This window comes from Pseudaeromonas sp. HNCC25DJ182, assembly GCF_055413365.1.
On sequence record NZ_JBVAYG010000015.1, the window covers coordinates 57,436 to 109,886 of the forward strand.

Annotated in this window: 46 protein-coding genes and 1 rRNA gene (1 of these 47 running past the window's edge); 11 read left to right on the forward strand and 36 right to left on the reverse strand. The window is 55.7% G+C overall.

What is annotated here, in order from left to right; all coding sequences use genetic code 11:
- Nucleotides 1-2,002, forward strand: partial view of an urea carboxylase gene (gene uca, locus ACZYUB_RS12640; RefSeq protein WP_463948388.1) — the 3' portion only. The gene continues 1,646 nt to the left of window position 1, outside the view; the window shows 2,002 of its 3,648 coding nt (coding positions 1,647-3,648); its start codon lies beyond the left edge, outside the window; its stop codon occupies nt 2,000-2,002.
- A gap of 89 nt (nt 2,003-2,091) precedes the next feature.
- Here the strand turns inward: uca and lptG are convergent, their stop codons facing one another.
- Both lptG and lptF read right to left on the reverse strand, forming a co-directional pair.
- Nucleotides 2,092-3,162 carry an LPS export ABC transporter permease LptG gene (lptG, locus tag ACZYUB_RS12645; RefSeq protein ID WP_463948389.1) on the reverse strand — a complete coding sequence of 357 codons (1,071 nt, stop codon included), beginning with the start codon at nt 3,160-3,162 and terminating at the stop codon, nt 2,092-2,094.
- A complete protein-coding gene (gene lptF, locus ACZYUB_RS12650; protein WP_463948391.1) occupies nt 3,162-4,271 on the reverse strand; it encodes an LPS export ABC transporter permease LptF in 1,110 nt (369 codons plus the stop codon). Before lptF ends, lptG begins: the two co-directional genes overlap by 1 nt.
- Nucleotides 4,272-4,447: 176 nt before the next feature.
- Between lptF and pepA the strand changes: the two genes are divergently transcribed.
- From pepA to ACZYUB_RS12665, 3 genes are read left to right on the forward strand one after another with little or no spacing between them, the layout of a single operon-like run.
- On the forward strand, nt 4,448-5,950 hold the full coding sequence (gene pepA, locus ACZYUB_RS12655) for a leucyl aminopeptidase (RefSeq protein WP_463948393.1): 1,503 nt from the start codon (nt 4,448-4,450) through the stop codon (nt 5,948-5,950).
- Between the two features lie 49 nt (nt 5,951-5,999).
- A complete protein-coding gene (locus ACZYUB_RS12660; RefSeq protein ID WP_463948394.1) occupies nt 6,000-6,476 on the forward strand; it encodes a DNA polymerase III subunit chi in 477 nt (158 codons plus the stop codon).
- A 2-nt stretch (nt 6,477-6,478) separates the two neighbouring features.
- Nucleotides 6,479-9,337, forward strand: coding sequence for a valine--tRNA ligase (locus ACZYUB_RS12665; RefSeq protein WP_463948396.1), 2,859 nt, complete (start codon nt 6,479-6,481; stop codon nt 9,335-9,337).
- Nucleotides 9,338-9,437: 100 nt separating this feature from the next.
- Here ACZYUB_RS12665 and ACZYUB_RS12670 read toward each other — a convergent pair whose 3' ends face one another.
- The 7 genes from ACZYUB_RS12670 to murJ form a co-directional block, all read right to left on the reverse strand.
- A complete protein-coding gene (locus ACZYUB_RS12670) occupies nt 9,438-9,950 on the reverse strand; it encodes a hypothetical protein (protein WP_463948398.1) in 513 nt (170 codons plus the stop codon).
- Between the two features lie 239 nt (nt 9,951-10,189).
- Nucleotides 10,190-10,960 carry a BPSS1780 family membrane protein gene (locus ACZYUB_RS12675; protein WP_463948400.1) on the reverse strand — a complete coding sequence of 257 codons (771 nt, stop codon included), beginning with the start codon at nt 10,958-10,960 and terminating at the stop codon, nt 10,190-10,192.
- A 178-nt stretch (nt 10,961-11,138) separates the two neighbouring features.
- Entirely contained in the window at nt 11,139-12,074 is a 936-nt protein-coding gene (ispH, locus tag ACZYUB_RS12680) for a 4-hydroxy-3-methylbut-2-enyl diphosphate reductase (protein WP_463948402.1), read from the reverse strand.
- A gap of 1 nt (nt 12,075) precedes the next feature.
- Nucleotides 12,076-12,588 carry a signal peptidase II gene (gene lspA, locus ACZYUB_RS12685; RefSeq protein WP_463948451.1) on the reverse strand — a complete coding sequence of 171 codons (513 nt, stop codon included), beginning with the start codon at nt 12,586-12,588 and terminating at the stop codon, nt 12,076-12,078.
- Nucleotides 12,588-15,416, reverse strand: a complete 2,829-nt coding sequence (ileS, locus tag ACZYUB_RS12690) for an isoleucine--tRNA ligase (protein ID WP_463948404.1) — start codon at nt 15,414-15,416, stop codon at nt 12,588-12,590. The genes lspA and ileS overlap by 1 nt, the downstream gene beginning before the upstream one ends.
- Nucleotides 15,417-15,431: 15 nt before the next feature.
- On the reverse strand, nt 15,432-16,376 hold the full coding sequence (gene ribF, locus ACZYUB_RS12695; RefSeq protein ID WP_463948405.1) for a bifunctional riboflavin kinase/FAD synthetase: 945 nt from the start codon (nt 16,374-16,376) through the stop codon (nt 15,432-15,434).
- Between the two features lie 64 nt (nt 16,377-16,440).
- Entirely contained in the window at nt 16,441-18,012 is a 1,572-nt protein-coding gene (gene murJ, locus ACZYUB_RS12700; RefSeq protein ID WP_463948406.1) for a murein biosynthesis integral membrane protein MurJ, read from the reverse strand.
- A gap of 198 nt (nt 18,013-18,210) precedes the next feature.
- Between murJ and rpsT the strand changes: the two genes are divergently transcribed.
- Nucleotides 18,211-18,471, forward strand: a complete 261-nt coding sequence (gene rpsT / locus ACZYUB_RS12705) for a 30S ribosomal protein S20 (RefSeq protein ID WP_460881357.1) — start codon at nt 18,211-18,213, stop codon at nt 18,469-18,471.
- Between the two features lie 85 nt (nt 18,472-18,556).
- On the opposite strand, the gene ACZYUB_RS12710 is transcribed toward rpsT, so the two are convergent.
- The 6 genes from ACZYUB_RS12710 to rppH form a co-directional block, all read right to left on the reverse strand.
- Nucleotides 18,557-18,850 carry an ArsR/SmtB family transcription factor gene (locus ACZYUB_RS12710; RefSeq protein ID WP_460881358.1) on the reverse strand — a complete coding sequence of 98 codons (294 nt, stop codon included), beginning with the start codon at nt 18,848-18,850 and terminating at the stop codon, nt 18,557-18,559.
- 43 nt (nt 18,851-18,893) lie between these two features.
- Nucleotides 18,894-19,826: a transcriptional activator NhaR gene (gene nhaR / locus ACZYUB_RS12715; protein ID WP_460881359.1), complete on the reverse strand. Its 933-nt coding sequence runs from the start codon at nt 19,824-19,826 to the stop codon at nt 18,894-18,896.
- Between the two features lie 125 nt (nt 19,827-19,951).
- Nucleotides 19,952-21,145: a Na+/H+ antiporter NhaA gene (nhaA, locus tag ACZYUB_RS12720; protein WP_463948407.1), complete on the reverse strand. Its 1,194-nt coding sequence runs from the start codon at nt 21,143-21,145 to the stop codon at nt 19,952-19,954.
- 266 nt (nt 21,146-21,411) lie between these two features.
- The gene (gene thyA, locus ACZYUB_RS12725; RefSeq protein ID WP_463948409.1) at nt 21,412-22,206 is read right to left on the reverse strand and encodes a thymidylate synthase; all 795 of its coding nucleotides are present in this window, start codon (nt 22,204-22,206) and stop codon (nt 21,412-21,414) included.
- 149 nt (nt 22,207-22,355) lie between these two features.
- Nucleotides 22,356-24,617 carry a phosphoenolpyruvate--protein phosphotransferase gene (gene ptsP, locus ACZYUB_RS12730; protein ID WP_463948411.1) on the reverse strand — a complete coding sequence of 754 codons (2,262 nt, stop codon included), beginning with the start codon at nt 24,615-24,617 and terminating at the stop codon, nt 22,356-22,358.
- A gap of 11 nt (nt 24,618-24,628) precedes the next feature.
- Nucleotides 24,629-25,147: an RNA pyrophosphohydrolase gene (rppH, locus tag ACZYUB_RS12735; protein WP_463948412.1), complete on the reverse strand. Its 519-nt coding sequence runs from the start codon at nt 25,145-25,147 to the stop codon at nt 24,629-24,631.
- Nucleotides 25,148-25,838: 691 nt separating this feature from the next.
- Here rppH and mutH point away from each other — a divergent pair.
- A complete protein-coding gene (gene mutH, locus ACZYUB_RS12740; protein WP_463948414.1) occupies nt 25,839-26,525 on the forward strand; it encodes a DNA mismatch repair endonuclease MutH in 687 nt (228 codons plus the stop codon).
- Nucleotides 26,526-26,660: 135 nt separating this feature from the next.
- Nucleotides 26,661-26,984, forward strand: coding sequence for an isoamylase early set domain-containing protein (locus ACZYUB_RS12745; protein ID WP_460881365.1), 324 nt, complete (start codon nt 26,661-26,663; stop codon nt 26,982-26,984).
- A gap of 65 nt (nt 26,985-27,049) precedes the next feature.
- Here the strand turns inward: ACZYUB_RS12745 and rplS are convergent, their stop codons facing one another.
- From rplS to ffh, 5 genes are all read right to left on the reverse strand, one after another.
- Nucleotides 27,050-27,397 carry a 50S ribosomal protein L19 gene (rplS, locus tag ACZYUB_RS12750; protein ID WP_460881366.1) on the reverse strand — a complete coding sequence of 116 codons (348 nt, stop codon included), beginning with the start codon at nt 27,395-27,397 and terminating at the stop codon, nt 27,050-27,052.
- Nucleotides 27,398-27,429: 32 nt separating this feature from the next.
- Nucleotides 27,430-28,179: a tRNA (guanosine(37)-N1)-methyltransferase TrmD gene (gene trmD / locus ACZYUB_RS12755; protein ID WP_460881367.1), complete on the reverse strand. Its 750-nt coding sequence runs from the start codon at nt 28,177-28,179 to the stop codon at nt 27,430-27,432.
- A 34-nt stretch (nt 28,180-28,213) separates the two neighbouring features.
- Nucleotides 28,214-28,735 carry a ribosome maturation factor RimM gene (gene rimM, locus ACZYUB_RS12760; RefSeq protein WP_463948417.1) on the reverse strand — a complete coding sequence of 174 codons (522 nt, stop codon included), beginning with the start codon at nt 28,733-28,735 and terminating at the stop codon, nt 28,214-28,216.
- A 27-nt stretch (nt 28,736-28,762) separates the two neighbouring features.
- Nucleotides 28,763-29,011 carry a 30S ribosomal protein S16 gene (gene rpsP, locus ACZYUB_RS12765; protein ID WP_460881369.1) on the reverse strand — a complete coding sequence of 83 codons (249 nt, stop codon included), beginning with the start codon at nt 29,009-29,011 and terminating at the stop codon, nt 28,763-28,765.
- Nucleotides 29,012-29,193: 182 nt separating this feature from the next.
- Nucleotides 29,194-30,567 carry a signal recognition particle protein gene (gene ffh / locus ACZYUB_RS12770; RefSeq protein ID WP_463948419.1) on the reverse strand — a complete coding sequence of 458 codons (1,374 nt, stop codon included), beginning with the start codon at nt 30,565-30,567 and terminating at the stop codon, nt 29,194-29,196.
- Nucleotides 30,568-30,711: 144 nt separating this feature from the next.
- On the opposite strand from ffh, the gene ACZYUB_RS12775 reads away from it, so the two are divergent.
- Together ACZYUB_RS12775 and ACZYUB_RS12780 are read left to right on the forward strand one after the other, a co-directional pair.
- Entirely contained in the window at nt 30,712-31,500 is a 789-nt protein-coding gene (locus ACZYUB_RS12775; RefSeq protein WP_463948421.1) for a cytochrome C assembly family protein, read from the forward strand.
- A 46-nt stretch (nt 31,501-31,546) separates the two neighbouring features.
- A complete protein-coding gene (locus tag ACZYUB_RS12780) occupies nt 31,547-32,812 on the forward strand; it encodes an HlyC/CorC family transporter (RefSeq protein ID WP_463948423.1) in 1,266 nt (421 codons plus the stop codon).
- On the opposite strand, the gene ACZYUB_RS12785 is transcribed toward ACZYUB_RS12780, so the two are convergent.
- The 6 genes from ACZYUB_RS12785 to ACZYUB_RS12810 form a co-directional block, all read right to left on the reverse strand.
- Nucleotides 32,805-33,635, reverse strand: a complete 831-nt coding sequence (locus tag ACZYUB_RS12785; protein WP_463948425.1) for a tetratricopeptide repeat protein — start codon at nt 33,633-33,635, stop codon at nt 32,805-32,807. The two genes, ACZYUB_RS12780 and ACZYUB_RS12785, sit on opposite strands and share 8 nt — an antisense overlap.
- A gap of 88 nt (nt 33,636-33,723) precedes the next feature.
- Nucleotides 33,724-34,662 carry a malate dehydrogenase gene (gene mdh, locus ACZYUB_RS12790; RefSeq protein WP_463948427.1) on the reverse strand — a complete coding sequence of 313 codons (939 nt, stop codon included), beginning with the start codon at nt 34,660-34,662 and terminating at the stop codon, nt 33,724-33,726.
- A gap of 204 nt (nt 34,663-34,866) precedes the next feature.
- Nucleotides 34,867-35,532: an arginine ABC transporter permease ArtM gene (artM, locus tag ACZYUB_RS12795; RefSeq protein ID WP_463948428.1), complete on the reverse strand. Its 666-nt coding sequence runs from the start codon at nt 35,530-35,532 to the stop codon at nt 34,867-34,869.
- Between the two features lies 1 nt (nt 35,533).
- Nucleotides 35,534-36,253 (reverse strand): arginine ABC transporter permease ArtQ, encoded by a 720-nt coding sequence (gene artQ / locus ACZYUB_RS12800; RefSeq protein ID WP_463948429.1) that lies wholly within the window; start codon nt 36,251-36,253, stop codon nt 35,534-35,536.
- The gene (locus ACZYUB_RS12805) at nt 36,253-36,990 is read right to left on the reverse strand and encodes a transporter substrate-binding domain-containing protein (protein WP_463948431.1); all 738 of its coding nucleotides are present in this window, start codon (nt 36,988-36,990) and stop codon (nt 36,253-36,255) included. The genes artQ and ACZYUB_RS12805 overlap by 1 nt, the downstream gene beginning before the upstream one ends.
- A gap of 21 nt (nt 36,991-37,011) precedes the next feature.
- The gene (locus ACZYUB_RS12810; RefSeq protein WP_463948453.1) at nt 37,012-37,752 is read right to left on the reverse strand and encodes an ATP-binding cassette domain-containing protein; all 741 of its coding nucleotides are present in this window, start codon (nt 37,750-37,752) and stop codon (nt 37,012-37,014) included.
- Nucleotides 37,753-37,915: 163 nt separating this feature from the next.
- Between ACZYUB_RS12810 and argR the strand changes: the two genes are divergently transcribed.
- Entirely contained in the window at nt 37,916-38,386 is a 471-nt protein-coding gene (gene argR / locus ACZYUB_RS12815) for a transcriptional regulator ArgR (protein ID WP_460881378.1), read from the forward strand.
- 61 nt (nt 38,387-38,447) lie between these two features.
- Here argR and ACZYUB_RS12820 read toward each other — a convergent pair whose 3' ends face one another.
- The 8 genes from ACZYUB_RS12820 to ACZYUB_RS12855 form a co-directional block, all read right to left on the reverse strand.
- Entirely contained in the window at nt 38,448-39,371 is a 924-nt protein-coding gene (locus tag ACZYUB_RS12820) for a Dyp-type peroxidase (protein ID WP_463948433.1), read from the reverse strand.
- A 65-nt stretch (nt 39,372-39,436) separates the two neighbouring features.
- Entirely contained in the window at nt 39,437-40,495 is a 1,059-nt protein-coding gene (locus ACZYUB_RS12825) for an ABC transporter ATP-binding protein (protein ID WP_463948435.1), read from the reverse strand.
- Nucleotides 40,492-42,111, reverse strand: coding sequence for an ABC transporter permease (locus tag ACZYUB_RS12830; protein WP_463948437.1), 1,620 nt, complete (start codon nt 42,109-42,111; stop codon nt 40,492-40,494). Before ACZYUB_RS12830 ends, ACZYUB_RS12825 begins: the two co-directional genes overlap by 4 nt.
- Before the next feature lie 30 nt (nt 42,112-42,141).
- Nucleotides 42,142-43,146 carry a Fe(3+) ABC transporter substrate-binding protein gene (locus tag ACZYUB_RS12835; RefSeq protein ID WP_463948438.1) on the reverse strand — a complete coding sequence of 335 codons (1,005 nt, stop codon included), beginning with the start codon at nt 43,144-43,146 and terminating at the stop codon, nt 42,142-42,144.
- Nucleotides 43,147-43,311: 165 nt separating this feature from the next.
- Complete coding sequence (locus ACZYUB_RS12840) at nt 43,312-43,650, reverse strand: P-II family nitrogen regulator (protein ID WP_460881383.1); 339 nt, start codon at nt 43,648-43,650, stop codon at nt 43,312-43,314.
- Between the two features lie 215 nt (nt 43,651-43,865).
- Nucleotides 43,866-44,237: a YacL family protein gene (locus ACZYUB_RS12845; RefSeq protein WP_463948440.1), complete on the reverse strand. Its 372-nt coding sequence runs from the start codon at nt 44,235-44,237 to the stop codon at nt 43,866-43,868.
- 100 nt (nt 44,238-44,337) lie between these two features.
- Complete coding sequence (acnB, locus tag ACZYUB_RS12850; protein WP_463948442.1) at nt 44,338-46,935, reverse strand: bifunctional aconitate hydratase 2/2-methylisocitrate dehydratase; 2,598 nt, start codon at nt 46,933-46,935, stop codon at nt 44,338-44,340.
- A 184-nt stretch (nt 46,936-47,119) separates the two neighbouring features.
- Complete coding sequence (locus ACZYUB_RS12855; RefSeq protein ID WP_463948444.1) at nt 47,120-49,411, reverse strand: patatin-like phospholipase family protein; 2,292 nt, start codon at nt 49,409-49,411, stop codon at nt 47,120-47,122.
- Nucleotides 49,412-49,462: 51 nt separating this feature from the next.
- Between ACZYUB_RS12855 and ACZYUB_RS12860 the strand changes: the two genes are divergently transcribed.
- Nucleotides 49,463-51,373 carry a methyl-accepting chemotaxis protein gene (locus tag ACZYUB_RS12860; protein ID WP_463948445.1) on the forward strand — a complete coding sequence of 637 codons (1,911 nt, stop codon included), beginning with the start codon at nt 49,463-49,465 and terminating at the stop codon, nt 51,371-51,373.
- Nucleotides 51,374-51,426: 53 nt separating this feature from the next.
- Here the strand turns inward: ACZYUB_RS12860 and ACZYUB_RS12865 are convergent, their stop codons facing one another.
- Entirely contained in the window at nt 51,427-52,152 is a 726-nt protein-coding gene (locus ACZYUB_RS12865) for a heparan-alpha-glucosaminide N-acetyltransferase (RefSeq protein WP_463948447.1), read from the reverse strand.
- A gap of 162 nt (nt 52,153-52,314) precedes the next feature.
- A 5S ribosomal RNA gene (rrf, locus tag ACZYUB_RS12870) occupies nt 52,315-52,429 on the reverse strand.
- Between the last annotated feature and the right edge of the window lie 22 nt (nt 52,430-52,451).

Sequence of the window (52,451 nt, forward strand, 5' to 3'; positions counted from 1 at the left end):
ACGGCTGACGATCCCGGCTGGCAGCCTGCTGCATCTGGGCAAGGTGCAGGGGCATGGTGCCCGCAGTTATCTGCTGGTGGCCGGTGGCTTCGACTGCCCGGCCTATCTGGGCAGCCGCAGCACCTTTACCCTCGGCCAGTTTGGCGGCCATGCCGGACGCGCCCTGCAAAGTGGCGATGTGCTGCATCTGCACGCTGAGCCCGATGCCGCGATCGACGGTGCATCAGCCCCGGATCTGCCAGCTCAGCTGCCCACCGCGCTACAGCCCACGCTGGGTCAGGAGTGGCAGCTGCGAGTCATGTACGGCCCCCATGGCGCCCCGGATTTTTTCACCGACGCCGATATCACGACCCTGTTCAGTAGCGCCTACGAGGTGCATTACAACTCCAGTCGCACCGGCGTACGCCTGATAGGTCCCAAGCCGCAGTGGGCCCGCACCGATGGCGGTGAAGCCGGTCTGCACCCCTCCAACTTGCACGATAACGCCTATGCCATCGGCACCCTGGATTTTACCGGCGATATGCCGGTCCTGCTGGGCCCGGATGGCCCGAGCCTAGGCGGTTTTGTCTGTCCTGTGACCCTGATCAAGGCCGATCTGTGGAAAATGGGTCAGCTCAAGGCCGGTGATCGGGTGCGCTTTATTCCCGTCACCCTGGACGATGCCGAAGCGCTGGAGCGCGCCCAACTCGCCGCGCTGGTCACTCTTGAGCCCGCGGAAGAGCCGCAACTCAACCCCGCCCCCCTCGATACCCCGATCATCAAGACCCTACCCCGGGAAGAGTACGGTGAACAGGTGGTCTATCGCCCCAGTGGCGATGATTACCTGCTGGTGGAGTATGGCCCCCAGGTGCTGGATATCCGCCTGCGCTTTCGCGCTCACGCCCTGATGCTCTGGCTGGAGCGCGCCGCCCTGCCGGGCGTGCTGGAGCTCACCCCCGGCATCCGCTCGTTGCAGATCCACTACGACAACCTGCATCTGCCACGCCACAGCTTGCTGGCGCACTTGGAGCGGGCCGAGCGCGAGCTGACCCGGAGCGACGATCTGCGGGTCCCCGCCCGCATCGTCCATCTGCCGCTCTCCTGGGATGATGAGGCCACCCGTCTGGCGATCCGCAAATATGACGAGCTGGTGCGCAAGGATGCCCCCTGGTGCCCGTCGAATATCGAGTTTATCCGCCGCATCAATGGCTTGGAGTCGGTGGATCAGGTCAAGGAGATCCTATTTAGCGCCAGCTATCTGGTGATGGGCTTAGGCGATGTCTATCTGGGGGCGCCGGTGGCGACGCCGCTGGATCCGCGCCATCGCCTGGTCACCACCAAGTACAATCCGGCCCGCACCTGGACCCCGGAGAATGCGGTGGGGATCGGTGGTGCCTATCTGTGTGTCTACGGCATGGAGGGGCCGGGCGGCTACCAGTTTGTCGGCCGCACCCTGCAGATGTGGAATCGCTATCGGCAGACCACCGAATTCAGCCAGCCCTGGCTGTTGCGCTTCTTCGACCAGATCCGCTTCTACGAGGTCAGCGCCGAGGAGCTGGTGCGCATCCGCGCCGAGTTTCCCCGCGGCCGCTACCCGCTCACCATCGAGGAGACCGAGTTCTCGCTGGCCGAGTATCAGGCCCAACTGGATGCCAATGCCGAGGCCATCACCGCCGCCAAACAGCGCCAGCAACAGGCCTTCGAAGCCGAGCGCCAACGCTGGATCGACAGTGGTCAGGCGCACTTTATCAGTGATGGCGAGGCGATTGCGGAAACCGGCGAGGAGCTGGTGCTGAGCGCCCGGCAACGGGCGGTCGAGAGTCCGGTCTCCGGCAGCATCTGGCAGCTGGCCGTTGCGCCCGGCGATCGGGTGCAGGCCGGTGACACCCTGCTGATCATCGAATCGATGAAGATGGAGATCGCCGTCCAGGCCCTCGAAGCCGGCACCATAGTCAGTATCCAGCGTGAACCCGGCCAGCAAGTCAAAGCCGGCCAATGCCTGCTGGTCCTGGAAGTGGAGTAGCAGGTCTAAACAACAAGGGGAACAAGCCCTCCCCCTGCAAAGGGGGGGGTGAGAGAGAGCGGTCGGAGGATCAGCCTGATTGTAACTAGCTAGCTGCGGCGTTTGAGCAGGTAGAAGGCGACGCCCATAAACAGCAGGCTGGGAGCCGAGGCGCCGAGTGCCGGGGGCACGTCGTAGACCAGGCTCATGGGGCCAAACACCTGATTAGCGACATAAAAAGCGAAGCCCAAGATCACCCCGGTGATGATTCGCGCGCCCATCGGCACCGAGCGCAACGGGCCAAACACGGTACTGGCGGCCAGCAGCATCATGGCGATCACCGCCAGCGGGGCCAGCGCCTTGCGCCAGAGCTCCAGCTGGTAGCGCTCCACCTTCTGCCCGCTCTGTTCCATATAGCGAATGTAGTCATAGAGACCCGAAGCCGAGAGTTCATCGGGAGCTATGGCCACCACTTCCAGCTTGTCCGGGGTCAGACCCATCTGCCAGGATTCGGCCGCCACCATTTCACTGCCGACCTTCTGTTTGTCGGTGAAGAAGGTGCGATGCACCTGCTCCATCTGCCATTGTCCATCCTGATAGTGTCCGCGCTCGGCCTGGGCGGTTTCCAGCAAGTCGGGGCCGGTGCCGAAACGATAGCGGGTAATGCCCTGCAGGGTGCCATCGCGCAGCACAGCGGCGATGTTGATAAAGTCCTGTTGCTCGCGGATCCAGACCCCGGCCGAGGAGACCGTCATCTGGCCACCGGAGACCGCCATGCTCTTGAGGTCATCGGCGCGGCGCTCGGTGATGGGGGCCAGATACTCGCCCACCAGCATGATGAGGATCATCACCGGCAGCACGGTTTTCAGCACCGCCATGACGATATTGAAACGGGAGCGCCCTACCGATTGCAGCACCACCAGCTCGGAGCTGGAGGCCAGTTGGCCGAGCCCTATCACCCCACCGAGCAGGGCACCGATGGGGAAAAACAGCACCAGCTCCTTGGGAATGGAATAGAGCACATACCAACCGGCGGTAATGGCATCGTAACCGCCGGAGCCGACGCTCTTCATCTGCTCCACATATTTGATCAGCGCCGAAAGCCCGACCAGCACCAGGGTACACAGCAGGATGGACATCAGCACGCTGCGGCCCACATAACGATCGAGAATGCCAAACATCAGGCCTTGCCTCCCTTGATACCCAACCGCAGACGGTTGAACCAGCGGGTATCCACCAGATTCAGCGGCAGGGCAAACAGCAATACAAACAACAGCGGCACGCTATACAGCCCGGGGAACGACGGCAGAGAGCCGCGCTCCAGCGCCGCCTTGCCTGCCGACAACAGCAGGAAGTAGCTCAGATAGAGCACAATCGCTGGCAGCAACTTGGCGTAGCGCCCCTGACGTGGATTGACCACCGCCATGGGCACCACGATCAGCGTCAGAATGGGGATCGACAATGGCAGAGCGACCCGCCACTGCCACTCGGCGATGGCTTTCGGGTTGTCGCTGGCCAGCAGCTCCTGCATCGGCATGGCCGAGAGCTTGCGATTGCTGGCTGCCACATCTTCCCGATCCTGGATCCAGCTGCGATATTCGGCAAATTCGGAGATCTTGAACTCCCCCTTGGCGGTGGGCCCTTCGTAGCGTTTACCATCGTTCAGCGTCAGCCACTGCAAGCCATTGCCATCGCGCTGGATATTGCCGGTATCCGAGACCACCACGGTGGGCGCCTGCTTGGCATCGCCCTGCTGCAAAATGTAGATGCGGCTGAGCTCTTTGACCCCCTCGCCTTCGAGGCGATCGATATAGGCGACCACCTTGCCGTTATCCAGATTCATGAAACGACCACTATCCAGGGCAAACAGCCCGGGATCCGCCTTGACCTTATCCAGCAGCAAATATTGTTGCTCCTCGGCCCAGGGGCTGATCCACATGGTATTCAGCGCTGCCACCCCCATGGTGATCACCGCCAGCAGCTGGGTCACCGCCATGGTACTGGTCGGCGTCATGCCCACCGCGCGCATCACCGTCATCTCGCTTTCGGCATATAAACGGCCGTGAGCAAACAAGATGGCGATAAACAAGCTCAGGGGCAGCATCAGCAGCGCCATGCTCGGAATATTCAACGCCAGGACTTCCGTCACCAATTGAGTCGGAAGCGCGCCACGGGCGGCGCGACTCAGGATGCGGATAAAGCTTTGGCTGAGGAAAATCATCAACAAAATCCCGAGTACGGCGACCTGGGTTTTGACGGTTTCTCTAAAGATGTAACGGGACAGGATCACGCTAGCCTCTGGGAAAACTTGTAATTTCGAGCGAATCGCTAAAAAATAGGCCTGAAAATTCCATTTTGGCATATTTTACCTGGTAAACCCGGTCGTTTATTGGCCACCGGGGCCACGACTCGATGCCATATTATCGAATAAACCTCGCACTTTGTCTTTAGGACCAAGGAGTCTCCATGGAGTTCAGCGTAAAAAGCGGCAGCCCCGAGAAGCAGCGCAGTGCCTGCATCGTCGTCGGCGTGTTTGAACCCCGTCGTCTCTCCAGTGTCGCCGAGCAGCTGGATCGCATCAGCGATGGCTATCTGAGCGCCCTGTTGCGCCGCGGCGATCTGGAGGGTAAGCCCGGCCAGATGCTGTTGCTGCATCAAGTACCGGGCGTGCTCTCCGAGCGCGTCTTGCTGGTCGGCTGTGGCAAGGAGCGTGAACTGGATGAACGCCAGTTCAAACAGATCATGCAGAAGACCATCAGCACCCTGAACGAAACCGGCTCCATGGAAGCGGTCTGCTTCCTCACCGAGCTGCACGTCAAGGGTCGCGACACCTACTGGAAGGTGCGTCAGGCCATCGAGACCACCCAGGCCGGTCTCTACAGCTTCGATCAATTCAAGACCAACAAGGCTGAGCTGCGCCGTCCTTTGCGCAAACTGGTCTTCAATGTACCGACCCGCCGCGAGTTGCCAATCGGTGAACGGGCGATCGTGCACGGTCTGGCCGTGGCCAAGGGCGTCAAGGTGTGCCGGGATGTCGGCAACATGCCGCCGAACGTCTGCACGCCTGCCTATCTGGCGTCCCAGGCCCGCCGTCTGGCCGATGCCTGCCCGAATATCACCACCAAGGTAATTGGCGAGCAGCAGATGGCCGAGCTGGGGATGAACTCCTACCTAGCCGTGGCCCGGGGCTCCGAGAATGAAGCCATGATGTCGATCATGGAGTACAAGGGCCATCCGGATGCCAAGCCGATTGTGCTCATCGGCAAGGGCCTGACCTTCGACTCCGGCGGTATTTCCATCAAACCGGCCGATGGCATGGACGAGATGAAGTACGACATGGGTGGTGCCGCCTCCGTGCTGGGGACCATGCATGCGCTGGCCGATCTGCAACTGCCGATCAACGTCATCGGTGTGCTAGCCGGTGCCGAGAACATGCCCGATGGGAAGGCCTATCGCCCCGGCGATATTCTCACCTCCATGTCCGGCCAGACCATCGAAGTGCTCAATACCGATGCCGAAGGCCGTCTGGTGCTGTGCGATGCCCTGACCTATGTGGATCGCTTCGAGCCGGAATGCGTCATCGATATCGCCACCCTGACCGGGGCATGCATCGTGGCGCTGGGCCATCAGACCACTGGCTTGCTGGCGAACCACAATCCGCTGGCCCACGAGCTGCTGGGTGCCGCCGAGCTCTCCGGCGACAAGACCTGGCGTCTGCCGCTGTGGGATGAGTATCAGGAGCAGCTGGAAAGCCCGTTTGCCGATATGGCCAACATCGGCGGTCGTCCTGCCGGTGCCATCACGGCCGCGGCATTCCTGTCGCGCTTCACCAAGAAATACAACTGGGCCCATCTGGACATCGCAGGCACCGCCTGGAAGTCCGGCAAGGACAAGGGCGCCACCGGACGTCCAGTGCCGTTGCTGACCCAGTTCCTGTTGAGCCGTGCCGGTGTTGACCAGGACGAGTAATCCGTCCAGCCAAGGAGACAAGGGGATGGAGCCATCCCCTTGATATGTGATGAAAGCAGCCACCTTCTACCTGTTACCCGACACCGACCAGCCGACCGAGGATGAGCTCTTCACCCTGGTCTGCCAGTTGGCCACCGACCGTTACCGGCGCGGCCAGAGCCTGTTTGTGTGTGTCGAAACCCAGCAGCAGGCCTGGCAGCTGGATGAAATGCTCTGGCAACAGGATCCGGACAGCTTTGTCCCCCACAGTCTCTCCGAAGAACCCACCGCCCATCAGGCACCGGTAGAAATTGGCACCGGCCTGCCGCGCCGCAACCGCCAACTGCTGATTAATCTGGGCAGTCAGGCACCGGCATTTGCAGGACGCTTCGCCGAAGTGATAGATTTTGTCCCCACGGACGACACCCTCAAGCAGCTGGCTCGCGAACGCTACAAGCAGTATCGCGCCGCTGGCTTCACGCTACAGACCCAGCCTGCGCCCAACGCAGCCCAAGTCCAGGCGATTGACAGACCCGAGACCGACTAACCATGGAAAAGACCTTCAACCCCAGCGCCATCGAACAGGCGCTTTATCAGCACTGGGAATCCCAGGGCTACTTCAAGCCCCACGGCGATACCAGCCAGGATGGCTACTGCATCATGATCCCGCCGCCGAATGTCACCGGCAGCCTGCACATGGGTCACGCCTTCCAGCAGACCATCATGGATGCCCTGATCCGCTATCAGCGCATGCTGGGCAAAAACACCCTGTGGCAAGCCGGTACTGACCACGCCGGGATCGCCACCCAGATGGTGGTCGAGCGCAAGATCGCCGCCGAAGAGGGCAAGACCCGTCACGACTATGGCCGTGATGCCTTCATCGACAAGATTTGGCAGTGGAAGGAAGAGTCCGGCGGCACCATCACCCGTCAGATGCGTCGCCTCGGCACCTCGGTGGATTGGGATCGCGAGCGCTTCACCATGGATCCGGGCCTCTCCCGCGCTGTGCAGGAAGTGTTTGTCCGTCTGTATGACGAAGATCTGATGTACCGTGGTAAGCGCCTGGTGAACTGGGATCCCAAGCTGCACACCGCCATCTCCGATCTGGAAGTGGAAAACCGCGAAGTCAAAAGCTCCATGTGGATGCTGCGCTACCCGCTGGCCGATGGCGAGCAGACCCGCGATGGCGAGCACTTCCTGGTGGTCGCCACCACCCGTCCGGAAACCATGCTCGGTGATACCGCCGTCGCCGTGAATCCGGAAGATCCGCGCTACAAGAATCTGATCGGCAAGTTTATCGAGCTGCCGTTGGTGAACCGTCGCATTCCGATCGTCGGCGACGAACACGCCGACATGGAGAAGGGCACCGGTTGTGTGAAGATCACCCCGGCCCACGACTTCAACGATAACGAAGTGGGCAAGCGTCACGCCCTGCCGATGATCAACATCTTCACTCTGGATGCCCATGTCCGTGCGCTGGCCGAAGTCTATGACTCCAGTGGCCACCCGAGCACTGCCTACCCGGCCGAACTGCCCGCCGAATTTGCCGGGCTGGAGCGCTATGCCGCCCGTAAGGCCATTCTGGCCAAGCTGGACGAGCTGGGGCTGCTGGCAGAGACCAAGGATCACGTGCTGCAACAGCCTTACGGCGATCGCGGTGGCGTGCCCATCGAGCCCATGCTCACCGACCAGTGGTATGTGCGTGCCGGTGTGCTGGCCAAGCCCGCCATCGAGGCGGTGGAAGATGGTCGCATCCAGTTCGTGCCCAAGCAGTACGAGAACATGTACTTCTCCTGGATGCGTGACATTCAGGACTGGTGCGTTTCCCGTCAGCTGTGGTGGGGTCACCGCATCCCGGCCTGGTATGACGAGTCCGGCAAGGTCTATGTCGCCCGCGACGAGGCCGAAGTGCGCAGCAAGTATGGCCTGGGCGCCGATGTGAAACTGCGTCAGGACGACGACGTGCTGGATACCTGGTTCAGCTCGGCGCTGTGGACCTTCTCCACCCTGGGTTGGCCGGAGCAGACCCCGGATCTGCGCACCTTCCACCCCACCGATGTGCTGGTCACCGGCTTTGACATCATCTTCTTCTGGGTGGCGCGCATGATCATGATGACCATGCACTTCATGAAGCACGAAGATGGCTCGCCGCAGGTGCCCTTCAAGACCGTCTACGTCACCGGCCTGATCCGGGACGAAGAGGGGCAGAAGATGTCCAAGTCCAAGGGCAACGTGCTGGATCCGCTGGATATGATCGACGGCATCAGCCTGCCCGAACTGCTGGAGAAGCGCACCGGCAACATGATGCAGCCCCAGCTGGCCGAGAAGATTGGCAAGCGCACCGAGAAACAGTTCCCGGAAGGGATCGAAGCCCACGGCACCGACGCCCTGCGTTTCACCCTGGCGGCGCTGGCCTCGACCGGCCGCGACATCAACTGGGACATGAAGCGCCTCGACGGCTATCGCAACTTCTGCAACAAGCTGTGGAACGCCAGCCGCTATGTGCTGATGAACACCGAAGATCAAAATTGCAGCCCGGCAGCCGCGGCGGATTACAGCCTGGCGGATCGCTGGATCCAGTCCCAACTGCAGCTGACCATCCGCGACGTGCGCCATGCCATGGACACCTATCGCTTCGATCAGGTCGCCGGTGTGCTGTATGAGTTTATCTGGAACCAGTTCTGCGACTGGTATCTGGAGCTGACCAAGCCGGTACTCTGGCACGGTACTCCAGCCCAGCAGCAAGCAACCCGCCACACCCTGGTGACGGTACTGGAAACCCTGCTGCGTCTGGCTCATCCGCTGATGCCCTTTATCAGCGAGGAGATCTGGAAGAACGTGGCCCCGCTGGCTGGCGTCGGTTTCAACGAAGGCGATACCCTGATGCTGCAAGCCTATCCGGCGTTCGATGCGGCCAAGGTCGACGAAGCCGTGCTGGCGGATCAGGAGTGGGTGAAGCAATTTATCATCAGCATCCGGAATATCCGTGCCGAGATGAAGGTCGCTCCGAGCGTACCGCTCACAGTCCTGCTCAAGGCGGATGCGGTGGATGCCGGCCGCGCCGCCGCCAACGAGGCCACCTTGAAGTCCCTGGCCAAGCTGGAATCCATTACCGTGCTGGCAGCCGGCGATGCGGCTCCGGTCTCGGTCACCAAGCTGATCGGTGCCACCGAGCTCTTGATCCCCATGGCGGGCCTGATTGACAAGGAGGCCGAACTGGCGCGTCTGGAGAAGGAAGTCGCCAAGTTGACCCAGGAGTGCGGCCGCATCGAAGGCAAGCTCGGCAACGAAGGCTTTGTCGCCAAGGCGCCGGAAGCGGTCCTGGCCAAGGAGCGCGAGAAGCTGGCCGACTATCAGCTGCAGCTGACCAAGCTCAAGGAGCAGCAGGAAACCATCCAGGCGCTGTAATCAGCCCGATTTTCTGCCCCGCAAAGACCAAGACCCCGGCCCAAAGCCGGGGTCTTGTTGTATGCCGGAACCGAAACAGCTCATCCCGCTCCAGAAATGCTCAACGCCGACACCAGCACCGCACCAACCACAGCAGAGCTCCCAAGCCTCCCGACCACAGGCAGAAGGCCTCCAGCCTGGAGATGCTCACCCAGCCATAAAACGGGTTGCCCGCATAGAGCGGCCACAACGGCTGGATATCGCCATGCATCAGCCCATCCAACAGCAGATGGCTGTAGGTGCCGAGCAGACCGCCCCACAACAACATTCCCCAGGAGCATGCAACCGGCACCGAGAGCCAGCGTAGCCCATAATGGCTCACCTCCCGATTCCAGCGCCGCAACACCAGGCCGCGCAACAGACGCGCCAGCAGAACGGCGCCCAGACCTATGGGCAACGCCCAGGCCAGCGTGTGAGTGCGGCCGTGAAGAATTGGCGCATGGCGGATCAATCCCAGCAGCGGCTCGATATCCATCAAGATCTGGGCACAACCAAAGGCGAACAGGCTGAATCGTCGGTCGGCACCAGCCTTGAGCAGTAGCGCCGGGCCCATATGTAACGGTGTAAACGGCATAAGTGTTCCAGAAACAATGCAGATGGTAGTGGGGTCGCATTAGGGCTCTTGTTCCCGAAAAGACAGGAGCAATAAAAGTAATGCTAAATAGATAAGGCAGGGAGTGTTCCCATTGAACCAACCGTTGGCGGCAGGGATGCCGCCAGCGAGCCTACACGGATGTATTCACGGCGTGTTGGTGAAAGGGAACCTGCCTGCATTTTTCTTACATGACTGGCATGAAAGCAACAGAAGCACCATTAAATCTCGTCGTGCAGGAAGATATCGCGGTAGGCGACGTAGAGGGAATAGCCAGTGACAGGTACCACCACCAGCAGACCCACCAGCAGCATCAGGGTGCCCAGCAATAACAGCAGGGTTGCCAGAATGCCCCACCAGGTCAGGGGCCAAAAATTGCGCCAGCAGCCACGCAGACTCAACTTCAGGGCCTCCCAGGGGGCGACCTGATGGAAAAACACCAGCGCCGGTGCAAACAAGGCCGCCATCATCAACGGGATCAGCAAGGCCAAGCCCACCAGAACCCATAGTAGTATCTGCAATGCCATCGTCGGATCGCTCTCGATGACGGCCTCCAATTCCATCAGATGCTCGAATCCAATAGTCACCAAGGCGGCGATCACCACCAGAAAGACCATCCCGAGGATCAGCGCCAGATAAATCACCGCCGTGAGCACCAGTTGCCCCATCTGCTGACGGAAGCCTTCGAAGTAGTCATTGAACGAGATATAGCCCATGGTGTGGGCCCGGTGAGCGACAGACATCAGACCGGCGGCAAACACCATGCTGAACAGCTGGTATAACAGGCCCCCGCCTGGAACGAGACCAGAGCCAATCGACAACACCATGCTAAATAAACAGATGCCGACACTGACCCCCATGCCCCGATTGAACAGGCCAAACGCACCATAAATCCAGCCCCAGCCACGGCCGATCCGAACTCGGCGAGGCTCTTGCCACGGCGTGGCCTCAATGGCTTCATCCATTTCTGTTACTGCAATAAACTCACCCATGCTGCTCTCGTGCTCCTGCTTGTTGCTGTGAATTCCCTACCGGTTGGAGCCTCAGCTCCTTTCGACACCTTTATACCTGTTTTCATTCTCTGGATGTGTGAAATGCTGCAAAGGCCCGGGGTGAGCCATGAAAAAACAAAACCCCCGCAGGGCGGGGGTTCCGGAAACGCGTGGAGCATTAATCCAGTCGCAGCTCGAGAGGCACTTCAAAGATCACATCCTCTTCCTTGCCGCTGAACTCCTCGATCTGGCCACCGCCGATCTCTTGCAGGCGGGAGACCACCTGCTGGACCAGCACTTCCGGCGCAGAAGCCCCGGCGGTCACGCCGACGGTAGCAACCCCGGCGAACCAGTCGGCCTGCAGCTGCGCCGCCTCGTCGACCAGATAAGCCGGCGTCCCCAGCCGCTCGGCCAGCTCGCGCAGGCGATTGGAGTTGGAGGAATTGCGCGACCCGACCACGATGAACAAGTCGACCTGAGCCGCCAACTCGCGCACCGCATCCTGACGATTCTGGGTGGCGTAGCAGATGTCATCCTTGCGCGGCCCCTGGATCGCCGGGAACTGGCTCTGCAGAGCGGCGATCACCTCTTTGGTCTCATCGACACTCAAGGTGGTCTGGGTGACAAAATGCAACTGGCTGGCGTCCTTGACCTGTAACGCGGCCACATCGGTTGCATCCTCGACCAGATACATGCCCGCTTGCTGGCTCTCGTATTGGCCTATGGTGCCCTCCACCTCGGGATGCCCGGCGTGACCAATCATGATCACCTCCTGCTCCTTGCGGCTGGCGCGATGCACCTCCATATGCACCTTGGTCACCAGAGGACAGGTGGCATCGAATACCCGCAGTCCACGCTGTCTGGCCTCTTCGCGCACCGCCTTGGAGACACCATGGGCGGAGAAGATCACGATGTGATCGTCCGGAACCTCGGAGAGCTCCTCGACGAAGATAGCCCCGGCTTGACGCAGTGACTCCACCACGTAGCGGTTATGCACCACCTCGTGACGCACATAGATGGGAGCACCAAACTTCTGCAGCGCATTCTCGACAATACTGATCGCCCGATCGACACCAGCACAGAAGCCTCGGGGGTTCGCAAGCAGGATCTTCATCTTAACTCGCCTTCTGTTCGTCCGACTGTGCCGGCTTCTTGCGTAGACCATCCAGCACTATCATGAGGGCACCGACCGTGATGGCACAGTCCGCCAAGTTGAAGGCCGGAAAGAAGTAGCCATAACCGTAAAACAGCAGGAAGTCGACCACATGACCGTAGGCCAGCCGATCGATGAGATTGCCGATGGCCCCACCGATCACCAGTACAAACGCCAGGTTCAACCAGAGCTGATTCGCCGCCTGACGTCGCAACCCCACGGCCATGGCCGCGGAAACCCCCAGCGCAAACAGCGCGAAGAACCAACGCTGCCAACCCGGCTGATCCGCCAGAAAACTGAACGCCGCGCCCGTGTTATAGACATGGACGATATTGAAAAACGGCAGCACATTGATCCCCGGTCCGCCGTACGGCAGACCATCGAGGATCGCCAGCTTGGCCAGCTGATCCAGCACCACCACGATCAGCGCCAGCCATGACCAGCGCAATCCACTTTGTTTCCAGCTCGCGATCATCATGCAAAGGCCCGAGTTTCGCCGTCACCCTCGACGTTGGTCACACAGCGACCACAGATCCCCTCATGACCCGCGATGGTGCCGACATCAGCCACATGGTGCCAGCAACGCTCGCATTTGGCGGCTGCGGTGGCAGAAACCTGCAACCACAGGCCGCTGAGCTCGGTGGCCTGTGCATCCGCCGGAGCGGTCGTCACGGCCTCCACCTTAGCTTGTGAGGTGATGAGCACGAACCGCAGCTCATCGCCCAGACGCACCAGCTTCTCGGCCAGTGCCGGCTCGGCCAACAGGGTCACTTCCGCCTGCAAGGAGCTGCCGATACGCTTGTCAGCGCGCGCCGCTTCCAGGGCCTTGTTCACTTCGCTGCGTACCGCCAGCAGATCCGCCCAGTAGGCATCATCCATGGCTTCGCCGTCGTGGAGGCCAAACAGGCCATCGAACCACTCTTCGGTGAACACGAACTGGCTACGCTCACCCGGCAACAGTTTCCAGATTTCGTCGGCGGTGAAGCTCATGATCGGCGCCATCCAGCGCACCATGGCTTCCGCGATGAGATACAGGGCGCTCTGGCAGGAGCGACGGGCCAGACTGTCGGCCTTGGCGGTGTATTGGCGATCCTTGATGATATCCAGATAGAAGGAGCCCATCTCCACCGAGCAGAACTGCATCAGCTTCTGGGTTACCAGATGGAAGTCATAATCGGCATAGGCCTGGATGATCTCTTCCTGAGTCTTGAGAGCACAGCCGACAGCCCAGCGATCCAGTACCACCATCTCGTCAGCGGCGACCATATGCAACTTGGGATCGAAGCCGTTGAGGTTGGCCAGCAGGAAACGGGCGGTGTTGCGGATCCGGCGATAGGCATCGGCCGAGCGCTTGAGGATCTCGTCGGAAACCGTCATCTCACCGGTGTAATCGGTGGAGGCAACCCACAATCGCAGAATATCGGCACCCAGCTTGTTCATCACCTCTTGCGGGCTCACCACGTTGCCCAGCGATTTGGACATCTTGCGGCCCTGGCCATCCACGGTGAAGCCGTGGGTCAGTACCTGGTTATAGGGAGCCTGATGCTTCATGGCCACACCGATCATCAGCGAGGACATGAACCAGCCACGGTGTTGATCCGAGCCTTCCAGATACATGTCAGCACCATGGCCGTTGAACTCGGGGCGCACATCCACCACCGAGGAGTGGGTGGAGCCGGAGTCAAACCAGACGTCCAGGGTATCCGGCACCTTGTCGTACTGAGCGGCCTCTTCGCCGAGCAGTTCGGCAGGCTGCAGATCCCACCAGGCCTGGATACCGGAGACTTCAACGCGCTTGGCCACCTCTTCCATCAGCTCGACGGAACGGGGATGCAGCGCCTGGGTCTCCTTGTGTACGAACAGGGCGATAGGCACACCCCAGGTCCGTTGCCGGGAGATACACCAGTCGGGACGGTTCTCGACCATGGCTTCGATACGGTTCTGACCCCACTCCGGGATCCATTTCACACCCTTGATTTCTGACAGTGCTTTCTGACGCAGACCCGCCTGCTCCATGCTGATGAACCACTGGGGGGTAGCACGGAAGATGATCGGGGTCTTGTGGCGCCAGCAATGGGGATAGGAGTGCTGGATGGCCTGATGATGCAGCAGAGCGCCCGTTTCCTTGAGCACTTCAACCACAGAGGCGTTGGCCTTGAACACGTGCTGACCAGCAAAGCGTTCGGTATCCGGCAGATAGACACCATTGCCACCCACTGGATTAGCGACTTCCAGGCCATATTTCTGGCCGACCACAAAGTCTTCCTGACCGTGGCCCGGCGCGGTATGCACGGCACCAGTACCGGAGTCGATGGTGACATGCTCACCCAGGATCACCGGCACATCGAAGCTGTAGAAGGGATGCTGGAAGCGTAACAGCTCCAGATCGGCGCCCTTACAGTAGCCCAGATTGTGGTACTGGTTGATCCCGGCACGATCCATCACATCCTTGACCAAGGCTTCTGCCAGGATCAGACGTTCCGGCTGCTCGCCTTCCACCTGCACCAGCGCATAGTCCAGCTCGGCATGGAGTGCCACGGCGCGGTTGGCGGGCAAGGTCCAGGGGGTGGTGGTCCAGATCACGACGGACAGAGGACCTTGCCCCGGATGTCCCTCGGCACAATCAAAAGCCGCCACCACTTGTTCTTCATTCAGCGCCTTGAAACGGACGTCAATGGAGGGCGAGCTCTTGTCGTAGTATTCAACTTCCGCCTCGGCCAGCGCCGAACCGCAATCGGTACACCAGTGCACCGGCTTGGAACCCTTGTGCAGGTGACCATTCTGGATGATTTTACCCAGCGAACGGATGATGTTGGCTTCAGTGTTGAAATCCATGGTCAGATAGGGGTGCTCCCAATCGCCCAACACCCCCAGACGCACGAAGTCAGTCTTCTGGGCTTCGACCTGGCTCTTGGCGTACTTCCGGCACTCGGCCCGGAACTCGGCCGCCGAGACCTTCTCGCCCGGCTTCCCCACCAGCCCTTCGACCTTCAGCTCGATAGGCAGACCGTGGCAATCCCAACCCGGGACATAGGGGGAATCAAAACCCGCCATGCCCTTGGACTTGATGATGATGTCCTTGAGGATCTTGTTGACCGAGTGACCGATATGGATGTTGCCATTCGCATACGGGGGGCCATCGTGAAGAATGAAAGACTTCTTGCCCTTCTTGGCCGTGCGGATCACGCCGTACAGATCCTGCTCATACCACGCTTTCAGCATTTCCGGCTCACGCTTGGCCAGATCGCCACGCATCGGAAACGGGGTTTCCGGCAAATTCAGGGTATGTTTATAGTCGCTCATCAGTCCTGGGTTCCATCATGATTCAATAGGGGTTGCCGCGAGGCCGAAATAACGGCGGGCCGTGGCAGCATCCTCGCGGATCTGCGCATGCAGGGCGGCAAAAGAGTCGAACTTTTTCTCGTCACGAAGCTTGTGGCACAGTCTGACACGGATGTGCCGGCCATAGAGATCGCCCGAGAAATCGAAAATATGTACTTCAAGTTGTGGCCGTCGGCCGTTTACCGTGGGACGGGTGCCCACATTGGCCACGCCATAATGGGTGTGGCCGGAAAATAACACTTCTACCGCATACACGCCACTGACCGGCGCGACCTGGCGTTTGAGGTGCACATTCGCCGTCGGAAAACCGATAGTGCGCCCCAACTTGTCGCCGTGCGCTACCCGACCACTGACGGTATAGGGCTCACCCAGCATGGCATGCACCTCGGCCAGGCGGTCATCGCGCAGTGCCTCACGTACCCGGGTACTGCTGACACGTTGTTCGGCCACACAAAAACTGTGTGTGCTGACCACCTCGAAACCGTAACGCTCACCGGCCTGCTGCAGCATGGCAAAATCACCGCGGCGGCCGCGACCAAAACAGAAGTCGTCGCCCACCACCAGATACTTGACGCCCAGACGGCGCACGAGTATCTCCTCGATGAACAACTCGGGCTCCAGATTGGCAAACTCAAGGCCAAAACGGATGCACAGCAAGCGGGTCAACCCGAGATCCTTGAGTGCCATGTACTTGTCACGCAACCGCGTCAGTCGGGCCGGAGCCCCGTCACGAGCAAACAACTCCATGGGCTGGGGTTCGAACAACATCACGCAGGCGGGTAATCCCAACGCTTGCGCCTTGGCCTGCAACTGGCGCAGCACCGCCTGATGCCCCAGGTGTACACCATCAAAATTGCCGATGGTCAGCACACACCCCTGGTGTTCGGGACGCAAATTGTGGATACCGCGGATCAACTGCATAGCGGCCTGATGTCCTGTCCTTGCCGGTGAAATCGCCGGATTATATAACGAAGCGCCCAGGCTTTCAGCCCTCGTTGACCGTTTTCAGGTCACGAGGACGGATCCCCAACACGCCAGCCGTCAGCAGATAGCACAGGCCACCGATAACCACCATCTTGCACAGCTCCAGTCCAGAGCGCCACATGGACCACTTAACCCAGACCTCCAGGGTTGGGCTCAGCCACCAGAGCAATAGATACATGGCTGCCGTAGCCACACTCAAGCGCAACATGAAAAACAGGGTACTACGCCCCGGCCGATAGACATGACGACGGTAAAGCCCCTGGAACAGCGAGATGGCATTGACGGTTCCCGACAGGGCGGTGGATAACGCCAGACCGACATAGCCCAGTGGCGTCAGGAAGATAAAGATGAAGTTGAAGATCATGTTGGCGATCATGGAGTGAATGCCGTAGCGCACCGGGGTCTTGGTATCCTGGCGGGCATGAAACCCGGGAGCCAACACCCGGGCCAGCATCAATGACAACAAGCCGGAGGTCGATGCCAACAGACTGGCACCGGACATCATCACCTCATGGGGGCCGAATTCACCGCGCATAAACAGCACCCGCAAGATGGGCTCCCGCAACACCATGATGCCGCCCATGGCCGGCAAGCCCAGAAACAGCACCATGCGCACCCCCCAATCCATGGTTTGCGAAAAGCGCTGGGGATCCTGATCGACATGGCCTTTGGAGAGCGCAGGCAGGATCACGGTACTGATGGCCACCGCGAACATCCCCAGCGGAAACTCCAGCAGCCGATCGGAATAATAGAGGTAGCTGATAGCACCGGTAGCCAGAAACGAGGCCAGCATGGTGTTGATCATCAGATTAATCTGACTGACCGAGACACCAAACAAGGCCGGAATCATCAGGGTACGGATCTTCACCACCCCCGGATGATGCCAACCCCATTTGGGCCATACCAGCATCTGCATCTTCATCAGGTAAGGGATCTGGTATAGCAACTGCACCAGGCCACCGATAAAAATCCCGATGGCCAGACCTATTTCCGGCTCGGCCATCTGCGGCGCGCCCCACAGAGCGACAATGATCAGCACAATATTCAGGAAAGTCGGCGTGAACGAAGAGACACCGAAGCGACCGAAGGTGTTGAGCACAGCCCCGGACATCGCGGTGAAAGTCACAAACCACAGATAGGGAAAGGTGATTTTCAGCAGCAGGCTGGCCAACTCGAACTTCTCGGCATTCGGCCCGCCATGCCACCAGTCCATAAACCAGCCCCAGCCAAATAGCGCCGAGAGCACAGTCGAGCCGAGCACCCCCAGGATCGTCACCACCGAGATGATGGTACCCAGCGTGCCCATGGTTGCCGCCAGCAGCTCCCGCACCGCCTGTTTGTCACCCTTGGCCTTGTATTCGGTCATCACAGGGACGAAGGCCTGATTGAAGGCCCCATCGGCGAAGAGTCGACGCAGGTAATTAGGAATACGGTTGGCAAAGAAAAATACATCCGCCGCGGCACCGGCCCCCAACAGGTTGGCGATGACAATATCCCGGACCAGACCGAGGATCCGCGACGCAAGGGTCGCACCTGAGACTAACAATCCGGAGCGGATCAGCTTCTTGCTCACTATAACTCCTCAAAAACCGTGACTGCGCGGTGAAAGCTGCTAAAATCGGCCGACAGTTTAACGACCTGCCACCCCGTATGCTACATGCCACAGGGTTGCGGTGGTTATTTGCACAAACCATTTGACATTCTCAGGTTGAGAAGGCATATTTCTGGGCCTTTTCAGCATACTCGCTAAGACAGTTTTAGGAGTTTTACCTTGGCTAACATCAAATCTGCTAAGAAGCGCGCGATTCAGGCAGAAAAAGCCCGCAAGCACAATGCCAGCCGTCGCTCTATGACCCGCACCTACGTTAAAAAAGTAGTTGCTGCTATCGCCGCCGGTGACAAGGCTATCGCACAAGCCGCTTTCGAAGCTGCTCAGCCTATTCTGGACCGTATGGCCACTAAGGGCCTGATCAGCAAGAATAAGGCTGCTCGTCACAAGTCTCGTCTGGCTGCCCAAATCAAGGCACTGTAAGACGCGATATGCGATGAAAAAAGAAACCGGCTTGCGCCGGTTTTTTTTATCCCTTTTCAACGTCAAACGATCTAGCTAAACGAGATCAGCGACAATAGAGGCCATGCAGGACTGAAATTACGGCCCGGACCTCCTCACTCTTGAGTGAATAAAAGACGGTTTGCGCAGCTTTGCGCGTCGTCACTAGGCCATCTCGACGCAGAATGGCCAGATGCTGGGAGAGCGCGGATTGACTCAATCCCAAAGAGTCATTGATCTCGCCAACCGAAAGCTCGCGCTCCTGTAGATGGCACAGAATTAACAACCGATTCTCGTTGGCCAAGGCCTTTAATAATCCCACCGCCTTACTGGCCTGGGTTTGCATCTCTTCAATCTGCATGCATCCATCCTGCGCGGACCCCGTCATCGGCGCATAATAGCAGCTAGATCGACAAGGGTGCAGGGTTAAAGCGTGAGATATCTTCCTCACCACTGAACAAGGATGAGAAGTCACTTTCACAGATCATCTTGACCGCAGGATGCTGGATCATGCGCTCGGCGAAAATCACATAGTACTCTTCTTTCAAATCCTGAGTCTGACCAACCAACTCGACCTCTTCCCCTTCCAGAATTTCGCTTTGATAGATAGATGGTGCGACAAAAATCCCCTGGTTGAAGAAGCCAAACGCCTTCATCAAAGCCGCATCATCAAATTCGCCGAGGATCTGTGGCGACAATCCCTTCTCCTCGAACCAGCGTGTCAGCTGACGCCCCATGGCAGTGCGGCGCCCCGGGATCAGGAGTTTGCGTTCATTCAGACAAGCGGGAAATGGCGAAGCTGGCATGGGGGCCTTGCAAAAGAAGCTCACCCCGCACTCCCCTAACTTCTTCGATAACAGTCCGCCCTGCTGGGCCGAATCGACCGGGCAATCCGACAGGATCATATCCAGCTTGTGCTCACTCAACTGCTCGAGGAGTAATTCATGGGTCGATTCGAAACACCGCAGATGGATGGAACCATCGGTGGGGATTGCCGACAAGAGCACCCGACTGGCCAGACGCTTGGAGAGCGCATCCGCGATGCCGACATCAAACAGCAACTGGTTCTCTTTGCGATAATTGACGATATCCAGCATTTCGTAGGAAAGCGAAAACATCTTGTCCGCATACTGGAAAATGAGTTGCCCCAATTCACTGGCCTCCAACTGGCGCCCCTTACGCTTGAACAAGCGCCCGCCTAGGCGTTGCTCCAGCAAACGGATCTGCCCGGTCACGGTTTGGGGCGTCAGAAACAGAGCATCGGCTGCCGCGGTAACCGAGCCTTTCTTTTGGGTCATCCAGAAGTAGTAGAGGTGGTTGTAATTCAGATGGGACATAAGCTGCCTTTGAGGGTTAAAAAACGATCATTGATGAGCAGAGACCAACATTACATCCTGTGTTTCTTTCTCACGATCCGGTGCCGTCACGAGGCTGACCCCGACTGGGATCAGCCTACTACGATTCACCCTTGAGCTGCCTGAACCTTGGCTAAACCAGCGGAAGAGAGAGATAACCGCAAGACGATATAGCCAAGAACGGCCGCCATGGTCGAACCACTGAGGATCCCCAGGCGGGACAGGGTCGAGTAATCGGCCGCGCCACCATGAAATGCCAGCGACGAAATAAATATCGACATGGTAAAACCAATCCCGCACAACACGCTCACAGCCAAGATGTGTCGCATGCCGATGCCTTTCGGCAGGCGGGCCAGCCCGGTCTTGATCGCCAACCAGCTGATCAACGAAATCCCCAGCGGTTTACCCACAAACAAGCCGAGCATGATCCCCAGCGGCACTGGAGTGGCCAGACTCGCCAGACTGACTCCCGCCAACGAGATCCCGGCGTTGGCAAACGCGAACAGCGGCAGGATCAGATAAGAGGACCAGGGGTGTAATCTATGTTCCAGATGCTTGAGAGGCGATACATAACGGCGGCCCTGGTTCGGGATCATGAAACCGACGATCACCCCGGCCAGCGTGGCATGCACCCCGGACTTCAACACCGCAACCCACAACAGGGTCCCTACCAGCAGGTACCAGGACAAACGGTCCACACCACGACGATTCATCCAAAACAGGATGCCCACCGCCACAGCAGCAATAGCCAACGCCATCAGGTTCAACTGCGAGGTATAGAACAACGCAATAATCAGAATAACGCCCAGATCATCGATGATTGCCAGGGCTAATAAGAACACCTTCAGACTGGTAGGCACCCGCTTGCCGAGCAGAGCCATCACGCCGAGCGCAAAGGCAATATCGGTTGCCGCCGGGATCGCCCAACCGCTGTGAGTTTCCGGGTTGCCATGATTGAAGAGCAGATAAATCAACGCAGGAGCCAGCATACCGCCCATAGCGGCAATCGCCGGGAAGATAGCTTGCTCCCGGCTCGACAGTGCACCGTCGATCATCTCCCGCTTCACTTCCAGACCAATCAACAGAAAGAAAATGGCCATTAGCCCATCGTTGATCCACAACAACAGCGGTTTATGTAGATCCAGCGCGCCGATGCGGATCTGGACGTCGATATCCAGAAACGTCTGGTAATAGTGAGCCAAGGGTGAATTCGCCAGGAGTAGAGCCAAGAGTGCAGCGAGAATCAAAATGATCCCGCTGGCCGACTCCAGATGAAGAAATTTTTTGATTGCATTGGTCATGATGCCAACCCTACAAACCTAGTGGTCAAAAAGAATACTTACCAACAGTCTATGCCGGTTCCCGAACATATAAAAATCACTTATTACGGGACAATTGCTCGGGATTACCGATCATTTAGCCCGTATAACGAAAAAACACCCCTGCTATGACTTAGTGCAATCCAGCAAGAGCCTATCAGCTGGCTGCAAGTCATAGGAGCGCAGCCCCGCCATTGGTTAGCGTCCAAAAAAACGGGCCGCACCTCGCAGCCCGTTTTATTAGATAGTCAGATAGCGACCGGAGCCTTGATGCCAGGATAGGGGTCATAATCTACGACTTGAAAATCTTCGAACCGGTAATCAAAAATAGAATCCGGTTTCCGCGTGATGATTAACTTCGGTAATGGGCGAGGTTCCCGGCTCAATTGCAACTGCGCCTGTTCCAGATGATTGTTGTACAGATGCACATCACCACCGGTCCAGACGAAATCCCCGACTTGTAAATCGCACTGCTGCGCCAGCATGTGGGTCAACAAGGCATAGCTGGCAATGTTGAACGGCAACCCTAAAAACACATCGCAACTGCGCTGGTATAGCTGGCAAGACAACTTACCATCCGCCACGTAGAACTGGAAAAACGCATGGCAGGGAGCCAGCGCCATCTGATCCAGATCGGCGACATTCCAGGCTGAAACAATGATACGACGGGAATTCGGATTCTGTTTCAAGTCGTCCACAACGCGTTGGATTTGATCGATATGGCCGCCATCGGCTTTGGGCCAGGAGCGCCATTGATACCCATACACAGGCCCCAACTCACCCTGCTCATCCGCCCACTCATCCCAAATCGAGACACCGTGTTCTTTCAGATAACGAATATTGGTTTCGCCCTGCAGAAACCACAGCAATTCATGCACGATGGATTTGAGGTGGCATTTCTTGGTCGTCACCAGAGGAAATCCCTCTTGCAGATTGAAACGCATCTGATGGCCGAACAACGACAGGGTGCCAGTGCCGGTCCGATCCCCTTTCGGTGTCCCCTGATCCAGGATCTGCTGCATCAATGCCAAATAATTTTTCATGATCTCTTCTCCAACCCGGTTGCTTACCGTGGACCCCTGTCACCCCGGCACGCGCGGAGCAAATGGCAGATAGCCGCACCATAGTTCCGAACAGTGCGGGATCTAAGCCGGGTATTCTAACGTAAAGTTTTAGCGTGGTGGTGTTGAACTCACTTCGGCGGCAGTAAATCGTGCAAGCCGAGTTGTTCCAGATATCCGGTAAACAATCCCTTGAGCGCCGCCGAACTACCCTGATGCAGCCCCATCTCGAGCAAGGGATAGAGATCGGCTAGCTTGACGCGGCGGATGAGGTATTTGACCCGCGCTATGTTGTTCAAATTCATACTGAAGGTGCGATAGCCCATCGCCATCAGGATCAGTACCCCCAGCGGATCGCCCGCCAGTTCGCCACAGATGGAGACCGTCTTGCCATGACCATTGGCAGTTCCCACAATCTGCTGCAAAACCCGCATCACAGCCGGATGGAACGCATCATACAGTCCGGCCACTCGACTGTTGTTCCGATCAACCGCCAACAGATATTGCGTCAGATCATTGGTTCCCACCGACCAGAAGTCCACGTAGGGCGCCAGTTCCGGCAAGATATACAGAATCGATGGCACCTCGATCATGGCGCCGAGCATTGGATAACGCACACTGCTGCCCTTGCGACCCAGCTCTTCCGAAACCTCCAGCCACGCCTGGTCCAACAAACGACGCGCCGCCTGAACTTCGGATAATGACCCCACCATGGGCAGCATGATGGAGAGATTATCGTGGGACTCGCTAGCACGCAGCATGGCTTTGAGCTGAGCCAGAAACAATTCCGGATGATCCAGGGTCAGACGGATACCGCGCCAACCCAGAAACGGGTTGTCTTCCACAATCGGAAAATAGGGCAGAGGCTTGTCGCCGCCGATATCCAGGGTCCGCATGCAGACCGGACGACCGGAAAAATTAGCCAGCACTTCCCGATAACGCAGAGTCTGCTCCTGTTCAGAGGGAAAGCTGTCATGCAACATGAAGGGGATCTCGGTGCGATACAGTCCGATGCCATCAGCCATATCCCGCATCGCACTTTCCGATTCCAGATTCAATCCCGCATTCAGCAACACCGAGATGCGAGCGCCGTCGAGAGTCTCCGATGGCAAATGACTTTCCGCACCCAGCCGATCGTCCATGGCCTTAGCCTGGCGGATCAGTTGACGATACTCATCGAGTACCGATTGCGTGGGTTCGACCAACAGCTCGCCACGGTTACCATCGACCACCAGCAAGCGTTGCTCTAATCCTGCCAACGGCAACTCGAGGCCCATAACTGCGGGAATTCCCATGGCGCGCGCCAGGATTGCCGCATGGGAGTTGACAGCCCCGCGTAAAGAAATCATGGCCGCCAGGCGCTCGCGAGGTACTTCCGCCAACAGGGAAGCCGTGACCTCTTCCGCCAGCAGGACTACGGGCTCGTCAAAATCGAACTCATCGATTTGGCTATGGGCCAAGTGACTGAGCAGACGTTGCGCCACATCGCGGACATCGACCGCCCGCTCCCGCAAGTAGCTGTCGGACATGGCCTGAAATTGCTGGATAAACCGTTCACTGACCCGACGCACGGCCGAGGCAGCACTCCATTTTTCGCGGACGATCTCGGCCTCGATCTGCTGAATAAAGGCGGGATCCGTCAATAGGTGCTGATAGATCTCGAAGATGGCCATCGAGTCCTGACTGACCGACTCGCGGAATCGCAACGCCGTGGCATCCAAATCCAGCTGGACCTGCAGTACCGCTTGGTTAAACAACTCCAGCTGCAATTCCGGATCATCACTCTGCTTGGGAGCCACATGCTCCAGCTCCATCTTGGGACGCCAGACCCAGGCCCGGGCAATGGCAACCCCGGAGGACGCGGCAACCCCCTTCAGGCTACGCCGCCATTGCTGATCAGCGTGTAACATCCCTTTCATTTCGGCATGCAGGATGCGAGCCGCCAGCTGTGCCGCCAAGGTCACAAGAAACGACTCATCACTCTCGTCAAATTGCCGGGAATCGGCCTGCTGCACCACCAGGACACCCAGAACCTGGCGCTGCTGCATGATCGGCACTCCGAGGAAGGAGTTGAAATCATCTTCGGCGACTTCGGGGAGATATTTGAAATTGGGGTGGGAAGCCGCATCCGCCAAGTTGAGCAACTCTTCTCGTCGCCCGACCAAGCCAACGAGCCCCTCATCATAGGGCAAGGTCACCTTACCCACAGCTTCCGGTGCCAGACCATCAGTCGCCACTAGGCGGTAACGGCGACGCTGGGATTCGGCCAGATAGACGGTGCAACAATCCACCTGCATGGCAGAGCGGGTCTGACGCACCAGAACATTCATTGCATCATGCAATGATGGCGCCTGGGTCACTCCCTCTACGATTTGCCGCAGTGTCGTCAGCACCGACTCTCCTCCTATCGTCCTTTGGTATTACGCCGATTCTCTTTTTTAGGCAGGAACGGCATGGCTATGGGGGCAAACTCTTTCATGACCCGCCGATATACTTCCCGTTTAAAGGAAACGACTTGCCGCACCGGGTACCAATAACTAACCCAGCGCCAATCATCAAACTCCGGCTGACCATGACAACCGAACTGAATGGCAGATTCTCTGCATTCATCTAACCGCAGTAAAAACCACTTCTGCTTCTGCCCGATACAAACAGGCGAGCTATCCCAACGGATCAGGCGCTTGGGTAACCGGTATTTCAACCAGTTACGACTGGTAGCCAGGATGGTGACATCCTCAGGTCTGAGTCCGATCTCCTCGTACAACTCCCGAAACATGGCCTGTTCTGGTGTTTCACCATCATCCACGCCACCTTGTGGAAACTGCCAGGAGTGTTGACCGAAACGTCTGGCCCATAAAACCTGTCCATTACGATTGCAGATCACGATTCCTACATTGGGACGAAAACCGTCACCATCAATCACGCGAGCACCTGCAAGGTTCAATCTTTATCTGACAGGGATTTTTTCACATTCCCTGCTTGTCAGCAAACAACGCATTTTTGCTAACATCTGGATAACTTTGTCAAGTCATCAAACTTATAAACAATAGAGGCCCATCTCTCCGACAGCTTGCCCACGTTTTCTGTGGATATCATTCTGCATAACTCTGTATAGGCTGATGACCGAAGAAGCTATTTTTATGATGAACAGTAACATACCAGAGATAAACAACCATATAAATTCATATATTTCATATAATTACACTGAGTTAACTCTCTATATGGCGGTTCCAGATCTTATGCAGGATCACGGGGATCCATGTGTAAAAAACAGATCGCTTCCTTTTTAAACAATCAATTGTTATCCACAAAAACCGTCCAAGATCTCATCATTTATCTGCCGACATTTCTGCTTTAACTCACAAGCCACCCCGACTAATCCCGCGAATCTTCGGCTGGAACAAAGTTATTCAAGATTTTTGTGGATAAGATTGTGTAGCAAGTTGCGGATAGCGCGGGATAACCTGCCCCGCTGAGGATAACTTGGGTAAAAAGAGAGAATTAGTTTTAAAAAACCAATTTAATCATACACCTATGGGTATATGATTTTACTATTGCTTATTCACCGCAGTAGCAGTGAAATCGTGCAGTTTTCAACCAGAGGAGGAAGGCCCATGACCACAGAGCTTCGGCACCCGCCCCCCCAGAGTGAAGCAGAGCTATTGCTGCGCGCCGAACAATTAGCCGGACAGTCATTTGCCAGCCTTTGCCAAGCCGAGCATATTGCCATACCACGCGACCTGCGCCGCGATAAGGGTTGGGTTGGACAACTCATCGAAGGGCAACTGGGAGCCATGGCCGGCAGCAAGCCAGAACAAGACTTTCCGGAATTGGGTATTGAATTGAAAACACTGCCTATTGATGAACATGGAAATCCCTTGGAGAGCACCTTCGTCTGCGTAACTCCCCTGATTGGGATCACAGGGTTGCGGTGGGAGTCGAGTAATGTGCGCAACAAGCTGTCACGGGTGTTGTGGGTTCCGGTGGAAGGTAGCCGCCACATCCCTCTTGCTGAACGCCGGATCGCGACGCCCTTCATCTGGAGTCCCGATGGGGAGGAAGAGCAGTTGCTGCGTCAAGATTGGGAAGAGCTCATGGAGCTGATAGCCTTGGGCCAGATCGAATCCATCACAGCCCACCACGGCGAAGTCTTGCAACTCAGACCCAAAGCGGCCAATGGGCAAGCCCTGACTCCGGCAATCGGTCGACATGGGGAGCTGATCCAGACCCGACCACGCGGCTTTTATCTGCGTACCCGATTCACTCGCCGACTGTTGCAGAAAGTTTTTTCCCCGCATTAATCCGATCACATCTGCCCATTTTTCGACCATTTCCTGATCTCTGGTCGGCACATCGGCTATTTTTTGTTTTATGATACCCATGGGAAGCCAAATCCCCACCTATCTGACACAGGATTAAACCTTCAAGGAGATCACATGCCTGTCACTAAAAAATTCCTCAAGACCAAGCCGGAAGTGCAGGTCACCTTTGAGGTGACAAAAGAGGCCGCGAAAGAGGCCGAGCAGGTTTTTTTACTGGGCGAGTTTGCTGGATGGGAGCCGGTTGAGTTGAAAAAACTCAAGAATGGTATTTTCAAGGCCACGCTGAATCTGCCCACGAATGAAAAAGAGAGCTATCAGTACCGCTTCCGGCTGGTTTCTGCCGATGGCTCCGAGTCATTTGATAATGATTGGGATGCCGAAGCCTATTGCACCAATCCATTTGGTGGCGAAAATTCGCTGGTGTCCGTGGTTCAATAACAGCACTGACTCAACAAAAAAGGCCCGCCATTGGCGAGCCTTTTTCTTTACAGCAACTAATGAGATTAGTTGAGCTTTTCGCGGATACGCGCTTTCTTACCAGTCAAGTTGCGCAGGTAGTACAGCTTGGCGCGACGAACCACACCACGACGCTTCAGCTCAACGCTGGCAATCAGCGGGCTGTGAGTCTGGAATACACGCTCAACACCTTCACCATTGGAGATCTTACGAACGGTGAAAGCAGAGTGCAGACCGCGGTTACGCTTGGCGATAACGACACCTTCGAAAGCCTGCAGACGTTCCTTGCCAGCTTCTTTAACACGTACTTGTACACGTACGGTGTCGCCCGGGGCAAAAGCCGGGATGTCAGAACGCAGTTGTTCTTGCTCGAGTTGCTGAATAATCTTGCTCATTGTCTCTTCCTACCTAGGATAAACTGAAAACTCTACTGCTGTTCGTCACGTTGTTCACGAACAAACTGGGCAAGAAGTCTCTCTTGCTCGTCAGTCAGAGCTAGGTTATTTAATAGTTCCGGTCTTCGTAACCAGGTCCGACCCAAGGCCTGTTGGAGGCGCCATGTGCGAACACTCTCGTGGTTACCGCTCAGTAACACCTCGGGAACCGTCAATCCTTCCATCACTTCCGGTCGCGTGTAGTGCGGGTGATCCAGCAAGCCTTCGGTAAAGGAGTCCTGCTCGGCACTCGCCATATCCCCCAGAACACCCGGTACCAATCGTGATACCGCATCCACCAGGATCATGGCAGGTAATTCACCACCACTTAACACGTAATCGCCCACAGACCACTCTTCATCGATATCGGTCTGTATCACGCGCTCATCGATACCTTCGTATCGGCCAGCCACCAGAATCAACTTCTGAGACTTGGCGAGCTCAGCTACACCGGCTTGGGTGAGCTTCCGACCTTGTGGCGAGAGATAGATGACTTTCACTCCCTCACCTGCTGCGTCTCGTGCTGCCTGAATTGCGTCACGCAACGGCTGAACCATCATCAACATTCCAGGCCCACCACCATAGGGTCGATCATCGACCGTGTGGTGTTTGTCGTGGGTGAAATCACGAGGATTCCAGCATCTGATTTGCAGCAAGCCTTGCCTTGAGGCCCGGCCCGTCACACCGTAGTCAGTAATGGCTCGGAACATATCCGGGAAGAGGCTGATCACCCCAATCCACATAGAAACCTCCGATGTATGCCGACAACGGGTACGATTAAAAATCCGGATCCCAATCGACCTCTATGGAACGGTTAGCCAGATCAATCTTTTTGATGACCTGCCCATCCAGAAACGGGATTAACCGCTCTTTCATTCCATAGGCATCATTCAATTTGGCTTTGACTACCAACACATCGTTGGAGCCCGTTTCCATCAACTCAGTCACTTCGCCCATCTGATAGCCGTTTAGATTCACCACTTGGCAACCCATAAGGTCACTCCAGTAGTATTCTCCGTCCAACAACTCAGGGAATGCTTGTGGCTGTACAGCGATGTCCACTCCGGCCATGGCTTGGGCGTCTTCTCGCAGGTCGATACCTTCCAGCTTGCAGACCAACCCATTGTTGTGACGTTTCCATCCAGAAATCCGGATCTCGCGCCACTCCCCATTTTGCTGAATCAGCCAGGGGGAATATTCGAATATGCTCTCGGCATCATCGGTGAAGGAGTGTACCTTCAGCCAGCCTTTGATGCCGTAAACGGCGCCCAGGCGACCAACAACTACAGGCTTATCCACCGTGGCTCCTTAGCCAGAATTCGAACATTAAGCCGCTTTGGAAGCGTCTTTGACCAGCTTGGCAACACGATCAGACATATTGGCGCCTTGACCGATCCAGTGTTGGATACGAACCAGGTCCAGGTTGATCTTTTCAGCTTGGCCAGAAGCCATCGGGTTGAAGAAGCCAACACGCTCGATGAAACGACCATCGCGAGCGAAACGGCCATCAGCCACAACTACTTGGTAAAACGGACGCTTCTTAGCGCCACCACGTTGCAAACGAATGGTTACCATATCGTCCTCATTAACTTTGAATGAACGAGGTCCGTGGAAAACACGAACCCCAGCTTAAAATAAGCCGCGTAATTTTACTTACATCCGCAGCAAATGCAACCAAACCCGCCGCTTTTTAAGACACGCACGGCAGGGCTGGTCAACTCGAGTTTTAGCTTACGCAGTAAAATTGATGCGACAAATCAGAAAGGGCCTCGGCCAAAACCGCCGGGAGGCAACATATTCTTCATGCCACTCATCAGCTTGCGCATACCGCCTTTGCCGGAAATCTTCTTCATCATGCGTTGCATCTGATCAAACTGTTTGAGTAGACGGTTTACATCCTGGATCTGCATGCCGGAACCCGCAGCAATCCGACGCTTACGCGAGCCCTTGATGATCTCCGGATTCCGGCGCTCAGCCGGGGTCATGGAGCTGATAATCGCCTCCATACGATGGGTCATCTTGTCATCCAGCTTGCCTTTGACATCATCTGGCAGGCCCGAGACCCCGGGCAATTTGTCGAGCATGCCCATCATGCCGCCCATGTTGCGCATCTGGGCCAGCTGTTCACGGAAATCCTCCAGATCAAAGCCTTTGCCTTTTTGCATCTTCTGGGCAAGCTTGGCGGCCTTGTCTTTGTCGACATTGCGCTCCATCTCTTCGATGAGCGACAACACATCCCCCATCCCCAGAATACGCGAGGCGATCCGATCAGGATGAAACGGTTCCAACGCATCGGTCTTTTCACCCATACCAATAAACTTGATGGGTTTGCCGGTGATATGCCGGACCGACAGTGCTGCACCGCCCCGCGCATCACCATCGGCCTTGGTCAAGATGACCCCGGTCAACGGCAAGGCATCGCTGAACGCCTTGGCAGTATTAGCAGCGTCCTGACCGGTCATGGCATCGACCACAAACAGCGTCTCGATAGGCTTGACGTATTGGTGGAGGGCCTTGATCTCGTCCATCATTTCGCTATCGACGTGCAATCGACCAGCAGTATCGACGATCAACACATCGAAGAATTGCTTGCGCGCGTGATTGATGGCCGCTTCGGCAATGGCAATCGGTTGTTGCTTGGTATCACTGGGGAAGAACTCGACACCAATCTCCTGCGCCAAGGTTTCCAGCTGTTTGATTGCGGCCGGACGATAGACGTCAGCACTGACGACCAGCACCTTCTTCTTCATCCGTTCCTTCAGGAACTTCGCCAACTTAGCAACCGAGGTTGTCTTACCGGCACCTTGCAAGCCCGCCATCAACAATACGGCAGGGGGCTGAGTTGCCAAGTCCAGGGACTCATTGGCCTCACCCATGACGGAGATCAGCTCACCTTGAACGATCTTGATGAACGCCTGCCCTGGGCTCAGACTCTTGTTAACCTCTTGGCCAACCGCGCGTTCCTTGACTCGACTGACAAATTCCTTGACCACTGGCAAGGCGACGTCGGCTTCCAGCAACGCCATGCGCACTTCACGCAAGGTATCTTTGATGTTGTCTTCAGTCAGGCGGCCCCGACCACTGATGTTGCGCAGCGACTTCGACAGACGCTCGGTTAGATTCTCAAACATGGCCTATTCCAACGATTGGCGTAATTGCGCACGAGTATACCGCAACTTGCCCCAAGATCTTAAGCCTTGCTGGCAGCAGACCTACGACAGCGATATACTCGCCACTTAAGTCCATTAATGACCGTCAATTCAATTAATTACCCTATGGTCATCCCATCATTGCTCTGTCTTGCATTTTATCTGCTAGCTAGCCTGGCCGCTTTGCATCGCCTGCTCAATAGCCACACTATCAGTTGGCCTCTGGTCAGTAGTGCCTGGATTGCGATGGCATTGCATGCGGCAGGACTCGGACAGGAGATTGTCTCGACAGGATTAGGGCAAAATCTCAGCCTGCTGAACGTAGCATCTGCGGTCGCGTTACTCATCAGCCTAGTCATGAGCCTGATCGTGCAGCGCTTCAATGGCTGGATCCTGTTACCCGTGGTCTATGGCTTTGCGGCGCTGCTGCAAATCGTCAGCAATCTGATCCCCGGGCAATATGTCCTGCATCTGGAACAAAGACCCGAGCTGTTAATGCACATCACATTGGCATTGCTGGCCTTTTCGGTATTGATGATCGCCACGCTGTTCACGCTGCTACTCGCCTATCTGAATTATCATCTCAAGGCGCGCAAACGTCTGGGGCTACCTCATCTGCCTCCGCTGATGACGGTAGAAACGCGAGTCTACCAACTGATCCTGCTCGGAGTGGTATTGCTAACACTCTCGATCGGCAGCGGAGTGCTGTTTCTGGATGAAATGTTTGCTCCCGATCAACGGCATAAAGCAGTTTTGACCCTGCTGGCCTGGTGTGTGTATACCAGTCTGCTCTGGGGACACTATCGCCACGGCTGGAGAGGTAAAACCCTCATCAGTCTCAGCTTGCTGGGCAGTGTTCTCCTCTTGCTGGCCTATTTTGGCAGTCGGTTCCTCAAAGAGGTGCTACTCAGCTGAGTCATATCGCAGCATTATCATTTCCAAGCGACTAGAGGACCATTGTTTGGATACCATCTCAACCCAATCCCTATTATTGGCTCTTATGCTGATGTTGCTGATTTCTGCTTTTTTTTCGGCCGCAGAAACAGGCATGATGTCGCTCAATCGCTATAAATTGCGCCATCTGGCCAAGACCAAACATCGCGGAGCTATGCGAATCGAGCGCCTGTTACGACGTCCCGACCGGCTGCTGGGGTTGATACTGATTGGCAATAATCTGGCGAATATTCTGGCCTCCTCTATCGCGACCCTACTGGCCATTCGGGCCTTTGGCGATTACGGCATCGCCGTTGCGACCTCGGTACTGACCTTTGTCATTTTGATATTTTCCGAAGTCACCCCTAAAACCCTGGCCGCCTTGAATCCGGAGCGGGTGGCCTATCCGGCCGCCATCGTACTGCGGATCTTGATGCTCCCTTTCTATCCTCTGGTTTGGCTTATCAACTCCATTTCCAATGGCCTACTCGAGCTGTTTGGCATCAAGTTGCACAGGAAAGACGAGTCGCTCAATAGTGAAGAGTTACGCTCCGTGCTCAACGAATCGAGCAGTCTCATCCCTCAAAACCACCAAGACATGTTGATGGGAGTTCTGGAGCTGGAGCACCTGGCGATTGAAGAGATCATGGTGCCGCGGGCCGATATCTATGCCATCAATATCAATGATGACTGGAAGACCATTCAACGGCAGTTGACTAATACCCCGCACACCAAGGTCTTGCTATATCGGGACATGCTCGATGATGCTGTTGGCTTCATTCACGTCCGCGACGCGTTGCGCCTGCTGACCCGGGAGCAGTTTAATAAAGAGTCCCTGCTGCGTACCGTCCATGAGGTCTACTTCATCCCCTGCGGCACTCCACTGCTGACCCAGCTCATCAAATTTCGTCGGAATAAGGAGCGAATTGGCCTGGTGGTCGATGAGTACGGTGACATCCGCGGTCTGGCCACTCTTGACGATATTCTGGAGGAGATTGTGGGTGACTTCACGACCAGTCTGGCCCCCAGCGCTAATGAAGAGATCTACCGTCAGACCGACGGCAGCTACCTGATTGAAGGCGCCGCCAATCTTCGAGATATCAACAAAGAGCTGGACTGGAATTTCTCCACCGAAGGCCCCCGCACACTCAATGGATTGATCCTGGAGTACCTGGAGGACCTACCTCAGGTTGGCCGTCAACTGCAGATCGCGGAGTATCAAATCGAGATTTTTTCCGTAGAAAATAACATGGTGAAACTGGCAAGGATCACCCCCCCCGCCACGCTTAATTAAGCCGGTACGCCTTGGCACGAGACACAATATTGCTCGGCATCCGCGCCGCCAGTTGGTTCAATAAACGTTTAGCCTTGGCATGCTGTTTGTCATCAGTGATGATGGTGTGATGCAACCAGCTATAGGCCTCCTCATAATCGAGAGGGCTGCCCATGCCTCGATTCAACATACTGACCCAATCCATCTGCGCCTCCAGATAACCGAGTGCCGCAGCCTCGTGCATCAGTACCACCGCCTGTTGCTTATCGACCTGGACATAACGCCCTTGCTCATAGTAATGCGCCAGCCGTTGTAATGCGGCAGGAAAGCCCTGCTCGGCGGCTCCCCACATAAAGCCAATCCCGACGGCAGCATCTTTCGGCACACAGGTGCCGGTCAACAGCATGTCCGCCCACAGATATTGATACGAAGGCAGCATCAGCACCTTGGCTCGCGCTTCGATGTCGGGTGTTAATTGACACTGGTCGGCAATCACCCGTTGCAAGTGTTTGTGTTGGCCAATCCAGGTAATCAACTCATCCTGACTGTAAAGTTGCAGGGTTGAAATCGCGGCCGATGGAATCGTCGTCACCGTCTGTTCGGTATATAGGGTCGAGACCGCAGAGCTTGCCGCAATCGCGGCCTGCTGATGGCGCTCACGCTCTGCCAACTCTTCAGCCGTCAACTTTTTAGGAGCCGGTGCCTCAGCCGGCTCGGCAGCAATCTGGGCAGCAGGCAACGCCATACCCGCAAAAATGTCGGTCGTCGGTTTCAGTGCAGGCTCTTCGGCACTCAGTCCGGATGCAACACTTAACAGCAATACGATGAGCAAAATTCGATTCATAGGCGCCTCCAACAAGGCTATCGGCCGTCAGGGCGGATCCTTGAGAAAAAACAAAGGGCCATCAGGCCCTTGTTTGGCGTACGAATCCTTATTGCCGTGCATAAGCAATTCCCAGCTCGATTTCCTCCCGTAACGTGGTGAGCATGCCATCCAGTTCGTCCTGCTCAAGGCGGCTCAAGGTGCCATAATCCATCACTTCTTCAATCCCCTCACGACCAATTCGCACCGCTTGTGCGAAGAAACGAGCGTGAGCACTACCGCCATCCACATACGCATATTCGACAATCCCGGGCTCCCCTTGCCGGGCATGCACCAGAGAAAGACAGAAGCGTAAACCGGCTTGCGCCATCGCCAAGGTTGCCGAGCCAGCTCCAGCTTTGGCATTTACGACCTCGGTACCCGCATTTTGTACATGACGGGTCATTTCATCGAGTTGGTCATGACTAAAATGTTGGCCTACGACCTGGGAAAACAGCGGCAGTATGGTGGTGCCACTATGGCCGCCAATCACTGGAACCGTCAGCGAACCAGCCTTGCACTGCATGGCATTGGCAACAAAGGTTTCCGCCCGGATAACATCGAGAGTCGTCACACCGAATAGTTTGCGCGGATCATACACCCCGGCCTGAGTCAGCACCTCGGCCGCAATAGGGATGATGCTATTCACCGGATTGGTGATGATCGCCAGCAACGCCTTCGGGCATTGGCGAGCGCAATGTTGAACCAGATTCTGGATCACCCCGGCATTAAATTTGAAGAGATCGGAGCGGTCCATCCCAGGCTTACGCGCCACGCCTGCCGGAATGATGACAATATCCGCCCCTTGCAAGGCAGGGGTAGGATCCTCACCGGCATAACCGCGGACACGGACATCGGTCGGAATGTGGCTCAAGTCGACGGCAACACCAGGCGTGACTGCCGCCAGATCATACAAGGCCAATTCAAAACCGGGAGGCAGTTGAAGTTTTAACAATAACGAAAGCGACTGACCGATACCTCCAGCCGCGCCGAGAACGGCAACTTTCATAGTGAGCTCCGAGCGTTATTGATGATGTAGAGTAATTAATGGATGTGGCTCACCATCACCATAGGATAAAGCGCAGGAAGGAACAAAGAGGAATGTCGGAACTGTGAGCCGAGGAACACAACAGCGAATGCACAACCAAGTTACATTTTCGCAACAAAACAAAGGGGGCTCGAAAGCCCCCTATCACTGCAGTATGACTTCTGCTCATTCATGGGGAGCAAATGCCAAGGCGCGCCGTTCTAGCCAGCGAAATATTAATGTGAGGCTACCATTCATAGTCAGATAGATGGCACCAGCAACCCCGAAAACCCCTAAGGTGTCATAGGTTTGAGCATTCAAGCGCTGCGCGATACCCATCATATCCATGATGGTGATGGTACTGGCTAATGAACTGCCTTTGAGGACCAGAATAACCTCATTGGAATAGCCAGGAACCGCCCGCCGCATGGCATGACGCAATTTGATATTCAAGGTTTGTCCTTTGGTCATACCTAAGGCCTTGCAGGCCAGCACTTCGCCATAAGGGACTGCATCCAGCGCCCCCTTGAACAAACGGGTCGAATAAGCGGCCGTATTTAATCCCAAAGCCAAAATGGCGCAGAACCAGGGCTCTTTCAGCAACTCCCACCAGTAGCTTTGCTTTACCCACTCAAATTGCGCTGGACCGTAATAGATGAGGAATATCTGTACCAGCAGCGGTGTTCCAGTAAATACCACCAGAAATAGTTCGACCAACTGCCGGGCAACCGGGATCCGCCGATCCAGCAGCCAGGTGAAAACCAAAGCCAAGATGCCACCCAGCAACAGGCTCATCACTGTCAGCTCCAGCGTAGTCGCCAGTCCGGAGAGTAACTCGGAGAGATAGGCCATGTTAACCACCATACCGGAAGCTGCGTTGACGCAGGTGTTCAAGGATGCGCCCACTGATCAGCGTGATCAGTAGATAGATGCCCGCCGCCACGGCATACCAGGTAAAGGGCCCATGTTCACTACTCGGGCTAGCGACCGCTAATTGCGACTGGCGCATCAGATCATTTACCCCAATGAGCGACACTAACGCCGTATCCTTGAGCAGCACTAACCATTGATTTCCCAAGCCTGGCAGGGCATGACGCCACGCTTGCGGTAGCACGATGCGCCTAAAAATATGACCGGCAGATAACCCCAACGCTTGTGCGGCCTGGCGCTGTCCCTTGGGCACGGCTTTCAGTGCAGCGCGCAGCGTCTGGGTGGCATACGAGGCAAACAACAGCGCCAGAGCCAGGACACCGCACCAGAACGGGCTCATCTCCACATAATCCCACGGCGCATGGCATCCGCTTTGCCCTGGTAGCCAAGTCGCACAGGCCAGATTGATGCCATCCGCCAACAACAACAGCAACTGTGAAGAGCCGAAGTAGATAAAAAGCACCACCAGGATCTCAGGCAGGCCGCGGATTAAGGTCGTCAGGGTTGCTGCTGGCCAGCGCAGCCAAACATGCCGGGATAACTCAGCAGCGCTCAGCAGCAGTGCCAGCAGCAAGCCACCAACCAATGACACGATAGCCAGCCCCAAGGTCATCAGGGCGGCATCCAGCAACAGGCTGATCATTATTTGGCAAAATACTTATCGTAGAGTTTTTGATAAGTGCCATTGGCCTTGATACCGGCGAGCCCCTGGTTCAGGCTGTCCAGCAAAGCTTTATTACCCTTGTTGACGGCAATGGCAAACCCGGCGCCGAAATACTTGGCATCAGACACAGGCTTGCCCACCATTTGATAACCGGCATGGCTTTTCAACCACTCGGCCGCTACGGCCGTATCGGCAAACACCGCATCCACACGGCCACTGGTCAAATCCATCAGCGCATTCTGGTAGCTGGCATAAGGCACGGCTTTCACATCCTTATCCTTCAGCTGCTCCAGCAGATAAGATTGATGCGAAGTGCCATTTTGCACACCGACATTTTTCGCGGCCAATTGAGCCACATCGGTAAACTTACCTTCTGCCGCCACAAAGACGGCAGAGTTTTCATAGTAAATATTGGAAAAATCGACCTGTTTAGCCCGCTCTTCGGTGACATCCATAGCAGCGATGGCAGCATCAAAGCGACGGAATTTCAAACTGGGGATCAAGCTATCAAAAGCCTGATTACTGAAAGTGCAACTCAGCTTGGCTTCGGCACAGACCGCTTGTGCCAGTTCGATGTCAAACCCGGCGAATTCATTTTTGTCGGTCATAAATTCAAACGGAGGATAAGTCGCCTCGGTGGCAAACTTGACTTCAGCGGCCATGGCATGGGCACAGAGCAATGACACGGCAGCAATAGCGGTGAATAGCTTCTTCATGATTTACCTTCCTGGATGGTTCTAGTGTTGTAAGAATTCAGCAAAACGGACCGTCTGAGGTTCAGCGAAACGCTGCGCACTCCCCATTTCCACAATTTGTCCCTGCTCGAGATAGATCACCTGCGTCGCCACTCGGCGCGCAAACTCCACTTCATGAGTCACCACCACCTGAGTGATGCCGGTATCACCCAGTTTGCGAATGATATCGGCCACTTCCTTGGTGATCTCTGGATCCAGCGCCGCCGTCGGCTCGTCAAACAGCAGGATCGCCGGATCCATCATCAGGGCTCGAGCGATAGCCACCCGTTGTTGCTGCCCGCCGGAAAGACTGGCAGGCCAGACATGACGCTTTTCGGATAGTTTTAACTGGTTGAGCAGGTAACCGGCTTTATCCTGCGCCTCTTTCTTGTTCATACCCAAGACTTTCAGCGGCGCTTCCAGCAGATTCTGCTCGACGCTTAGGTGAGGCCAGAGATGATATTGCTGGAATACCATGCCAACCTTGCTGCGCAGAATCTGAGTGCGCTTGGCATAATCGGCTTGCGCGGCAACAGCCGGAAACTCAAACCGCTCACCGGCGATCAATAACTCGCCCTCATCGGGCGTATCCAGCAGGTTCATCAGGCGCAGCAAGGAACTCTTGCCTGCCCCGCTGGGGCCCAGCAGCACCAGAGTCTCGCCAGCGGCGCAGCGAAACGAAACTTGCCGCAGGATCTGCTGCTGATGCCAAGATTTTGAGATTCCTTTGAGCTCTATACCCATGATGAGTGACGGCCTTTTATCCATACTTTGCGCCGATTCTAGTCACAGGGGGAGTCAATGCAAGAATTTTGTGCATCCTTATGCAGAATTATCGGCTAATTCTTGAAAATATTGGCATATGGATGCAAAATTAGAGCTCGTCCATACAACATATTAGTTGGCTATGAAGCCCGGTGAAAAACAGGAACAACTGATCAAGGCTTTCAAAGCCTTATTGAGAGAAGAACGTTTTGGCTCGCAGGCTGAGATCGTCACCGCGCTGCACGAAATGGGCTACGAAAATATCAACCAATCCAAGGTCTCACGGATGCTGAGTCGCTTTGGCGCTGTGCGTACCCGCAATGCCAAGATGGAGATGGTCTACTGTCTGCCAGTCGAGTTGGGCGTCCCAACTATCAATAGCCCGCTGAAGAATCTGGTACTGGACGTTGACCATAACGGCTTCTTGCTGGTGATCCATACCAGTCCAGGCGCGGCCCAGCTGATCGCGCGCTTGCTGGACTCCTTGGGCAAAGCCGAAGGGATCCTCGGCACTATCGCTGGCGATGATACGATTTTCATCACCCCGACCGCCGAGACCGACATGGATGAACTCTATGATTCGGTGCTCGAGCTGTTCGAACATGCGGGTTAAAGATCTGACGGGTCAAAAAAACCGGCGCTAGCGCCGGTTTTTTTATTGTGCAGCAACCTGTTTAGCGGAGATCCATCAGGCCGCCCTGACGCAGATAGCCTTGTGACGGAGCGAAAAAAGCAGCGCCTGTCACTGCGCGGGTAAACCGCAACAAATGGTCAAAATGCCCAGCCCCATCGCCAATCATCATGCTGCGCAGCATGTCGGTGAAGTGCTCCGGGGTGTGACAGCAACTGATGAAGTACAACCCTTGCTCTTCCAGTGAGCCCCAAGGCATCGACTGGCGCAGTATCTCTTTACTCCTGCCTGCGCTGTTCTTGAGATTCACACGCTTGATATGACTGGTCAGTGGCTTATCCACCGAAGCATATTCGATGTTGTCCTGCTTGGTGCGGCCTATGATATCTTCCTGTTCCTTCAAGGCCAATCGCTGCCACTGGGCCATGTTGTGTACGAAGCGCTGCACATGCAAATAACTGCCGCCCGCAAAGGGGCCTTCAGCCACCTGCGCCACTTCGGCTCTGTGCTCACCCTGTGGATTTTCAGTGCCGTCGACAAACCCGGTCAGATCCCGAGAATCCAAAAACCGGAAACCATGCCGTTCTTCTCGTAAGAGCACTTTGCCTGCCAACCGAGCCATCAACCGCTGACCCGCAAGATGCAAGATATCGACGCGCTCGGCGCGAAGCTGAAAAAACAGATCAAACGGTGTCCCGGGAGCCACTCGCTCGCCCTGTTCCAGCGTCGGGAAAGGAGTCAATAGCGGCGGTCGCTGGGTATACAACCGATCCCAAGCCTCGCTCCCCACACCGACTAATCCGCTGAAATCCGCCTCGGGATAGCTAGTCGCCAGCTCTTCACACAGCTCGGGGAAATGCGCCAGCGCCAGCCGGATTTCAGACTCCGCACCAGCCTGAATATCAAACATCAGATAATAAGCATGGGAATTGGGCTCGGCACAGAGACCTGTTTGTGGCTGGAACATGAACATTCTCCTTCGAAAGACAAGGCGTTCACTATAAGCCATTTGTCACGCTAGCAGCTAGCGCACTACAGACGGGAATGAAGCTGAGGCCACTCAGTCCGCGAGAAGAGCACAGGAGCATGGGGACGCAGCGACAGAGACACGCCACACTCAGGCTCGGTCAACCATTCATGGTGCCAAGCCTCGTAGTGTTCTCCCTGCCAGTCGATAAGACAGCGGACATGACTGCCAAGAAACTGCTGCTCTAACACAGCTCCCTGACCACCCGGGGTCACCGCCAATAATTGTGGTCGCACAAAAAGCAAGGGGTCAGGACAAGCGGCGGGATCACACTCTACCCGGATCTCTCCGAGCGCACTGGCCAGATGCCCCGCAGCAAGCCAGTCGCAACGGACCAGATTCCCCCGCCCCAAAAACTCGGCGACATAGGGGCTAGCCGGTTGATGGTAGAGTTGTTTCGGGGTACCGATTTGCGCCACACGTCCATTTTCCAGTAAAGCCAGCCGGTCGGCAAATGCAAACGCCTCCTCCTTACTGTGGGTGACAAAGACTGCTGCCATGTTCAAGCTTTTGAGCAAGGCGCGGAGCTCGCGGATCAAACTCCAACGGACCTGGGCATCAATATTCGAGAAGGGCTCGTCCAGTAGCAGAAGTTGTGGACGACAGACTAAGGCCCGAGCAATCGCCACTCTCTGTTGTTGCCCCCCCGACAATTCATGGGGATAGCGTTGAGCCAGCGACGTCAGTGCCACCAGACTCAGCATCTCCTGAATTCGTTGTCGCTGCTGCTCCCCGGAGAGTCGTAACGGACGGAGCGCAAACGCCAGATTCTGCGCCACGGTTAGATGAGGAAACAGCGCATAGTCCTGGAAAATAAATCCTGTCTCCCGCAGCTCGGCCGGTACACTCACGCCCGCCCCCTCCACTTGGCGCCCTCGCAGCCAGATGGTCCCCTGCGAGATCGGCATCAAGCCTGCTATCGCCCGCAGCAACGTGGTCTTGCCTCCTCCGCTGGCGCCGAGCAGACAGAGGATCTCGTTATCCGCCACAGTTAGCGAAACCCCAGACAACACGGCTTGCTGCTGATGCTGACAATGCAGCTCCTCAATTCGCAAAGCACTCATGACTTCCGCTCCCCAAGGTAGTGATTCATAAACAACAAGGGTAAAAGACCAACAGCCACGATCAGCAGCGCAGGGAAGGCGCCTTCGGCCAACTGCTCCGCCTTTACATATTGATAGACCAGCGTGGCTAGCGTCTCGTAGTTGAACGGACGCAACATCAAAGCGGCAGGCAACTCCTTCATGGCTTCAATAAAGATGAGCAAAGCCCCGGTCAAAATGCCTCGACGCAGTAACGGCAGATGGACTCGCCACAGCAGGCTGTTTGCGCCATGCCCCAACGCACGGCTGGCCATATCCAGCGACGGCGGAATGCGGCCGTAACTACTCTCGATAGCCCCCAGCGCCATGGCAATAAAACGCACCACATACGCCGCGATCAGCGCAAACAGCGAGCCCGTCAAAATCAGCCCTGGCTCAGGCTGCCCTAACCCGGCCAGCAAAGCGTTAAGACCAAAGTCTGTCGCGGTCAAAGGGATCAAGATCCCGATGGCCAAAACAGTACCGGGCATGGCGTAGCCCAATCCAGCCCATTGGCGTGGCCAAACCAACTTCAGGTTCAGGCGTTGGCTAAACAGGATCAGCAGTGCCATGACTGAGGCGACCAGCGCGGCCCACCCCGCGACCTGCAAGCTATTGAAGCTGGCATCCCACAGACCGGCAGGCCACTCCCCGCCCCAGACTTGCCAGGCGTAATACATCAGGACACCGCAGGGGAGCAAAAAACCCAGCACAATCAGCGTCAGCAAATAAGTCACGGCCAGCGCACGCACAACCGGCCGCAACACCAAAGCCTCCGTCGGCTGCAGCAGGCTCTGTCGTTGATAACGCTGCTGCCGACCTCGACTCACTCGCTCCATCAGCAGGATCAACCCTACCAACGCCAGTAATCCCAAAGAGATCTGAGCTGCAGCCCCCAGCTCGCCGTAACCCAGCCATACATCATTGACGGCTGTCGTCAGGGTTGGCACGGCAAAATAGGAGACAGTACCAAAGTCAGCCAGCGTCTCCATCGCCACGAGGGAGAGCCCTACGGCAATGGCAGGACGTACCAGGGGAAGTTCCAGATGCCACCAGCGACGCCAGTGGCCATAGCCCTGCATGCGGGCACTCTCGAGCAGCTGCGGCGCCAACTCGCCAAATCCGGCGCGTGACAACAGATATACATAAGGGTAGAGCACCAGAGACAAGACCCCGATGGCCCCCCCCAAGGAGCGGATAGGTGGAAAGTAGTAATCCCCGGGCTCTTGCCAGCCAAACAGATTGCGCAAGCTCTGCTGCACCCAGCCTGCATAATCGAGTAGATCGGTATAGACATAGGCAACCAGATAGCCCGGCATGGCCAGTGGCAATACCAAGGCCCAATTCAACCAACGCCGTCCCGGTACCTGGCAGCGGGCCATCAACCAACCCGCTGGCGCCCCCAGCAGTAAGCAGACCAAGACAGTGCCACACACCAGTGCCCCGGAGTTCAGCAGATAAGTCGGCAATACGGTGGCCCAGAGATGAGCCAGCAGCTCCAGAGGCGACAACCCGGCCTCGATCAACAAAGCCAACAACGGGAAACAGAGCAGCAGAGCAATGCCTCTGCTGCTCGCCATCCAGATAGCCGCCTTCATATGGCGTTTTCGCCGGTTGAAAAGGTGAGATTAGAGATCGAATTTCACCTCATCCAACAACTTCATCGCCTGGGTTCTGTGCTTGGCGATCGCAATAAGAGGCAAATCATCCGCACGGTATTGCCCCCAGGAAGCCACTAACGGCGACAGGGCCACCCCTGACTTGACCGGATACTCTTTGTTCAGCTCGGCGTAGAGCTGCTGCGCCTGATCCCCGACCAAGTACTCCATCAGACGTTGAGCCGCCTTTGGGTGCTTGGCATACTTGGTCATGACCACGCCACTGACATTAACGTGCGCGCCTCGGTCAGCCTGATTAGGGAAGTTGAGATAGACAGCCTCAGCCCAACTCTTCTGATTGGCATCCTCCAGCATGTTGCCGTAGTAATAACTGTTGCCGAGAGAAAGGTCGCAGACCCCCTCCTTGATCGCTTTTACCTGATCCCGATCGTTCCCCTGAGGCTTGCGTGCCAGATTCGCCTTAACCCCCTCTAACCACTGACGGGTCTTGGCTTCACCCTGGTGAGCCAGCATGGAAGCAACCAGCGCCACATTGTACTGATGCTTGCCACTCCGGGTGCAGATGCGTCCCTTGTACTTGGTATCCGCCAAGTCTTCGTAGCGAATGGTGCTCAACTGCCCCAAACGCTCTTTGCTGCTGTAAATGCCACGGACTCGCGTGGTAAGGGCAAACCACTTGCCTTCTGGATCCCGATACTGAGCCGGAATTGCTTGCTCCAAAGACGGGCTACGAACAGGTTGCACCAGATCCGCATCAACCAGCTCCATCAGACGGCTAATATCCACCGTCAAAACCAGATCGGCGGGCGTTAACCGCCCTTCGCGCTTCAATCGTTCGGCAAGTCCATCTTCGGCGTAAACCAGATTGACCTTGATACCGCTTTGCTCAGTAAATTGCCGCACGATAGGTTCAATCAAATGCGCCTGACGCGCCGAATAGACATTGACCTCTTCAGCCGCCTGCGCCTGAAAAACCAACAATAGAGATAAACTGACCAGATGCCGCCAACCCATAAACCCACCATCCCTTGACGTAAATCAAAAAAATTCACGCTGATGATAGTCATTCGCATTTATTGCTTCAATAGAAATAAAAAAAGACCCCTAAGGGTCTCAAGTACAGCTCAATACATCATGAAATGGCGGGTGCCCTCCGAACGAAGTCAACACCCGAGACCGCTAGATGGCTTCGTCGTCGACTTCACCGGTACGGATACGTACCACATGGGCCAGGTCATACACGAAGATTTTGCCATCACCGATCTTGCCGGTATATGCCGCCTTGCAGATTGCCTCGATGATACTCTCGACATTCTCGCTCACACTGGCAATTTCCAGTTTCACTTTTGGCAGAAAATCAACTTGATACTCGGCACCACGATAAAGTTCGGTGTGGCCCTTTTGACGACCAAAACCTTTCACTTCGGACACTGTCATACCGTCAACGCCCAGAGCCGCTACCGCCTCACGCACGTCATCCAGCTTAAATGGTTTAATAATTGCACTGATAAGCTTCATACCTTGTCTCCCACTCCCTGGTTGATATTGGGTTTAACAAACTAATTCAATGTCTATGCCACAATAATAAAACCCATATTATTCATATAGATAAATATAAAAAATCAAATTAACCAGCCATCTTCCATTACAATTGGTGCAGCTCAGTTCGGGATGTCACTGAACAGGGCGCCAATTTGGTGCAGCACAAAAATCACCCCGCACGACAGCTCAGCTTAGGACTCCGATTGGACAAAATCCTGCCACGCCAATAACAAGCGTTGAAAATCCTCCAGCCCACAGCCCGACATCTGTTCATCATCGTAATAGGCCATATCCGGCTCCAACTCATCGCCAAATTCAAATTGCACCACATTGGCCGAGATTTCGGCTTCTCCATCCCCCAATTGCAAGGTATACCCGGCGCTATGCAAGGTCAGCATCTCGACCTCACCCTGCTGGACTCGTTCAACATCTCGTAAAATATCAGCCAATAGAGTCAGATTCGAGGCGATCGCATCATTCAACCAATGACCAAACGCCTCGTGTCCCATGGCCAATTTGACACGCAAACGCCCATCCGCCTGTTTGATAAATTCATAATCCATCTTAACCCCCTCAGCCTGCTCTTCTCATTCTAGCGCCAGAAGGGCATATCATAAAAAAACGGGGCGCATCATGCGCCCCGTTCCTGCCACTCAGCATCCATCACGCCGGAACTTGCAGAATGACCTGGTCGGCCTTCGCGGTGTAACTGGCAATCTGGTTAAAGTTCAGGTAGCGATAAACATCACTCGCCAGGGTATCCAATTCACGAGCATACCCCTGATATTCCTCGACACTCGGGATCCGACCCAAGATGGCCGCCACGGCCGCCAGCTCCGCGGATGCCAGATAGACATTCGCCCCCTGCCCCAATCGGTTCGGGAAGTTGCGAGTCGACGTAGAAACCACAGTGGCACCATCAGCGACACGCGCCTGGTTGCCCATACAGAGTGAACATCCCGGGATTTCAATTCGCGCGCCCACACGACCGAAGATACCGTAATAGCCTTCCTCGGTCAGTTGATCTTTGTCCATCTTGGTCGGCGGCGCGATCCATAAACGAGTCGTCAACTGGCCTTTGAACTGGTTCAACAGCTTACCGGCCGCCCGGAAATGCCCGATATTGGTCATGCAGGAACCAATAAACACCTCATCGATAGTGTCACCGGCCACGCTGGACAGCAAACGGGCATCATCTGGATCATTCGGCGCACAGAGGATCGGCTCCTTGATGGTATCCAGATCAATCTCGATTACCGCGGCATATTCCGCATCGGCATCCGCCTGCATCAGCTCCGGCTTGGCCAACCAGGCCTCCATCGCATTGATCCGACGGCTGATGGTGCGAACATCCCCATATCCCTCCGCCAGCATCCATTTGAGCATGACAATGTTGGAGTTGAGGTATTCGGCAATCGGCGCCTCGTCCAGTTTGATGGTACAACCAGCTGCGGAACGTTCTGCGCTGGCATCTGCCAATTCAAACGCTTGCTCGACCTTCAGCTCCGGCAAGCCTTCAATTTCGAGGATCCGGCCGGAAAAAATATTCTTTTTCCCGGCCTTCTCGACGGTGAGAAGCCCCATCTGGATAGCCTGATAGGGAATGGCATGCACCAGATCCCGCAGCGTAATCCCCGGTTGCATGGTCCCCTTGAAACGCACCAACACCGACTCCGGCATATCCAGCGGCATCACACCGGTTGCGGCGGCAAAAGCAACCAGACCCGATCCCGCAGGGAAGGAGACGCCAATCGGGAAACGAGTGTGCGAATCACCGCCGGTACCCACGGTATCCGGCAACAACATACGGTTGAGCCAGCTGTGGATCACGCCATCCCCTGGACGCAGGGCTACACCACCGCGATTCATGATGAAATCGGGCAAAGTATGGTGGGTTTGCACATCCACCGGCTTTGGATAAGCCGCGGTGTGACAGAAGGACTGCATCACCAGATCGGCAGAGAAACCTAGGCAGGCCAAATCCTTGAGCTCATCACGGGTCATGGGCCCGGTGGTGTCTTGTGACCCGACCGTAGTCATCTTCGGCTCGCAGTAGGTGCCAGGGCGAATACCATCGACACCGCAGGCCTTGCCGACCATTTTCTGAGCCAAGGTATAGCCCTTGCCAGAATCCGCTACCGGTTGTGGTCGCTTAAATACGTCAGAAAACGGCAGGCCTAACATGTCCCGAGCCTTGTCGGTCAAACCACGTCCCACTATAAGTGGGATACGGCCACCTGCGCGCACTTCATCCAGCAAGACCTCGGTCTTCAGCTCGAATGTAGCCAGCACCTCATCACTACCATGCAAGGTCACTTTACCTTCATAGGTATAGATGTCGATCACATCGCCGGTCTTCATCTTGCTGACATCCAGCTCGATGGGCAGCGCCCCCGCATCTTCCATGGTGTTAAAGAAAATCGGTGCTATCTTGCCACCCAGCACGAAGCCACCGGCACGCTTGTTCGGTACATGGGGAATATCATCGCCCATGAACCACAGCACCGAGTTAGTGGCCGACTTGCGCGAGGAGCCTGTCCCCACAACGTCGCCAACGTATACCAAGGGGAATCCCTTGGCCTTCAGCGCGTCGAGCGTCTGGATTGGGCCAACGACCCCTTCCTGATCGGCAGTAATCCCGGGACGACTGTTTTTCAACATGGCTAAGGCGTGGAGAGGGATATCGGGTCTCGACCAGGCGTCTTGTGCTGGCGACAGATCATCGGTGTTGGTTTCGCCGCTGACCTTGAATACCGTGAGGGTGATTTTGTCTGCCAGCTTGGGACGAGACAAAAACCATTCGGCATTTGCCCAGGACTCCATCACTTGTCTGGCATAGCTATTCCCGGCTTCCAGCTTATGTTGCACATCGTGGAAAGAATCAAACAGCAATAAGGTATGGGATAAGGCCTTGGTCGCAATCGGCGCCAAGTTGGCATCATCCAGTAGATCAATCAGCGGCTGAATGTTGTAACCGCCCTGCATAGTACCCAGCAGCTCAACGGCAGCTTGGGCGCTCAGTATCGGCGAAATCGCCTCACCTTTGGCAACTGCCGCCAGAAAGCCTGCCTTGACGTAGGCAGCCTCGTCCACGCCAGGTGGAATGCGATTCGCCAGTAAATCCAGTAACAGGGATTCCTCTCCTGCCGGGGGATTTTTTACCAGCTCGACCAGAGCAGCAACCTGCTCGGCATTCAGGGGCTTGGGTGCAATGCCTTGGGCGGCACGCTCGGCAACATGTTGGCGATAGCTCTCTAGCACGATGAATTCCTCATATCTATTCAAGTTGTCAGCCACTGACACCTCCGCCAGAGCGGTGGACATCGCAAGCAATGACAATCATCCATGAAACGGCCTGTCAGGCCCGGTAACGTGGCTCTAACTATATAGATTTGCAGGTTTAATGAAAAATATAACCGCTATAAACCCGCTGAATATCTAAGGCTTATAAACCGAAGGTATTCCCAAACATCAGGTAAAAGGAGTCATCATCACTATCCGTTTGACCATATGCCAGATAAACAGGGCCTAAAAAGGTATCTGAACCGATGTAGATACTGCCAGCGGATCGCATGTCATCCCAATTGATCTCGGACTTTTCATTCCAGACATTACCCCGCTCTACGGAAAATCCCAGATAAACCGGCGACTTGAAGGAGCCAAAATGATTATCCAGCAATCGATAGCTGTAAATAAAAGCACCAAACAGTTTATAGCGACCATTCAGCTGATAGCGCTGAAAGCCAGAGAGGTTGAAGAGTCCGCCCAAATCCTGCAGGTACATGGGTTGCAACTCGTTGACGGCAGAACCACCTCCCGATAGACGAAAGTTCAGGTTTTGGCGCTCCGACAGGGTAAATGGATGCAAATAATCCACATCCGAGACTAAACCCCACCTGCGCAGCGTTGCCGCCGAATCCCCATCCTGACTATGCACATAGTCCAATTGTCCGGCTAGATAATGACCGCGAGTTGGAAAAAAGCGGCTATCCAGCGTGTCATAACTGTAGCGCGCATAAGGTCCCCAACTATAGACCTTGGTCTCTGCCGCCACGCCTTGCACATCCAGCGTGGAGCGGGCCCCACGCATGCCCAGCGCGAATTGATGCCAGGGTTGCGGATTCCAGCCCACCTCGGTGTCGAGTCCCCAGGTTCCATTTTCCATATTCACGAAATTTGAAGAGCCGAGATCGTCATCACGCCACAACGCTCTGGCTTGATTCATATAGATGGCACGGGTTTGATTGTCATAACCGCCGCCGAACTGCCAGTAGTACTGCTGGCGGGTGTCAAATGGTGTATAGAATTCGCTACGTAGATGTTTCCAGCTACCCAGACTCATTTCATTGCGCCACTCCCCACCTAATTGATTGATATTGGTCAGGGTATAGGCCACGCCATACGAGTAGTTGGAACGTGAGCTAAAGTCGTCCTCAAAGGCAAAATTAAAATCCAGATAATTTGGGCCCCAACTTTTTTCGCTGGCATTCACCACCAAGACATTCTGTCCCTGCTCCTCATCGATCTCGTAGGTTACTCGCTCGAACGTTCCCAGTGCGTTGATCCGTTCAATACCGGCTTCCAGATTTTCGCTGGTCTGGATCATACCGGTTTCCACCTGCAGCATGCCCTTGATCACCTCATCACTGAGACGGGAGTTGTTATGGATGACGATCCGATCCAGATAGTATGCAGGCTGGCCACCAAGCTGAGCACGGCGATCCAGTTTGGCCTGTCGATATTCTTCATACTCCTCTTCGGTAACGGACAAGGCGCGCAAGCGAGGGCGCATCCCTTCAGCGGAGGATTCCCCGCGCTGGACAATCTCGGTCATCAAACTGAAATCCGAGACGGAGAACTGGCTGACTTCCGGTGTTAATAGCACGTCTTGTTCACGTAGCAACGAGAGCTGATGTTCTGTACCGGAACGAGTGAGATAGGTGGTCAATTGATCCAGCAAACCAAATGCTGAATTTAACTGATCTTTCGCCTTTAATTTATCGGAAATATCTACGGCGATGATGACCTGAGCGCCCATCTTAATCGCAATATCCACCGGTAAATTATTAACAATGCCACCATCTGCCAGCAGCTGATGATCAATTTCGATCGGCTTCAAAGCCCCCGGGATCGACATGGATGCCTGCATGACTGCGGCCAGATTTCCATGATCCAGAACTACGGGCGTCACCGTTTCCAGATTGGTCGCGATCGCTCGATAAGGGATCGGTAACTCATTGAAACTGCGTAACGCCGGCAGGTTCGAGGTTGCATCCCGTAACAGTGAGGCCATGCCCTGTCCTTGATACATACCCTCAGGCAATTTAACCTGACCATCACTGAGGCCTATGTTGGTTTGCAATTGAAAGTCATCGGCCTGCGCCTTTTTTCGCAACGAGAGATCCTGGCGCGTGACTTTATCTTTATAACCTTTGCTCCAATCCAGCGAGAGTGTTTTGGTGGTCACCTCATCCGCCGAATACCCCATGGCATACATACCGGCGACATAAGCACCCATACTGGTCCCCAGAACGATGTCGACCGGGATCCGCATCTCCTCAAGAACCTTCAATACCCCCAGATGAGCAGCACCTTTGGCGCCTCCACCACTCAGGACCAGTGCAATCCGGGGGCGCTCGCTGCCTTTGGGAACGGCGGCTTGTAGTTGGGGGGCGCATAAAAGCAGCGCGCAAACGTATGCTATTCCGAAAAAGCAGAACAGTCTTTGCCTTGCCATTTTATCGGCCGCTACACTCACGATATTCTCACCTAAGCCATTGAGGGACCTATGCTAACGAGATTGACCATCAAACAAAAGATCCTGCTCGGAGTTTGTCTCTCCGTCCTGATTTCTGCTCTCGCCGTCGGAGGTCTCAATCTGACATTACTCGGCGGTATCATGGAAAAACGCCTGATTGAGCAGGAGCTGCCAACCCTGTTACAGAGCATCCGCAAGGACGTAGAAAAAGATCTCGATACCATGGCCAATGCCTCGCGTCAGCTGGCCAACGATCCACAAATTACCACCTGGTTCAACGGGGATCGTCCCAAAGAACTAGAGCCTCTGATGATTGAAAAACTGCAACAACTGCGTCAGCAGTATGATCTGGTTGATGCCTCGATTGTGGATCGCAAGAGTGCGGCTTATTACAACCAGAATGGCTTTTTACGGCTGCTGACACCGGAGCAAGATGGCTGGTTCTATAGCTATAACCAGACCGCCGAAGCGTACATGCTCAGCATCTTTCGTGAACAAAACGGCGAGGTGAAGTTATTCGTCAATTACAAGCAACTGGATGGCCGGGTCGCCTCGGGATTATCAAAATCCCTCGATAGCATGATCGCCCAGTTGGCCAGCAAACGCCTGGAACAAACCGGGTTCGTCTTCATGGCCGATGGCAACGGCATGATCAAATTGCATCCAGACACCAGTCTGATTGACCAGCGGACACTGACAGATCTGTTCGGAACAGGCGGACAGGATTTACTAAGCAAACAATCCTTTACCATGGCAAAGGCGACGCTGGACGGCCGCGCCATGTTTATCGCCAGTAGTTATATCCCCGCGCTGAATTGGTACCTCATAGCCCAGGTGCCGGAATCTGAACTCTATGCCCAGCTCCACCAGGCTCAATACTTCACCATTTTACTGGTCCTTGGAACTCTGCTCGTCATGGGCATATTCGCCCTGTGGCTGGCAGGCGGTATCAGCCGCCCGATCCAGCAATTGGCAGAGCTGTTTGAAAAACTAGGCTCTGGTGACGGCGACCTGACACAGCGTCTGGATACCAGCCGACACGATGAATTAGCGCGCGTCGCCCGCGGCTTCAATAACTTCATCGGCAAGATCCATGGCTCTCTGGTCCAAGTTGCTCACAATTCGCACCAACTAGCCACATCAGCCAACGAACTGGCGCATAAAGCCGAAGAGACCTTCCGTAATAGCCAGACGCAGAAAGACAGTACCACTCAAGTCGCAACGGCCATCAACGAAATGGGCGCAACCGTATCCGAGATTGCCAATAATGCCGCTATTGCAGCCGACGTCGCTAATGAAGCGAACTCCGAATCCGCAACCGGACAAGCGGTCGTCGCCAGCACCCGCCAAGCCGTTTCCTCACTAGCTGAGGAGATTGCGGAAGCCGGCACTGTGATTGGCACCTTGGCTGAACATACCCAGAGTATCGGCTCGATTCTGGAGGTTATCCGTAGTATCTCGGAGCAAACCAACTTACTGGCCTTGAACGCGGCCATTGAAGCGGCTCGAGCCGGAGAACAAGGCCGAGGATTTGCGGTCGTTGCAGATGAAGTTCGAACCCTGGCTCGCCGTTCAGCCGAGGCGACGGAAGAAATTCAAAAGAAAATCAATCGACTGCAAGGCGAGTCAGGTCGTGCAGTGCTGGCCATGGAAAATGGTCAGATCCGCGCTCATCAGGTTGTCAGCGAAGCCAGCGCCGCCGAGCAAGCTCTGAGCCGGATCGCCAAACATATCGAGCAAATTAACGATATGAACATCCACATCGCAACCGCTACCGAGGAGCAATCCAGTGTGGTCGGCGAAATCAACCGTAATGTCGATGATATCAATAATTTGACCCAGGAAAGTGCCACCATTGCGGAAGAGTTAACCCATACCAGTCGAACACTGAGAGAGCTCTCTACGCAACTGGATACCTTACTCAGTGAGTTCCGCCTCTAGATTCAAGAACCGCGAGGAATAATGACCAGGCCAGCAAATAGCTGGCCTGTTTTTTAGAGCAAGGAGTAACACCAGAATAGGCTCATCAAAAGAGGTTGATGCAGCATATAAATGAGTAGGCTGTGACGCCCGAGCACTGCTACCGGTCGGCATATTTGGGGGATAGCAAGATGGTATTCTTGGCCAGGGAGACATCGCAAGCAATGGCCTACTACCATGCCAAACAACACAACCCCGAACCAGGGTAACAGAGGAACATAATCTTCGGTTTGTGGTTTGTGAGCGGCCATTCCCAACCAATTCAGTGTGCGAGGATCCAGAGCCTCAGCTCCAGGTAACCAGACCGCTGCAAGGCAAAGCAGAGCGAGCAATAGCCAGACACTCCATCTATCCAGCGATTTCAGCCGTAGCAAGATCTTGCCCAGAAGACTTGCCAGAACAACGAAATGTAAAATACCAAAATAGATGAACCGGTCCGCAAACATCACCCAGCTGACCGCGGAGATAAGCCCAGCACAACACGCAACTCGAATGAGTCGTCGCCAGAAGTGTGCCGCTGGATTATCGGCCGCCAAGACCAGACTCACTCCCATGATCAACAGGAACAATCCGACAATTCCATTGCGCCAAGCCATCCAGCGCCAGTCGCTCAATAATTGAAAATCTGCAAGCTGCCAGTACACGAGATCAAAACAAAAGTGAAAGGCGATCATCATCAAGATCGCAAAGCCACGAGCGGCGTCTAACCAAGGCCAACGATGAAAGGTCTGCTCCGTCATAAATGCTCCAATTCAAACCAACCAGCTTCAGATTGCCCTAGCACCCGACCCGAAGCCATAACCCCAAGTGCGTCACCGTGGAGCTCATATCACATCAGGATCTGTTGCGGAAAAAACATAAACAAAAAGCCCCGCTGATTACAGCGGGGCTCTTAAATGGGTATTTGACAGTGTCCTACTCTCGCATGGCGAATGCCACACTACCATCGGCGCTACAACGTTTCACTTCTGTGTTCGGCATGGATACAGGTGGTTCCATTGCGCTATGACCGTCAAATAAATCTTTCTAAATCTAAAAC

Coding starts and splice junctions, on each gene's coding strand:
- lptG (WP_463948389.1), bottom strand. CDS start 3,162: ATGTTTGGCATTCTCGATCGTTATGTGGGCCGCAGCGTGCTGATGTCC.
- pepA (WP_463948393.1), top strand. CDS start 4,448: ATGGAGTTCAGCGTAAAAAGCGGCAGCCCCGAGAAGCAGCGCAGTGCC.
- ACZYUB_RS12660 (WP_463948394.1), top strand. CDS start 6,000: ATGAAAGCAGCCACCTTCTACCTGTTACCCGACACCGACCAGCCGACC.
- ACZYUB_RS12665 (WP_463948396.1), top strand. CDS start 6,479: ATGGAAAAGACCTTCAACCCCAGCGCCATCGAACAGGCGCTTTATCAG.
- ACZYUB_RS12670 (WP_463948398.1), bottom strand. CDS start 9,950: ATGCCGTTTACACCGTTACATATGGGCCCGGCGCTACTGCTCAAGGCT.
- ACZYUB_RS12675 (WP_463948400.1), bottom strand. CDS start 10,960: ATGGGTGAGTTTATTGCAGTAACAGAAATGGATGAAGCCATTGAGGCC.
- ispH (WP_463948402.1), bottom strand. CDS start 12,074: ATGAAGATCCTGCTTGCGAACCCCCGAGGCTTCTGTGCTGGTGTCGAT.
- lspA (WP_463948451.1), bottom strand. CDS start 12,588: ATGATCGCGAGCTGGAAACAAAGTGGATTGCGCTGGTCATGGCTGGCG.
- ileS (WP_463948404.1), bottom strand. CDS start 15,416: ATGAGCGACTATAAACATACCCTGAATTTGCCGGAAACCCCGTTTCCG.
- ribF (WP_463948405.1), bottom strand. CDS start 16,376: ATGCAGTTGATCCGCGGTATCCACAATTTGCGTCCCGAACACCAGGGG.
- ACZYUB_RS12710 (WP_460881358.1), bottom strand. CDS start 18,850: ATGCAGATTGAAGAGATGCAAACCCAGGCCAGTAAGGCGGTGGGATTA.
- nhaR (WP_460881359.1), bottom strand. CDS start 19,826: ATGTCCCATCTGAATTACAACCACCTCTACTACTTCTGGATGACCCAA.
- nhaA (WP_463948407.1), bottom strand. CDS start 21,145: ATGACCAATGCAATCAAAAAATTTCTTCATCTGGAGTCGGCCAGCGGG.
- thyA (WP_463948409.1), bottom strand. CDS start 22,206: ATGAAAAATTATTTGGCATTGATGCAGCAGATCCTGGATCAGGGGACA.
- mutH (WP_463948414.1), top strand. CDS start 25,839: ATGACCACAGAGCTTCGGCACCCGCCCCCCCAGAGTGAAGCAGAGCTA.
- ACZYUB_RS12745 (WP_460881365.1), top strand. CDS start 26,661: ATGCCTGTCACTAAAAAATTCCTCAAGACCAAGCCGGAAGTGCAGGTC.
- rplS (WP_460881366.1), bottom strand. CDS start 27,397: ATGAGCAAGATTATTCAGCAACTCGAGCAAGAACAACTGCGTTCTGAC.
- trmD (WP_460881367.1), bottom strand. CDS start 28,179: ATGTGGATTGGGGTGATCAGCCTCTTCCCGGATATGTTCCGAGCCATT.
- rpsP (WP_460881369.1), bottom strand. CDS start 29,011: ATGGTAACCATTCGTTTGCAACGTGGTGGCGCTAAGAAGCGTCCGTTT.
- ffh (WP_463948419.1), bottom strand. CDS start 30,567: ATGTTTGAGAATCTAACCGAGCGTCTGTCGAAGTCGCTGCGCAACATC.
- ACZYUB_RS12775 (WP_463948421.1), top strand. CDS start 30,712: ATGGTCATCCCATCATTGCTCTGTCTTGCATTTTATCTGCTAGCTAGC.
- ACZYUB_RS12785 (WP_463948425.1), bottom strand. CDS start 33,635: ATGAATCGAATTTTGCTCATCGTATTGCTGTTAAGTGTTGCATCCGGA.
- mdh (WP_463948427.1), bottom strand. CDS start 34,662: ATGAAAGTTGCCGTTCTCGGCGCGGCTGGAGGTATCGGTCAGTCGCTT.
- artM (WP_463948428.1), bottom strand. CDS start 35,532: ATGGCCTATCTCTCCGAGTTACTCTCCGGACTGGCGACTACGCTGGAG.
- artQ (WP_463948429.1), bottom strand. CDS start 36,253: ATGATCAGCCTGTTGCTGGATGCCGCCCTGATGACCTTGGGGCTGGCT.
- ACZYUB_RS12805 (WP_463948431.1), bottom strand. CDS start 36,990: ATGAAGAAGCTATTCACCGCTATTGCTGCCGTGTCATTGCTCTGTGCC.
- ACZYUB_RS12810 (WP_463948453.1), bottom strand. CDS start 37,752: ATGGGTATAGAGCTCAAAGGAATCTCAAAATCTTGGCATCAGCAGCAG.
- argR (WP_460881378.1), top strand. CDS start 37,916: ATGAAGCCCGGTGAAAAACAGGAACAACTGATCAAGGCTTTCAAAGCC.
- ACZYUB_RS12820 (WP_463948433.1), bottom strand. CDS start 39,371: ATGTTCCAGCCACAAACAGGTCTCTGTGCCGAGCCCAATTCCCATGCT.
- ACZYUB_RS12825 (WP_463948435.1), bottom strand. CDS start 40,495: ATGAGTGCTTTGCGAATTGAGGAGCTGCATTGTCAGCATCAGCAGCAA.
- ACZYUB_RS12830 (WP_463948437.1), bottom strand. CDS start 42,111: ATGAAGGCGGCTATCTGGATGGCGAGCAGCAGAGGCATTGCTCTGCTG.
- ACZYUB_RS12835 (WP_463948438.1), bottom strand. CDS start 43,146: ATGGGTTGGCGGCATCTGGTCAGTTTATCTCTATTGTTGGTTTTTCAG.
- ACZYUB_RS12840 (WP_460881383.1), bottom strand. CDS start 43,650: ATGAAGCTTATCAGTGCAATTATTAAACCATTTAAGCTGGATGACGTG.
- ACZYUB_RS12845 (WP_463948440.1), bottom strand. CDS start 44,237: ATGGATTATGAATTTATCAAACAGGCGGATGGGCGTTTGCGTGTCAAA.
- ACZYUB_RS12855 (WP_463948444.1), bottom strand. CDS start 49,411: ATGGCAAGGCAAAGACTGTTCTGCTTTTTCGGAATAGCATACGTTTGC.
- ACZYUB_RS12860 (WP_463948445.1), top strand. CDS start 49,463: ATGCTAACGAGATTGACCATCAAACAAAAGATCCTGCTCGGAGTTTGT.
- ACZYUB_RS12865 (WP_463948447.1), bottom strand. CDS start 52,152: ATGACGGAGCAGACCTTTCATCGTTGGCCTTGGTTAGACGCCGCTCGT.